This window comes from Pantoea sp. Taur (assembly GCF_009830025.1).
Taxonomy (GTDB): Bacteria; Pseudomonadota; Gammaproteobacteria; order Enterobacterales; family Enterobacteriaceae; genus Pantoea; species Pantoea communis.
This window is the reverse complement of record NZ_SZZZ01000001.1, coordinates 227,207-284,877: the sequence shown is the minus strand read 5'-3', so window position 1 is coordinate 284,877 and position 57,671 is coordinate 227,207. Positions and strand designations below refer to the sequence as shown.

The 57,671-nt window shown below is 53.6% G+C and carries 53 protein-coding genes and 3 pseudogenes (2 of these 56 running past the window's edge); 18 read left to right on the top strand and 38 right to left on the bottom strand.

Translation table 11 applies throughout. From position 1 onward, the window contains the following. The 13 genes and pseudogenes from FD744_RS01295 to FD744_RS01240 form a co-directional block, all read right to left on the bottom strand. Window positions 1–374, bottom strand: the 5' portion of a protein-coding gene (locus FD744_RS01295; protein WP_160866985.1) for a heme-binding protein. It extends 100 nt beyond the left edge of the window; 374 of the gene's 474 nt are visible here — the first part of the coding sequence; it begins with the start codon at window positions 372–374; its stop codon lies off the left edge, out of view. A gap of 86 nt (window positions 375–460) precedes the next feature. Further along, entirely contained in the window at window positions 461–1,072 is a 612-nt protein-coding gene (locus FD744_RS01290) for a response regulator transcription factor (protein ID WP_160866984.1), read from the bottom strand. 4 nt (window positions 1,073–1,076) lie between these two features. Next, complete coding sequence (locus tag FD744_RS01285; protein ID WP_160866983.1) at window positions 1,077–2,408, bottom strand: sensor histidine kinase; 1,332 nt, start codon at window positions 2,406–2,408, stop codon at window positions 1,077–1,079. 150 nt (window positions 2,409–2,558) lie between these two features. Continuing rightward, on the bottom strand, window positions 2,559–3,161 hold the full coding sequence (locus FD744_RS25940) for a VasL domain-containing protein (RefSeq protein ID WP_160866982.1): 603 nt from the start codon (window positions 3,159–3,161) through the stop codon (window positions 2,559–2,561). A gap of 32 nt (window positions 3,162–3,193) precedes the next feature. After that, window positions 3,194–3,310, bottom strand: a pseudogene (locus FD744_RS25495) (hypothetical protein); the annotation flags it as partial. Between the two features lie 14 nt (window positions 3,311–3,324). Then, window positions 3,325–4,872 carry a type VI secretion system contractile sheath large subunit gene (gene tssC, locus FD744_RS01275; RefSeq protein ID WP_160866981.1) on the bottom strand — a complete coding sequence of 516 codons (1,548 nt, stop codon included), beginning with the start codon at window positions 4,870–4,872 and terminating at the stop codon, window positions 3,325–3,327. Window positions 4,873–4,900: 28 nt separating this feature from the next. After that, window positions 4,901–5,398 carry a type VI secretion system contractile sheath small subunit gene (gene tssB, locus FD744_RS01270; RefSeq protein WP_160866980.1) on the bottom strand — a complete coding sequence of 166 codons (498 nt, stop codon included), beginning with the start codon at window positions 5,396–5,398 and terminating at the stop codon, window positions 4,901–4,903. 363 nt (window positions 5,399–5,761) lie between these two features. Next, window positions 5,762–6,538: an ABC transporter ATP-binding protein gene (locus FD744_RS01265; protein ID WP_160866979.1), complete on the bottom strand. Its 777-nt coding sequence runs from the start codon at window positions 6,536–6,538 to the stop codon at window positions 5,762–5,764. Continuing rightward, a complete protein-coding gene (locus FD744_RS01260) occupies window positions 6,535–7,221 on the bottom strand; it encodes an ABC transporter permease (protein ID WP_160866978.1) in 687 nt (228 codons plus the stop codon). The genes FD744_RS01265 and FD744_RS01260 overlap by 4 nt, the downstream gene beginning before the upstream one ends. Window positions 7,222–7,230: 9 nt before the next feature. Further along, window positions 7,231–7,950, bottom strand: a complete 720-nt coding sequence (locus FD744_RS01255; RefSeq protein WP_045816766.1) for an ABC transporter permease — start codon at window positions 7,948–7,950, stop codon at window positions 7,231–7,233. A gap of 12 nt (window positions 7,951–7,962) precedes the next feature. After that, complete coding sequence (locus FD744_RS01250) at window positions 7,963–8,811, bottom strand: transporter substrate-binding domain-containing protein (RefSeq protein ID WP_230599012.1); 849 nt, start codon at window positions 8,809–8,811, stop codon at window positions 7,963–7,965. Window positions 8,812–8,832: 21 nt separating this feature from the next. After that, the gene (locus FD744_RS01245) at window positions 8,833–10,020 is read right to left on the bottom strand and encodes a M20 family metallopeptidase (protein WP_160866977.1); all 1,188 of its coding nucleotides are present in this window, start codon (window positions 10,018–10,020) and stop codon (window positions 8,833–8,835) included. A gap of 276 nt (window positions 10,021–10,296) precedes the next feature. Beyond that, a complete protein-coding gene (locus FD744_RS01240; protein ID WP_160866976.1) occupies window positions 10,297–11,184 on the bottom strand; it encodes a LysR substrate-binding domain-containing protein in 888 nt (295 codons plus the stop codon). Window positions 11,185–11,291: 107 nt separating this feature from the next. On the opposite strand from FD744_RS01240, the gene FD744_RS01235 reads away from it, so the two are divergent. Continuing rightward, window positions 11,292–11,996 carry an SDR family oxidoreductase gene (locus tag FD744_RS01235; RefSeq protein ID WP_160866975.1) on the top strand — a complete coding sequence of 235 codons (705 nt, stop codon included), beginning with the start codon at window positions 11,292–11,294 and terminating at the stop codon, window positions 11,994–11,996. Between the two features lie 194 nt (window positions 11,997–12,190). Further along, complete coding sequence (locus FD744_RS25815) at window positions 12,191–12,322, top strand: hypothetical protein (protein ID WP_255492415.1); 132 nt, start codon at window positions 12,191–12,193, stop codon at window positions 12,320–12,322. A gap of 1 nt (window position 12,323) precedes the next feature. Here FD744_RS25815 and FD744_RS01230 read toward each other — a convergent pair whose 3' ends face one another. Continuing rightward, window positions 12,324–13,256: an AraC family transcriptional regulator gene (locus tag FD744_RS01230; RefSeq protein ID WP_160866974.1), complete on the bottom strand. Its 933-nt coding sequence runs from the start codon at window positions 13,254–13,256 to the stop codon at window positions 12,324–12,326. Between the two features lie 160 nt (window positions 13,257–13,416). Between FD744_RS01230 and FD744_RS01225 the strand changes: the two genes are divergently transcribed. After that, window positions 13,417–14,148 (top strand): SDR family oxidoreductase, encoded by a 732-nt coding sequence (locus tag FD744_RS01225; protein ID WP_160866973.1) that lies wholly within the window; start codon window positions 13,417–13,419, stop codon window positions 14,146–14,148. Window positions 14,149–14,169: 21 nt separating this feature from the next. Here the strand turns inward: FD744_RS01225 and FD744_RS01220 are convergent, their stop codons facing one another. Beyond that, window positions 14,170–14,952: a helix-turn-helix transcriptional regulator gene (locus tag FD744_RS01220; RefSeq protein ID WP_230599014.1), complete on the bottom strand. Its 783-nt coding sequence runs from the start codon at window positions 14,950–14,952 to the stop codon at window positions 14,170–14,172. A gap of 159 nt (window positions 14,953–15,111) precedes the next feature. On the opposite strand from FD744_RS01220, the gene FD744_RS01215 reads away from it, so the two are divergent. Genes FD744_RS01215 through FD744_RS01200 form a run of 4 tightly spaced genes read left to right on the top strand, consistent with a single transcriptional unit; the run spans window position 15,112 to window position 21,675 of the window. Next, window positions 15,112–17,241 carry a TonB-dependent siderophore receptor gene (locus tag FD744_RS01215; protein ID WP_160866972.1) on the top strand — a complete coding sequence of 710 codons (2,130 nt, stop codon included), beginning with the start codon at window positions 15,112–15,114 and terminating at the stop codon, window positions 17,239–17,241. Then, on the top strand, window positions 17,235–18,107 hold the full coding sequence (locus FD744_RS01210) for an ABC transporter substrate-binding protein (RefSeq protein ID WP_160866971.1): 873 nt from the start codon (window positions 17,235–17,237) through the stop codon (window positions 18,105–18,107). The genes FD744_RS01215 and FD744_RS01210 overlap by 7 nt, the downstream gene beginning before the upstream one ends. After that, window positions 18,104–20,083 carry a Fe(3+)-hydroxamate ABC transporter permease FhuB gene (gene fhuB / locus FD744_RS01205; protein ID WP_160866970.1) on the top strand — a complete coding sequence of 660 codons (1,980 nt, stop codon included), beginning with the start codon at window positions 18,104–18,106 and terminating at the stop codon, window positions 20,081–20,083. Before FD744_RS01210 ends, fhuB begins: the two co-directional genes overlap by 4 nt. An 8-nt stretch (window positions 20,084–20,091) precedes the next feature. Further along, window positions 20,092–21,675: a cyclic peptide export ABC transporter gene (locus FD744_RS01200; protein ID WP_160866969.1), complete on the top strand. Its 1,584-nt coding sequence runs from the start codon at window positions 20,092–20,094 to the stop codon at window positions 21,673–21,675. On the opposite strand, the pseudogene FD744_RS01195 reads toward FD744_RS01200, so the two are convergent. The 12 genes and pseudogenes from FD744_RS01195 to FD744_RS01140 form a co-directional block, all read right to left on the bottom strand. Continuing rightward, window positions 21,676–21,777, bottom strand: a pseudogene (locus FD744_RS01195) (DJ-1/PfpI family protein); the annotation flags it as partial. A 63-nt stretch (window positions 21,778–21,840) separates the two neighbouring features. Further along, a complete protein-coding gene (locus FD744_RS01190) occupies window positions 21,841–23,367 on the bottom strand; it encodes a sodium:solute symporter (protein ID WP_160866968.1) in 1,527 nt (508 codons plus the stop codon). Then, window positions 23,364–23,633, bottom strand: coding sequence for a hypothetical protein (locus tag FD744_RS01185; RefSeq protein WP_034822302.1), 270 nt, complete (start codon window positions 23,631–23,633; stop codon window positions 23,364–23,366). The genes FD744_RS01190 and FD744_RS01185 overlap by 4 nt, the downstream gene beginning before the upstream one ends. 172 nt (window positions 23,634–23,805) lie before the next feature. Beyond that, entirely contained in the window at window positions 23,806–24,744 is a 939-nt protein-coding gene (locus FD744_RS01180) for a choline kinase family protein (RefSeq protein WP_160866967.1), read from the bottom strand. Then, window positions 24,741–25,676 (bottom strand): phosphotransferase, encoded by a 936-nt coding sequence (locus FD744_RS01175; protein ID WP_160866966.1) that lies wholly within the window; start codon window positions 25,674–25,676, stop codon window positions 24,741–24,743. Before FD744_RS01175 ends, FD744_RS01180 begins: the two co-directional genes overlap by 4 nt. Further along, window positions 25,670–26,953 (bottom strand): Zn-dependent hydrolase, encoded by a 1,284-nt coding sequence (locus FD744_RS01170; protein ID WP_160866965.1) that lies wholly within the window; start codon window positions 26,951–26,953, stop codon window positions 25,670–25,672. The genes FD744_RS01175 and FD744_RS01170 overlap by 7 nt, the downstream gene beginning before the upstream one ends. Beyond that, window positions 26,892–27,689, bottom strand: coding sequence for a DeoR/GlpR family DNA-binding transcription regulator (locus tag FD744_RS01165; protein WP_034822308.1), 798 nt, complete (start codon window positions 27,687–27,689; stop codon window positions 26,892–26,894). The genes FD744_RS01170 and FD744_RS01165 overlap by 62 nt, the downstream gene beginning before the upstream one ends. A gap of 65 nt (window positions 27,690–27,754) precedes the next feature. Then, window positions 27,755–29,194, bottom strand: coding sequence for an amidase (locus FD744_RS01160; protein WP_237449307.1), 1,440 nt, complete (start codon window positions 29,192–29,194; stop codon window positions 27,755–27,757). Window positions 29,195–29,486: 292 nt separating this feature from the next. Next, window positions 29,487–30,455, bottom strand: a complete 969-nt coding sequence (gene corA, locus FD744_RS01155) for a magnesium/cobalt transporter CorA (protein WP_045816797.1) — start codon at window positions 30,453–30,455, stop codon at window positions 29,487–29,489. A 34-nt stretch (window positions 30,456–30,489) separates the two neighbouring features. Further along, window positions 30,490–30,960 (bottom strand): GNAT family N-acetyltransferase, encoded by a 471-nt coding sequence (locus FD744_RS01150; protein WP_160866964.1) that lies wholly within the window; start codon window positions 30,958–30,960, stop codon window positions 30,490–30,492. 74 nt (window positions 30,961–31,034) lie between these two features. Next, window positions 31,035–31,355, bottom strand: a complete 321-nt coding sequence (locus FD744_RS01145; RefSeq protein ID WP_034822312.1) for an AzlD domain-containing protein — start codon at window positions 31,353–31,355, stop codon at window positions 31,035–31,037. After that, complete coding sequence (locus FD744_RS01140) at window positions 31,345–32,019, bottom strand: AzlC family ABC transporter permease (RefSeq protein ID WP_160866963.1); 675 nt, start codon at window positions 32,017–32,019, stop codon at window positions 31,345–31,347. The genes FD744_RS01145 and FD744_RS01140 overlap by 11 nt, the downstream gene beginning before the upstream one ends. Before the next feature lie 102 nt (window positions 32,020–32,121). On the opposite strand from FD744_RS01140, the gene FD744_RS01135 reads away from it, so the two are divergent. After that, the gene (locus tag FD744_RS01135) at window positions 32,122–32,670 is read left to right on the top strand and encodes a helix-turn-helix domain-containing protein (protein ID WP_045831923.1); all 549 of its coding nucleotides are present in this window, start codon (window positions 32,122–32,124) and stop codon (window positions 32,668–32,670) included. Window positions 32,671–32,758: 88 nt separating this feature from the next. Then, window positions 32,759–33,280 (top strand): GNAT family N-acetyltransferase, encoded by a 522-nt coding sequence (locus tag FD744_RS01130; RefSeq protein WP_160834529.1) that lies wholly within the window; start codon window positions 32,759–32,761, stop codon window positions 33,278–33,280. Here the strand turns inward: FD744_RS01130 and FD744_RS01125 are convergent. Genes FD744_RS01125 through FD744_RS01110 form a run of 4 tightly spaced genes read right to left on the bottom strand, consistent with a single transcriptional unit; the run spans window position 33,277 to window position 37,914 of the window. Further along, the gene (locus tag FD744_RS01125; RefSeq protein WP_160866962.1) at window positions 33,277–34,677 is read right to left on the bottom strand and encodes an ABC transporter ATP-binding protein; all 1,401 of its coding nucleotides are present in this window, start codon (window positions 34,675–34,677) and stop codon (window positions 33,277–33,279) included. The genes FD744_RS01130 and FD744_RS01125 overlap by 4 nt on opposite strands. After that, window positions 34,674–35,456 carry an ABC transporter permease gene (locus FD744_RS01120; protein WP_160866961.1) on the bottom strand — a complete coding sequence of 261 codons (783 nt, stop codon included), beginning with the start codon at window positions 35,454–35,456 and terminating at the stop codon, window positions 34,674–34,676. The genes FD744_RS01125 and FD744_RS01120 overlap by 4 nt, the downstream gene beginning before the upstream one ends. Beyond that, window positions 35,453–36,388 carry an ABC transporter permease gene (locus FD744_RS01115; protein ID WP_160866960.1) on the bottom strand — a complete coding sequence of 312 codons (936 nt, stop codon included), beginning with the start codon at window positions 36,386–36,388 and terminating at the stop codon, window positions 35,453–35,455. The genes FD744_RS01120 and FD744_RS01115 overlap by 4 nt, the downstream gene beginning before the upstream one ends. After that, window positions 36,388–37,914, bottom strand: a complete 1,527-nt coding sequence (locus tag FD744_RS01110) for an ABC transporter substrate-binding protein (protein ID WP_160866959.1) — start codon at window positions 37,912–37,914, stop codon at window positions 36,388–36,390. Before FD744_RS01110 ends, FD744_RS01115 begins: the two co-directional genes overlap by 1 nt. 191 nt (window positions 37,915–38,105) lie before the next feature. On the opposite strand from FD744_RS01110, the gene FD744_RS01105 reads away from it, so the two are divergent. Then, window positions 38,106–38,291 carry a tautomerase family protein gene (locus tag FD744_RS01105; protein ID WP_034822328.1) on the top strand — a complete coding sequence of 62 codons (186 nt, stop codon included), beginning with the start codon at window positions 38,106–38,108 and terminating at the stop codon, window positions 38,289–38,291. 42 nt (window positions 38,292–38,333) lie between these two features. On the opposite strand, the gene FD744_RS01100 is transcribed toward FD744_RS01105, so the two are convergent. Both FD744_RS01100 and FD744_RS01095 read right to left on the bottom strand, forming a co-directional pair. Further along, complete coding sequence (locus tag FD744_RS01100) at window positions 38,334–38,651, bottom strand: DNA-binding transcriptional regulator (RefSeq protein ID WP_097117631.1); 318 nt, start codon at window positions 38,649–38,651, stop codon at window positions 38,334–38,336. Then, window positions 38,644–39,033, bottom strand: coding sequence for a type II toxin-antitoxin system RelE/ParE family toxin (locus FD744_RS01095; protein ID WP_160866958.1), 390 nt, complete (start codon window positions 39,031–39,033; stop codon window positions 38,644–38,646). The genes FD744_RS01100 and FD744_RS01095 overlap by 8 nt, the downstream gene beginning before the upstream one ends. A 198-nt stretch (window positions 39,034–39,231) precedes the next feature. Here FD744_RS01095 and FD744_RS01090 point away from each other — a divergent pair, with 198 nt between their 5' ends. Further along, window positions 39,232–39,972: a GntR family transcriptional regulator gene (locus tag FD744_RS01090; RefSeq protein ID WP_160866957.1), complete on the top strand. Its 741-nt coding sequence runs from the start codon at window positions 39,232–39,234 to the stop codon at window positions 39,970–39,972. On the opposite strand, the gene FD744_RS01085 is transcribed toward FD744_RS01090, so the two are convergent. The 4 genes from FD744_RS01085 to FD744_RS01070 form a co-directional block, all read right to left on the bottom strand. Next, window positions 39,959–40,939, bottom strand: coding sequence for a PfkB family carbohydrate kinase (locus FD744_RS01085; RefSeq protein WP_160866956.1), 981 nt, complete (start codon window positions 40,937–40,939; stop codon window positions 39,959–39,961). The genes FD744_RS01090 and FD744_RS01085 overlap by 14 nt on opposite strands. Then, window positions 40,926–41,954: an ADP-ribosylglycohydrolase family protein gene (locus FD744_RS01080; protein ID WP_160867183.1), complete on the bottom strand. Its 1,029-nt coding sequence runs from the start codon at window positions 41,952–41,954 to the stop codon at window positions 40,926–40,928. Before FD744_RS01080 ends, FD744_RS01085 begins: the two co-directional genes overlap by 14 nt. Before the next feature lie 11 nt (window positions 41,955–41,965). Then, entirely contained in the window at window positions 41,966–43,240 is a 1,275-nt protein-coding gene (locus FD744_RS01075; protein ID WP_097117635.1) for a nucleoside permease, read from the bottom strand. A gap of 171 nt (window positions 43,241–43,411) precedes the next feature. Next, window positions 43,412–44,788 carry an aldehyde dehydrogenase family protein gene (locus tag FD744_RS01070; RefSeq protein WP_160866955.1) on the bottom strand — a complete coding sequence of 459 codons (1,377 nt, stop codon included), beginning with the start codon at window positions 44,786–44,788 and terminating at the stop codon, window positions 43,412–43,414. A 480-nt stretch (window positions 44,789–45,268) separates the two neighbouring features. Here FD744_RS01070 and FD744_RS01065 point away from each other — a divergent pair, with 480 nt between their 5' ends. From FD744_RS01065 to FD744_RS01055, 3 genes are all read left to right on the top strand, one after another. After that, window positions 45,269–46,198: a RepB family plasmid replication initiator protein gene (locus tag FD744_RS01065; RefSeq protein ID WP_034822338.1), complete on the top strand. Its 930-nt coding sequence runs from the start codon at window positions 45,269–45,271 to the stop codon at window positions 46,196–46,198. Between the two features lie 2,150 nt (window positions 46,199–48,348). Beyond that, window positions 48,349–49,548 carry an AAA family ATPase gene (locus FD744_RS01060; RefSeq protein WP_058960453.1) on the top strand — a complete coding sequence of 400 codons (1,200 nt, stop codon included), beginning with the start codon at window positions 48,349–48,351 and terminating at the stop codon, window positions 49,546–49,548. Between the two features lie 7 nt (window positions 49,549–49,555). Next, window positions 49,556–50,527: a ParB family protein gene (locus FD744_RS01055; RefSeq protein ID WP_160866954.1), complete on the top strand. Its 972-nt coding sequence runs from the start codon at window positions 49,556–49,558 to the stop codon at window positions 50,525–50,527. 447 nt (window positions 50,528–50,974) lie between these two features. On the opposite strand, the pseudogene FD744_RS01050 reads toward FD744_RS01055, so the two are convergent. After that, window positions 50,975–52,906 (bottom strand): annotated as a pseudogene (locus tag FD744_RS01050) (aliphatic sulfonate ABC transporter substrate-binding protein). Window positions 52,907–53,182: 276 nt separating this feature from the next. Here FD744_RS01050 and ssuD point away from each other — a divergent pair. The 4 genes from ssuD to FD744_RS01030 all read left to right on the top strand — a co-directional run. Then, the gene (gene ssuD / locus FD744_RS01045; protein WP_160866953.1) at window positions 53,183–54,355 is read left to right on the top strand and encodes an FMNH2-dependent alkanesulfonate monooxygenase; all 1,173 of its coding nucleotides are present in this window, start codon (window positions 53,183–53,185) and stop codon (window positions 54,353–54,355) included. Between the two features lie 14 nt (window positions 54,356–54,369). After that, window positions 54,370–55,776 carry an FAD/NAD(P)-binding protein gene (locus tag FD744_RS01040; RefSeq protein ID WP_160866952.1) on the top strand — a complete coding sequence of 469 codons (1,407 nt, stop codon included), beginning with the start codon at window positions 54,370–54,372 and terminating at the stop codon, window positions 55,774–55,776. A 75-nt stretch (window positions 55,777–55,851) separates the two neighbouring features. Next, window positions 55,852–57,246 (top strand): LLM class flavin-dependent oxidoreductase, encoded by a 1,395-nt coding sequence (locus FD744_RS01035; protein WP_160866951.1) that lies wholly within the window; start codon window positions 55,852–55,854, stop codon window positions 57,244–57,246. Beyond that, window positions 57,243–57,671: the 5' portion of a methionine ABC transporter ATP-binding protein gene (locus tag FD744_RS01030; protein WP_160866950.1), read on the top strand. It continues 591 nt past the right edge of the window; 429 of the gene's 1,020 nt are visible here — the first part of the coding sequence; it begins with the start codon at window positions 57,243–57,245; its stop codon lies off the right edge, out of view. Before FD744_RS01035 ends, FD744_RS01030 begins: the two co-directional genes overlap by 4 nt.

Sequence of the window (57,671 nt, the reverse complement as noted above, 5' to 3'; positions counted from 1 at the left end):
TTTACCGGCACGCCACCGGCTAACAGCAGAAAGCCTGGTACGTCACGCATATTCTGCGCGCCTGGATTGTTCTGTGCCGTTTCCATCACTTTGCCACTCAGATTCCTGATACTCAACGCGGTGTAGGCCTTCATACGGCTCGCTTCTACGGTGTGCGGACCGGCATTGTCCATACGCTGTACCGCAGTCACTAAACCTGCGCGATCCACCACTGTCACGGTGACATTGTAATTTTTTGCTGCGCAGGACTGAATAGCTGCGCTAGCCAGTTTTTGCGCCTCAGCCAATGACAGATTGGATTCAGTCACGGCGGCCTGGCTGCCAAAAGAAACAAATGCCGCCGCAGCAGCAATCAAAGAAAGGCGAATAGTCATGTGTCACTCCTGAGTTATGTTAGGTGACACTGTAAAATGAGAGCAGGTTAATAAATATTCGGGTGATCACGCGTTCTGCCAGGTAGTTATACCTGGTTAAGTTGCTGCCAGGCGTGAATCAGTTGCGCAAGATTGTCCATTTCCAGTTTAGTCAGAACTGCGGCGCGATGGGCTTCAACCGTTCGTGGTGACAGCGATAAATCACGCGCTATCTCTTTGCTGGTCTGCCCGGCAATCATCAGTTGCATCACTTCGTTTTCACGCACCGACAACAATGCAAAACGCGACTGCAAAATCTGTTGCGCCTGCCAGCGCTGCGCGCGCTGTCCACTTTCATGCATTGCCTGGTGCACGCTTTCCAGCAACGGTTCAATCTCTAACGGTTTGGTGTAAAACTCGAAAGCCCCCTGACGGAACGCACGGCGACAGGCTTCAATCGTGCCATGACCGGTCATGATGATCACCGGCAGCAGCGGATGCCTTTCGCCCTTCTCTGCCAACCAGCTAAGGCCACTGATGCCCGGCATGCGGACGTCCAGCAACAAACAGCCGCGCAGCGGTTCCTGCGCTGACGTAGCCGCCTCAAATGAGGCCAAATCAGCAAAGTCGGCAACGTCATATTCCAGCGTTCTCAAGAGAAAACCCAATGATTCACGCACCGACAAATCATCATCCACTAACCAAACTTTTGCGCTCATTCCGTTACTCCGCCAGTGGGAAAATTAGGGTGATTTCCGCGCCGCCTTCGGCGCGGTTTGCCAGCCGCAGCTGGCCATTCATGCGTAACATCAAGCTCTCAACCAGCGTCATGCCAAGCCCCATGCTTTCTGGTCGCGAGCTGTAAAACGGCATACAGGCCTGCGCTAATCCTTCGACAGAAAAGCCTGGTCCGTTATCACTGATGATGATTTTAATCTCGTGCGCCAGGCGTTCTGAATTGATAGCCACCCACGCATCCGCCTGCCCTTGCTGCATGTGGATCGCATTTTGTAGCAGATTGTGAAAGACCTGTTCGAGCCATTGTTCGTCGCCGATAACACGCGCGTGGTCATGCTGAAACTGCTGATGAAGCACCACAGCGCCCGCATCCAGTTCTTGTTGTAATAGCACCGTGACTCGCCGCCATGTTGATTCAACACCGATCGCAGTCATCGCCACCGGGCGTTCGCTGACAATGTCGCGAAAACGTTGCAGCAAACCGGCCAATCGTTCAGTTTGTAAACTAATGGCACCGAGTGTCTGCGGCAGGCTATCGTGTTTGCCTTGCTTAAGCAGCAGCTGGCTGGTGTGTAACCACGTGTTAATTGCGGTGAGCGGCTGGTTAATTTCATGGATGATACCCGCCGTGAATTCACCTAAAGATTCACGCCGAGTGCGCTGGAAATAGTCAGCCCGCAGACGCATTTCGACGTTTTGTCGCCAGTGACGCAATAATTCCCAACCGAGAAAACCGATGATGAGCCACAACATCAACGCCAGCAGGGGCGGAGCGACATGCAGCGCACGCCAATCAGGATTCGCGCTGCCTTTAATCAGAAAAGGTTGGTAGAGGTTGATAAACGGACGCTGCCATTGCCAACGCGCCGTTTCAGAATAGGCCGAAGTTGATATTGCGGGCTGAGCATGAATATGAAATGCAAGTGCCAGCCCGACTTCAGGGGCTTGCACGGCAAAATGCAAATCCACCAACATGCGGAATTGTCGATAGGGATTATACAGCCAGTACCGTCCTTCGCTGGCATCTTCAAACCGCGGGCCGGTTAGCGGCCTGTTCTGTGTGTGCTCAAGCTGCACGATTTGCGGAAATTTCTTCTGCAATTCAGTAAGGTTTTCATCACCCGTCAATAATGGCAACAGAGTTTCATTCTGCGTTAAATAGGCCGCAATACGACTGAACTGCTGATGGAATTCCGCTTCACGCGTGCGCCGTTGATCCAGGATTTGTTCGGCAAGTAATGCGAACAAAGTCACCAGCGTAAGAAGTAGCCAGACCAGCCAATACCTTTTCATCCATGGGCGGTAAGTGTGAGGCATAGTTTTCCGTTGTTAAAGCGATAAAAAAGCCCTCCGGGTCAGGAGGGTTGTCGATACTGCACCAGCATCCATTCATGGTTTTGCAACGTTGTAACCTGCCCACCCATTGGATTCAATCTGTTTTACTGGTTTAGCGCTGATTTCAGAAGTCTACCTGGTACGACTTTGATTTAGATTGGCTTTTTCCCGATCGGTGAACGACTCTGCGTGATCCTGTTGTATGAGTTGATAACGAAACATCAGCTGTTTTAACAGTAATCCCGTCTGCGTTTGTTCACTCAGCTGATCACCATTACCCTCGGCATAACGTCGAAGTTGCTCTTCAACCGGAATCTGCTGGTTAAAGGCCTGCATCGCGGAAAAAATCCCCGTTTTAAGCTCACTCACCGTGAGATATTTTCCTTTAGTTTTATCCAGTCCATTGAGTTGTTCAGCCATATTTTCCAACTGCGCCATACCACGATGCCAGCTCTGTAATTTTTCCAACGATATCGCTTGTTTCTCTCTGCGCTGTTGTTCGAGCAGGGCTTGAGAGGCCATCAAGTGCTGATGCTGTTCGTATCGATACCAACTGCCACAGACAAAGACTAAAACGCCAGCCAGTAAGGCACAGCAGGCCCCACTCACAAATGATTTTAATGATGATGCCGTTGTGGGCGCGTCTTGCTGCTCATCCGCATCAGGATAGACCACATAAACGCGAGCCGGATCGCTGTGGTGTTCACTGTTGAGTGCTGCCGGAATAAGCTGCACCGGAGAGGGCAGTCTTTCTTGAAGCTGCGTTATGCCAGCGTCATGCCAGCGACAGTACCTGCCACATGCGCGTCCCACATAGCCTGCTGCTGGAACTGTTGCGGCGTCAGAAACGCGCCGTCTTCCCATAACGGACGGTAAATTTTCATTCCGGATAGCCGCCTTACGCTTTCGCTTTTGGCATCTGCGATACCAGCGACAGATTGACGTCCATGCCTTCCACCTGGAAATGGGGCACTGCGAACAGTTTCACGCGGAAGAAGCCCGGGTTATCTTCGATATCTTCCACAATCACTTTGGCATCGCGCAGCGGATGGGAAGCCTGCAACTCATCACCCGGATCGGTCATTTCGGTCACCAATCCACGCACCCAGGTATTCAGCTCCAGTTCCAGCAAGCGGCGATCTTTGGTGGTGCCGATGTTTTCGCGCTGAATCAGCTTCAGATAATGCGCGATGCGTGACAGCAGGAAGATGTAAGGCAAGCGCGCATTGATGCGGCTGTTGGCGGTGGCATCTGCGGTGTCATACAGCGCCGGTTTTTGCGCGGAGTTTGCGGAGAAGAAGCAGGCGTAATCACGGTTCTTGTAATACGAAAGCGGAATAAAACCGAGGTTCGCAAATTCAAACTCGCGGGTTTCAGGGATCATCACTTCAGAAGGGATTTTCACCTGATTACCGGTGCCGAGGTCATACAAGTGAATCGGGAGATCCTGCACCGCACCACCCGCCTGTGGGCCACGAATCTGCACGCACCAGCCGTTGTTGATAAAGCTTTTCACCATGTTGGCGGCGAAGGCGAAAGACGAATTGGTCCAGAGATACTTATCGTGATCTGGCCCTTTCACCTCTTCAACATAGTTAAAACTGCGCACCGGCACGGTATCTGGTCCGTACGGCAAACGGCCCAGCACACGCGGCATGGTCAGGCCGATGTAGCGAGAATCATCGGTGTCGCGGAAGGATTTCCACTTGATGTATTCTGCACGATCGAAGTAGTTGCCGATGTCCTTGATGGCAGCCACTTCTTCCATGGTTTCTTTGAGGAAGAATGCCGGCCCTGCAGAACCGATAAACGGCATATGGGCCGATGCAGCAACTTTCGAGATATTACGCAGCAGCGCCATATCCTGCGCAGAGGCATCGAATTCATAGGCAGAGATCACCGCGCCAATCGGTTCGCCGCCCGGCGTGTCGTACTCGGCAACGTAAGTCTGCAGGTACAGGCCGCTCTGGATAATTTCCGGTGCGTCTTCGAAGTCCTGACGCAGGTCTTCTTTCGACACATCAAGCACTTCCAGCTTCACGTTCTGGCGGAAATCGGTCTTATCCACCAGCGATTTCAATCCACGCCACACCGATTCCACTTTCTGGAATTCGTCATCGTGCATCACCGCATCCAGCTGGCGGCTGATCTGATAATCCAGCTCGGCAATGTGATGATCCAGCAGGTTTTTATCCAGTTTTTCGACTTTCTCACCGCTGAGTTTTAAGCGATTAAGAAACACCTGCATCGCCGCCGTGACGCGCTCGTCAGCAGTGGCGTCTGACATCGCCTGATTGTCTTGCCAGACATTCAGATCGCTCAGTGAGGTGACCGGATGGAGATTAATTTTATCGAACAGCGAGGCGTACACACCTTCCGCTGCAGGGTTTTCAAGCACGGTGGTACCACCGGAAGACAGGGTTTCATTCTGAACTGACATCAGCATCGTCTCTCATTTAGTCCGTTAAAAGGGTTCAGCCGTTATCGCTGGCAAGCGCAGAAAGTTCGGAACGCAGTTCGTCACTCAGTGCCGGGTCTTTCAGGATGATTTCCAGCTCTTTGCGGAAGGTGACGTTATCGAGCAGATTGGATTTGAGATCGCGTAGCAGATTGCGCATCGCGAGCATCGCTTTGAGTTGCGGAATTTGGCGGGCGACCTGTTCAGGTTCGAAGTCTTTGATGTTACTGAAGGTCAGATTGATGGCTTGTTCACTGCCATCCGCTGACAAGGTATCCGGCACGGTGAGTCGGACTGATGGCGAGAAGTCAGCGAGTACGCTATCGAAATTATTTTTATTGACGTTGACCTTTTCGCGTTCGCTCAGCACGCGATCTTCCTGGCCATTACTGAAATCACCGGTCACCAGCAGTTTGAGCGGCAGCTCCATTTTGCGTGCAGCGCCGCCTGTATGAACGTCGAGTTTGATGTTAACGCGCGCTTTGGGTATTTCATTTTGATAAGAATTACTCATATTTACTCCTGTAAGTGAAGCGCGGAAAGCACGCTTTAAGCACACTTTCCTTGTGTGATTCTGCGCGAATATATCTTAGGCTTAATGAGGATAGCAACAGGGTAAGATGATCTTTGTGATCTGATTTATATAGGAAATTTCTTACTTTTTATTTTAAGTCGTTGAAGTTAAGCGCGGTGCAGGCCCAGGAAGGGTCTGAAAATTAATGTTGTATACACTGTTTTTTTAACTGAAATCGTTAAGATAAATCGCAAGAAATATCCTAAAAATTAATGTATTTCAGGGTGAAATCGTTAACCAGGAAAATTTATTTTTTGCGGATTTAGATAAGAAAAAACCCGCCGAAGCGGGTTTGAAAGGAGGTTAACTATTACGCTGCAAGTGACTACTGACAAAAGCCCGGCAGCGATCAGAGAGCGGATCGCTAAACACTTGTTGTGGCGGCCCCGACTCTTCGATTTTGCCCTGATGCAGAAACACCGCTTTGTTGGAGACATCACGCGCGAAGCCCATTTCGTGGGTGACGATGATCATCGTGCGTCCCTCTTCAGCCAGACTGCGGATCACTCGTAACACTTCGCCCACCAGTTCAGGGTCGAGTGCGGAAGTGGGCTCATCAAAAAGAATCGCTTTGGGCTGCTGCGCTAACGCTCGCGCGATGGCCACACGCTGCTGCTGTCCACCTGACAGCTGCGATGGCCATGCGTTGCGCTTTTCATACAGCCCGACTTTATGCAGCAGAGCTTCGGCTTCTTCAATCACCTCTTTTTGACTGCGTTTCTGCACATGTACCGGCGCTTCAATAATGTTCTGCAGCACCGTTTTGTGCGGCCACAGATTGAAACTCTGGAAGACAAAACCCAATTGCATGCGCATCAGTTTGATACGACGCTGCTGCTCACGGCTGAGTTTCTCGTGGGGATTGTCAATGGTGACCACCTCATCCCCGACCGCGATTTCCCCGCCTTGCGGCACTTCAAGAAACGGAATACAGCGCAATAGCGTACTTTTTCCGGAACCACTGGCGCCAATCAGTGATATCACGTCGCCATCCTGCGCCGCCAAGCTGATGTCATGAAGCACCTCATGCCCGCTATAACTTTTTCTGAGATGACTCAGGGCGATAGTGGGTTTACTCATTGACGTGCTCCAACATGATAAGGTGACAAACGGCGCTCCAGCAGCGCCACCGCTTTACTGACCAGCACAGTCAGCAGCAGATAAATGATCGCCGCACTGATAAACACCTCCAGCGCGCGGAAAGTCTCTGACACAATCGAGTCCGCGATACCGGTCATTTCCATCAGGCTGATGGTGCTGACCAGTGAAGTGGATTTGATCATCGAGATAATTTCATTGCTGTAAGCAGGCAACGCCTGACGCACGGCGAGCGGCAAGGTGATGCGGCGCAGCGTCGTGAAGCGCGACATACCGCTGACTTTGGCTGCCTCAAGCGACTGCACGCTAACGGCATTAAGACCACCACGAAGAATCTCCGAGGTGTAAGCCGCATCGTTAAGCACCAGCGCAATCAACCCGCACCAGTAGGGATCGCGCAACAGCGGCCACAGCACGCTCTCGCGCACTGCCGGTAAACTCCCCAATCCGTAATAGATCATAAAAATCTGGATTAACAACGGTGTGCCACGGAATAGCCAGACGTAAAAGCGAGCAAAAACGCTCCCATATCGATTCTGACGCAGCAGATTAAGTACCAACGCCACCACACCACCACCCAACAGTGACAACACGGCCAGATTGAGTGTCAGCGGCAAGCCGCGCAGCAACGCGGCAAGCGTATGCTGTAAGAACGTGAAATCCATCGTGGCTCCTTACAACCGCGCGCGTTGTTGCCCGCGCATGGCCACTTTTTCCACATAGCGGAAAACAAAATCGGAACAGGTGGTGATGATCAGGTAGATCACCGCGCCAACGCTGTAAAAGAAAAACGGCATTTGCGTGGAGTTGGATGCAGTGGAAATCTGGTTCATGGTTTCCACTAAGCCGGTGACGGAAACCAGTGCAGACTCTTTGATCACTGATTGCCATTGATTCCCCATGCCTGGCAGCGCGGTGCGAAGCGCCTGCGGCACGATCATGCGACGAAACAACATCAGTCGTCCCATACCTGTCACCGTAGCCGCTTCCAGCGTGCCTTTCGGGATGGCGTAAAATGCGCCACGAAACACACCACTCTGGTAAGCACCAGAGATCAATCCGATGGCGATAGCCCCGGCGACAAAACCGTTAACATCAAACGGCCCCTGCATGCCTAATGTTTCCCCGACGAAGGAGACCACCTGGCGTCCGCCAAAGTAAAACAAATAGATCACCAGCAGCTCAGGGACGCCGCGAAACAGCGTGATATAGCCATTAGCGAGGCGCTGTTGCCAGCGCGCACCACCAATTTGCATCCAACAGAGTAGGCTGCCGAGCACTGCGCCCAGCAGCCATGCACACAAAGAAACGGTGACGGTCACCGTGGCGGCGTCAAGCAAGACGCCGCCCCAGCCTTCGTCACCAAAACCTAACAATTGCCAGTCAATAGTCATAAGCGCTTAGCATTACTCCGCAGGCGCGACGTTCTCGCCGAACCATTTTTCTGATAGCTGTTTCAGCGTGCCATCTTTGATCATTGAAACTAAAGCCGTATCCAGCGCCGCTTTGAGCTCCGGGTTGTTCTTCTGAATGGCAATCGCTGAACCCTGCCCTAACACGCCGCCGGAGAAGCCGTAACCGGTGCTGTTCACAGTATCGGTGTGTTTTTTCACATAGGCATTCAGGTTGGTGCGTGACGCCATTACCGCATCAACGCGACCGTTAAGCAGGTCAGCAAAAGTTTCCGGGCCAGCCTGATAGGTGCGGATGGTGGCAACGTCAGCCAGATATTTGTTGAGGAAATCAGCCTGAATAGTCGCGACCTGCACCGCGATGGTTTTACCTTTGAATTTCGCTTTCAGCGCATCGATGGCTTTCGTCATGCCCGCCTCATCACCCGCCTGAACGACTTCACCGTTACCCGGCAAAGTATCTACAGCGCTACCTTTCAGGGTCACAAAACCAGACACGCTCACGGTGTACTGATGGGTGAAATCCACCACTTCTTCACGTTTAGGTGTCACGGTAACCGCATCAATGACAGCATCATATTTGCCATCGACCAGGCCCGGGATCATGCCGGACCATTTCTGCGCCACGATTTCATATTTAAAACCGGCACGTTTCGCCAGTTCCGCCACCATATCGGGTTCATAGCCAACAATCTTGCCGCTCGGCGTAGACTGGTTGAACGGAGGATAAGCCGCTTCGGTTGCGAATTTCAGTGTGCCAAAATCTTTTGCCTGCACCAGTGCAGAAGTAGCCAGCAGCAACAGGCCAGCGGAAGCGGTAAACAGCCCTTTACGCATCATCATAAAACCTCAGAGTTCATTATTTTAGGAGAGTAAATCGATGGCTAAACGGGCTAATGCCTGAGTGCCTGCATGAATGCTGCGTTCGTCGGGTTGGTAATCCGAATTATGCAGATGATCGTCGCGTCCCGGCGCCCCGGATCCAATATGAATCTGGCAACCTGGCGCCCGCTCGGTAAACAGGGAGAAGTCCTCCGCGCCAAAACTGGCACTCGGTTTCGCCACAATCGGCTTACCAAACTGGTGCGACAAAATGGGTTCGAGCACATCGATCAGCGCATCATCATTCATTAACGGGGGCACGCCGCGCTGATAGTTGACATCAATGCGTGTATTCAGCGAAAGCGCCACGCCGGCACAGATACGCTTAAAAGCGTGCTCAATGTGCGCGCGTGACTCAGGTGATTTCGCCCGCACAGTGCCCTGAATCAGGCAGCTATCGGAAATGATGTTGTGCGTCGAGCCACCATGAATATGGCCAATGGTTAACACCGCAGAATGCGCCGGATCGAGTTCACGTGAAATGATGGTTTGCAGTTGGCTGATAAGGTTCGCCGCCGCAATAATCGGGTCGGTTCCCATATGTGGGCGCGCAGCATGAGTGGATTTGCCGTGGACGACGACATCAAATTCGTCGCTGGAAGCGGTACTGGCACCGCGCGTCAAGGCAATTTCACCTGCCGCCAGCTCGGGCTTATTATGCAGGGTGATCGCCAGATCCACGCCCTCTGCCACGCCATCAGCAATCATCGCCTCGGCGCCACTCTCAGGCGTCTCTTCGGCTGGCTGGAAAATCAGCCGCGCCGTGCCTTTTAACTGGCTGCGATATTGCGCAACAATCGCCGCCACACCCAGCAGTGTCGCCGTATGGATATCGTGGCCGCAGGCATGCATTTTACCGGGATAGGTGCTGCTAAACGGTAAACCGGTCTGTTCCTGAATCGGCAGCGCGTCCATATCGGCGCGGATCAGGAGGGTTTTTCCCGGTTGTTCACCCACAATGTCCACCACCACGCCGGTTTTGCCGACGCCCGTTTGTGGCGACAGACCAAGGCGCAACAGTTCTTGCTCGACGATATGCGCGGTACGAATCGTGTCGAATCCGAGTTCAGGGTGCGCGTGAATATCACGGCGGATGGCAATCAGGTGCGCTTCCATGCTTTCGCTTTTGGCGCTGATGTCCCTGGCTAAAACATCTTTAAGGTCGTTCATAATTGCATTGATCTTTTCAGGCTGACGCCTGGCCTTTATGGCATTTTTATGATGATTGACCTCGTATTTATTCACAGCCATAGCAGGATTGCAACGCGCATTGCTAATGGTTACTTGCTGAAATATCGTGATATTTTGCTAATCCACTGCGTTTGCAGGATAAAAGCCCGGGTTTGCATCTTCAGTCAGTTATAACATTCATAATCCACATGAGATCATCAGAATTACTGATTTTGTGATTGAACAAAAACGGAGCAATTTTTCGGCCACATGCAGCTATTTTATTTGCTCAAGCAACCACGCACGCACGGCCTGTACGCTCGTGTGTTCACGTGGACGATGGGGAGAGACCAGATACCAGCCCGCGTCAACGTTCATTTGCTGAGGAAACGCGGGCACCAGACGACCACGAGCAAGATCGTTTCGCACAAAATGCGGGCTGGAGAGGGCAATGCCCTGCCCGTTGATCGCCGCCTCTAAGGCCAGTGCAGTCTGGTTAAAACGCAAATGATGCTGATGATGTAGCGTGCTTTTTGGGAAGACAAAAGCGAGAAAGGCAGGCCACAAGTGGTGCCCGTCATGCAGCAAAGCATAGCGCTCAAAGCTATCCCGATCCTGCGGATCGCCCAACCCGGCCAATAAATCCGGACTCACCACTGCCAATACGCTTTGACTGAACAGCAGCGTGGCATCCAGCCCTGCCCCAAACGGAGGACGTCCATAACGCACCGCCAGATCAACCCCTTCGTGATGAAACTGCACCAATCTTTCTGAGGCCAGTACACGAAGGTCAATATCCGGCCACGCGGTGGTAAAGGCCGGTAAGCGAGGCAGCATCCAGCGGCTGGCAAAAGTCGGCGTGACACTCAAGGTCAGATGATCCGGTTCGGGTCGCAAAGCACGTGTGGCCTCATCGATCAACTCAAACGCCTGACGGACACTCACCGCATAACCTGCACCCGCTGCGGTTAACGCCAAAGTCCGCGGCAGCCGTTCGAACAGTTTCAGCCCCAGGCTGCTCTCCAGCCCACGAATTTGCTGTGCCACCGCGCCCTGAGTGACGCCAAGCTCTTCAGCAGCGAGGCGAAAATTGAGATGACGCGTCACCGCTTCGAATACTTTCAACGCATTAAGCGGCGGTAGCGTGGGAAACCCCTGACCCATCCTGTAGTTTTCCTATCGTCAATTGCGAATCAGACTGACTCTCTGCAACCGAATTTAGCCCCTATACTGCAATAAATCGACTTCTAATCTTAAAAAGGATACGAATCATGACAGTAGAAAAAGTCGCAGTGATTGTGGCAGGCGGAAGCGGCATGGGTGCCGCAGCAGCAGAAAAACTGGCAGCGGATGGCTATAAGGTTGCGATCCTTTCCTCCTCTGGCAAAGGGGAATCGCTGGCTGACCGTTTAGGCGGATTAGGTATCACCGGATCCAACCAGTCAGTGGATGACTTACAAAAACTGGTTGAGGCGACGATGGCGCGGTGGGGTCGCATTGATGTGCTGGTCAATAGCGCCGGACATGGGCCACGTGCGCCGATACTGGAACTGAGTGATGATGACTGGCAGCGCGGCATGGAGACTTATTTCCTGAACGTTGTGCGCGCAGCACGTCTGGTGACGCCTATCATGCAGAAACAGGGCGGCGGCAGCATTATCAACATCTCATCCGCCTGGACGTTCGAACCCACAGACATGTTCCCAACTTCAGCGGTTTTCCGCGCCGGACTCGCCTCATTCACTAAAATTTTCGCTGACGCTTACGCAGCGGATAACATTCGCATCAACAACGTGTTACCGGGCTGGATCGACAGTCTGCCGAAAAGTGATGAGCGTCGTGAGAGTGTGCCACTTAAACGCTATGGCACGGCAGAAGAAGTCGCCGCCACCATCGCGTTCCTCGCCTCACCCGGCGCGGCCTACATCACCGCTCAGAACATTCGTGTTGATGGAGGCGTCACCCACAGCGTGTAAAACCGTTGTCTCCAGCCGCGTGAAGTCCCAATCTTCGCGGCTGGAGGCCCCTGTCCCACTTTCCTCCCTCGCACAAACAAGACTGGTCTCGTCGATCGTTGTGTAAGAAATAGTCAGAATGTTCCTATCCGCTGCCAGACCTTTCTGAACGCAGCCACTCCATATCCGATTAAACATTCTGACCCGAGGTTTCTATGCAAACGATTTTTCGTGCACGCATCCATGTGCTTTTCAATCCTGAACGCCATCAGATCTGGCAATGGATGCTGACAGGCTGTGCCCTGTTTTGGATTGTGGCGGTGATTGCCGTGATGGGCATACGTTAAGTTAATGTGCCTGTAGTCGCCCGGTTAATTGCTCAGGGGGCAGCAGTTCAAATGCCCTTTTCATCACCCTCGCTTCTTCTGCCGGGCTGCGACCAAACAGACGTTTGAACTCGCGATTAAACTGGGAATCACTCTCATATCCCACTCTCGCTGCCGCACCGGCAGCGGTCATATTATCGCGAATCATCATCAAACGAGCCTGATGCAAACGTAGCGATTTAAGGTATTGAATCGGAGACGTTTGCGTCACCGTTTTAAAATGCAGATGGAAACGCGGCACGCTCATCCCCGCTTCGTTCGCCAGGTGAGGTACATCCAATGGCTGCTGCCAGTCAGCATGAATACGCTGCAGTGCACGGGCTATACGGCCAAAATGGCCCTGATAGGTCAGCGCCGCGCGCACCGCCCCGCCTTGTTCGCCCATCAATATACGAAAGCAGACCTCCTCTACGCGCGCGGGTCCCAGCACTTTAGCCTCCAGTGGATCACTGAGCGCCTCCAGTAATCGCAACGTGCTTTCTGCCAGCACATCATTAATCGGCGTAGAGATAATCCCTGCTGGTGGTACCGTGACCGCCGTCTCAGCTTCGGCAAGTTGTGCCACTAACCGCGCGACCATCGTAGCATCCAGACGGATTGCTATACCCAGCAGTGGCTCTTCAGAAGTTGCTTCAGTTTCGGCGGAAAAGGGCAACGGCACTGACAGCACCAGATAATGCTGTGCGTCATAGCGATACATTTTATCGGCGAGAAAGGCGCGTTTCGATCCCTGGCAGATAATGATGATGCTGGGCTCATACAGCACCGGCGTGCGCGCCCACTGTTGGTCCGCACGCATAAAGCGCACGCTCTCCAGTAAGGATTCGGTATAGCCTTCCTGACGTGCCAACTGACGTAACAGGTGGCAGGTTTGCTGTTTTACCGTGTTCGACATAGATAGCGTTCCAGAGAGAGGTTCAGGCAAAGCATAGCCATTTCATTCAGTGATGCACAATGGCGGCGAGAGAATCAGGCAAACATTCGCCACAATCCGGTCTGTTGCGCCCGGCTGACTTCTTCAACAATAGCCTCGTCAATTACACGAGGAACTCACCATGAACTCCAACCAAAAAGTTATTTTGTTGACCGGTGCCAGCAGCGGGATCGGTGAAGGTATTGCCCGTCATCTGGCCGAGCAAGGGCATAAACTGGTGCTGGGTGCACGCCGTACCGATCGCCTGACAAACTTGTGCGATGAATTACACCGTAAAGGTGCCAGCGTGGATTTTCTCGCAACAGATGTCACACAACGCAGTGACACGCAAAAGCTGGCGGATTTCGCGCTGGAGAAATATGGACGCATTGATGTGATGATTAACAACGCTGGCGTTATGCCACTCTCGCCGATGAGTTCAATGAAAGTTGAAGAGTGGGATTTAATGCTGGACGTCAATGTTCGCGGCGTGTTGTACGGGATCGCTGCGGTGCTGCCCACCATGCAGGCACAGCGCATGGGGCACATAATTAATATCGCATCCGTGGGTGCGCTGACGGTTTCCCCCACCGCCGCCGTTTACTGCGCCACCAAATATGCGGTTCGCGCCATTTCCGATGGCTTGCGCCAGGAATCACGCGAACTGCGCGTCACGGTAATCAACCCCGGCGTGGTGGAATCTGAACTGGCAGACAGCATCAGCGATAGCGTGGCGCGCGAGGCGATGAAAAGCTATCGACAGATTGGACTCAAGCCTGATGCTATCGCCAGGGCGGTAAGCTGGGCCATCGATCAGCCTGGCGAAGTCGACGTTAACGAAATCACCGTTCGCCCTACTGCCAGTGGGCATTGAGGGAAAATATCCCTGGCGATTTCAGGCTGAAATTCGCAGAAATCGCTGTGGTGTTTCACCCATCAAACGGCGAAACATCGAGATAAAGGCGCTGGGGCTTTGGTAGCCAAGTTGGTTGGCGGTGCGCAAAACCGTCTGCCCTTGCGCCAATTGCACCAGTGCCTCTGAGAGACGTAACTGCTGGCGCCATTGAGTAAAGGTGATACCGGTTTGCTCGCGGAACAGGCGGGCCAGCGTGCGCGAACTGGCACCGACGCGCTGGCCCCACTCTTCCAGCGTATCGCCGCTGGCCGGGGTCGCCAGTAGCTGCTGGCAAATGTTGAGTAAACGGCGGTCGCTGGGCAACGGCAGATTACACACCGGACCGTCCGAAGCACGGCGGATCTCATCCAGTAACAGCGGTGAAATCAGATCTACACGCGCGAGGTCGGGCTGCGGTTGCAACTCGATCTCCACCAGCGTTTGCATCAACACCTGTAATAGCGGCGAGATCAACATGCTACGCGCCTGCGGCCAAAACGCCCGCGCCAGTTTGGGATCGAGATACAAACTGGCACTGCGGATATCGCTTAGCGCGGTCAACGCGTGCGGTACACTGCCCGGCAGCCAAAGCGCACGACCGGGTGTCAATGTCCAGGAAGCTGTTTGCGTCTGCACGCGCATCACACCCTGCAAACAGAGCACCAGTTGCGCCACTTCATGCGCGTGCCAGCGCTCTTCACGACCAGCCTGATAATGCATTTCGCGCGTGGCGAGTAATGGCAGTGCTGGCGTCATTTCCGCCGCAAGTGGTTTCTGCAACACCCTTTCACCCAATCCCGTTAAATTGCCTATTGATGTCTGCTCTGCGTTATTTGCGATTCAGAAGATGCAAACCCGCCAGCAGGACGCTATCAAATAAGATAGTAATGATTATCATTTGTATCACTATTTGGGGCCATTGGAACATATCGGGGAAAATAAATGCCGGGTCATCGCACCTTTAAGCGCAAGCCACTGAGCGTATTGCTGCTGATGCTGATCAGCAGCACATCAGGTTGGGCTGCTGATAATAATAACAATTCGAACGCCACACTCACCGTGACAGCCAACAGTGTCGATAGCGATAGCGCAGATGCCGACAGCTGGAATCAGGTGGCGAAGAAAGCAGATTCTGTCACAAAAAGCACGCGGCCGATTATCGAAACGCCACAAAGCATCTCGGTGATCACCCAGGCGCAAATGGCTTCGCAGGCGGCATTGAATGTGCCACAAGCACTGCGTTACAACGCGGGAATTGGTGCCGAAGGCGGCGGTGCAGATTATCGTTTTGACGACATTTATATCCGTGGTTTTGCCGCTGATGAATACCTGGATGGCCTGCGCCTGCCAACGGTGACTTACTGGTCGCGTCCGAATTACGACACTTTCCTGCTGGATCGCGTTGAGGTGGTCAAAGGCCCGAGTTCAGTGACATTCGGCCAGGCGAGTCCCGGCGGCGTGATTAATCTGATGAGTAAGCGCCCGACCGCGGAGCCCATTCACCAGATTTTTGTCAGCACCGGCAGTCATAATCTGTTCGAAACGGGACTCGATCTCTCTGGCGCACTGGATAACGATGAACACTGGCTGGGCCGCATCACCGGGACCTGGTCGCGTAATAACACGCAAGTCGATTACACCAAATACAAGCATTACGATATCGCGCCCGCGTTGACCTGGCAGCCGAATGACGACACGCGCCTGACGTTACTTGGCCAATTCCGCAAAGATCCTTACACCGGTTTTTACAATCAGTTGCCACTGGAAGGCAGCCTTGTAAAACTTGCGCAGGGCAATTTCTCTGACAAATTCTACGGCGGTCAGCCCGGCTTCGACTATTACCGTCGTGAGCAGGCCAGCATCGGCTATGACTTTATGCACAAGTTTGATGACGTCTGGAGCGTGCATCAAAACCTGCGCTATCTGCATACCAGCAGCGATTATCAGATGGTCTACCCCACCGCGACCATCACCGATGGGTCAGCCACGGTGAGTCGCGACAGTATGCGGGTGATCGAGTCATTTAACGCCTTTGATGTGGATACCAACCTTCAAGGCAATCTCGATACCGGCGCCATCAATCACGCGCTGACGTTGGGTGTCGATTTTGTGCATGACGATTTGCGGCAGAACAGCGGTTACGGCAGCGCGTCAGATATCAGCTATCTCAATCCGGACTACAGTACGCCAGTAGAATCGCCATCGATCGATTATCACAGTCGCTCTTTCATGACCCAGCAAGGTATCTATCTGCAGGACAGCATGAAGTGGAACAACTGGGTGCTAAATCTGGGTGGCCGTTATGACAAAGCGCAAACGCGAAGCCAGAACTGGGTCAGTGGCACGCGCACTGAGCTGAATGATTACGCCACCACCGGCCGCGCAGGTTTGCTGTATCACTTTGATAACGGCATTGCGCCTTATATCAGCTACGGTACGTCGTTCCAGCCGCAGGCGGGTACCTCCTTTGGCGGCGATCCGTTTAAACCGACCAAAGGCAAGCAGTCTGAATTGGGGATAAAGTATCAGCCAAACGGCTTTAATGCGCTGTTCAGTGCGGCCCTGTATGACCTGCGCCAAACCAACGTGTTGACCGCCGATCCGGATCACGCCAACTACTCAGTACAGACCGGCGAAATCCGTTCACAGGGATTAGAACTGGAAGCGAAAGCCAATATCACTTCCCGCTGGCTGGTGAATGCCTCTTATGCACTGACCAACCCGAAAGTGTTGTCAGCCAATGATGATACGCAAGGTAAGCAACCGGTATCGATTGCCCGCCAGACTGCTGCGCTCTGGACCGAATATGCGCTACCGGGTGTATTGGATGGCCTGACGATTGGCGGCGGCGGTCGATACGTGGGCACCAGCTATGCCACCAGCGACAACAGCCTGAAAGTACCGGCTGCGATGATTTACGACGCGATGATGCGCTATCGCTGGCAGGATTGGCAGCTCGGTCTGAATCTGCAAAACCTGACCGATAAACAGTACATCAGCAACTGTAACGATCTTGGCTGTCACTTTGGCTTACGCCGTCAATTGATCGCCACGGTGAGTTATCAGTGGTAATCCGACGTCGAACACTGATTAAGGGCGCGCTGGCAGGCGCGGCCCTTTTTTCGTTTCCGCTGCAGGCAAAAACGACGCCGCGCTGGGTGATCCTCGATTGGGGGATCACCGAAATGGCTCTGCTGTTGGGCATCACACCGGTTGGCGTTGCCGCCCCCGACTGGTATCGCCGCCTGTTTAGCCAGCCTCCGCTTCCCGAGCAGGTCGCCGACGTGGGTTTACTGTTCCAACCCAATTACGAAACCCTGTTTGAACTGCGGCCTGACGCGTTACTGGTCACGCCGGCACACCGTATGGCTGAAGCACAACTATCCCGCATTGCCCCGTTATCCTACTTTTCGACAAGTGGCCCCCATCCGTGGCAACAGGCGCAGCAGAATCTGCATGCGCTGGCACAGCTGGCCGGTCTCCGCACACGCGCTGACCAAGTCATGGCAGGCTTACTGCAACGCCTCGAGAGTGCGCGACAGCAAGCCGTTCGCTTCAAAGACAAACCCATCTATTTATTGCATCCACTGGATACCCTGCATGTGCTGGCTTTGGGCGCGGGAAGTCTGTTTACTGACGTGCTGGGTTTACTTGACCTGCCCCACCACACGCCGTTTGCGGTGGGCGCTCAGGGCTATGCCACGCTGGAACTGGAGCAACTCACGCAGTTGCCGCCCGGCTGGCTGGCGCTGCTGCCTTCCTGGCCGGAAATTGATCTCAACCCCGTATTACAATCTCCGTTGTGGCATACCCTGGCGCGATCGGAAGGGCATCGGTTGCTGGAGTTACCGGATGGACTTTCAACGGAAGGAGGCGTGCTCACCGCCGTGCGTTTCGCCGAAGCGCTGGTCAAGGCGTTAAACGAGGCAAATCCATGAATCGCCATACCGCCTCACTGACGCTTTTACTGTTTGCAGTTGCGCTGATGCTATGTCTTGAGCAGCTGGCGCACCAATTGCCGTGGCACGATGCCTGGCAAGCGCTGCACCACACCGCAATGCCCACGCTGGCACAACAGGTCTTCACGCTGATGTGGTTACCTCGTCAGGGTATGGCGATTTTATGTGGTCTGGCGTTGGGCTTTACCGGCGTGGTAATGCAGCAGGCGCTGCGCAATCCGTTAGCCGAACCGATGACGCTGGGCATTGCTTCCGGCGCAACCTTAGCGCTTTCCCTCACCACCTTGATGGCACCTGCATGGCTGCTGCTGGGGCGAGAATGGATTGCGCTCAGTGGAGCGATCGTCGCCTTTGCGCTGGTCTTTCTGCTTAGTGTACGTCAGGGGTTTACCCCGCTGGCGTTGACGCTCGCGGGTATGCTGGTGAACCTGTATTGCGGTGCCGCCAATCTGCTGTTGTCGATCATTTACGATCGTTCGCTGTCCGCCGTGTTTATCTGGGGTGGCGGCTCGCTGGCGCAGGAGAATGCGCATGCATTGTGGTGGTTATTACCGCGCTTGCTCATCGCAGCATTCCCCGTGCTGCTGATTTTGCGCCCTTTACGCCTGCTGGCGCTGGATGAGCGGGTTACCCACTCAATCGGTTTGCCTGCAGGATGGGTGCGAGGGATTGCGATAATGTCTGCGTTGCTGATGAGCAGTCTGGTGATCAGTGTGGTGGGCGTCATCGGTTTTATCGCGCTTGCTGCGCCACACCTGGCGGCACTGGCGGGCGCGAAAAGCCTGCGCCAGAAGCTTCTCTGGTCACCGCTGCTGGCCGCCGGTTTACTGTGGCTCACCGATCAGTGGGTCAGTCGCCTCAATGGTATTGATGGCTTGCTGCTCCCCACCGGCATGATGACTGCGCTGGCAGGCGCACCGCTGTTACTGTGGTTTTTGCCGCGCCTGCGCCATCTTTTTCAGCCCGATGTGAACGAGCCTCAACCTGCTCCCTTCCCGGCGCGACGCTTTACACGCCTGCCGGTACTTGCTCTCTTTGTGGTAATGCTGGTTGTCGCGCTTGCCTTTGCTCATGGGGTCAACGGCTGGCGCTGGAACTCCTTTGCTGAGATTCAGGTAATGTTGCCATTTCGTCTGCCACGCTTACTGGCTGCCATCGCCGCTGGTGTGCTGCTGGCAGCTGCGGGCGTTATTTTGCAACGCATCAGCCGCAATCCGATGGCCAGCCCAGAGTTGCTCGGCATCGGTGCCGGTGCCTCATTGGGTATTACGGTGCAACTGTTACTCTGGCCGATGGCAGGCATGCCGGTGATGATTGCCAGTAGTGCGGCAGGTGCGCTGATCACACTGGGGATAACGCTATGGCAGGCGCGCCACTATGCTCTCAATCCACAACGCATGTTGCTGAGCGGGCTGGCCATTACTGCGCTGTTCCAGTCCGTTGCCGCCATTGTTATCAGCAACAACGGTATGGCCGCCGCGATGCTGCGCCAGCTGATGACCGGATCCACCTATTACGTTAGCACACCCATCGCCGTGATAGCTTTCACCCTGGCCCTGTTACTGCTGGCACTGACACCCCTGCTGCGGCGAGCGATGTTGCTTTTGCCACTGCAGGGAATTCCCTCCTCGCTTGGGCTGAACGTGACTCAATCCCGGCTTTTGCTGATGCTGCTGGCTGCGGCGATGACAGGCGTTGCCACCTTAATTGTTGGGCCATTGTCGTTTATCGGCTTACTTGGCCCGCAACTGGCCCGCCAGCTGGGCGCGCGTAAACCCATGGAACAGATGCTGTTTGCCGCCGTGATCGCCGCCATTTTAATGATGCTGGCTGATTGGGCCGGCAGCAACCTGCTGTATCCACGGCAAATTCCTGCGGGCCTGATGGCAACCCTGATGGGCGGACCATGGCTGGCATTGCTGCTGTGGCGGCCGTTGGATAGCACAAACTCATAGGAGATGAGGTGTCGATTTATTTGATGTTACTGCGCACCACCGGTGTGCTGTTTTTTGTCGCGCTGGCCTGCAGCGTGATCGGTGGTTTGAGCAACGCGGCGCTGCTGGCACTCATCAATCAGGGATTGAGCGCCACGGAGGCGCAGCGCTGGCAACTGGCTTGGCAGTTTGCCCTGCTGGCGCTGCTGATGCTGGGCACGCGCACCCTGAGTCAGTCCCTGTTTATGGCAATGGGTCAGCGCTGCAAAGCCGAGTTGCGCCGCAAGCTGGTCCAGCAGGTAGCGGATGCCGGTTATGCCGATCTTGAACAGCACGGCATGCCGCGTGCCCTCAGCGTTTTGACGCAGGACCTCGACCAGGTGGTGGTGTTCTTTATTGCCTTGCCGGGTTTTGTCATGTCGCTGGCGGTGATCATCGGCTGCATGGGCTATCTCGGTTATCTGTCGCTGACCGTGATGATGATTGCGCTCATCACAGTGTTGATAGGCTCACTCGGCTACAGGGGAGTGCATCGGCGCGCCTTACAACTGATGCGCCAGTCACGTCAGCGTGAAGAGACGCTGACTGGTGAGGTGAGCGCGCTGTTCAGCGGCGCGAAAGAACTGCGCTTACACGCCCCGCGCAAACAGGCGTTTCTGCATAACAAACTTTTCAATACCATCGAGCAGGTGCGCGTGGAACGTACGCGCGGTTACGTGCTGTATGCTCTGGCCAACATTTGGGCCAGCGTCTTCTTTTTTGCCTTTATCGGCGTGGTGATGTTTTTACTCGCCAACATGCTGGATCTGCACGGCGCGGTGATGTCTGGTTTCGCGATGGTGTTTCTTTATATGATCGTGCCGATTGAGACAGCGCTCGCCGCCCTACCCGGCCTGACACTCACGCAGGTTGCACTCAAACGCATTCAAGCCATGCAGCAGCAGCTGCCACCTGAGCAAACAACCTTTGATGCACCGCAGCTCAGTTTCCATCAGCTGGCACTGCGCGACATCACCTATCAGCATGAGGCATTTCAGCTCGGCCCTCTTTCATTGCAGTTTCGTCCCGGTGAGTTGGTGTATCTGACGGGCGGCAACGGTAGCGGTAAAACCACGCTGGCTCGACTGCTTACCGGCTTATATCAGGCGGATAGTGGCCAACTGCTGCTGGACGGTGAAGTCATCAATGAGAGCAACCGCGCCGGTTATCGTCAGCTGTTTTCTGCCGTGTTTAATGATTTTCATCTGTTTGAGGATTTGCAAGGCATCGACAGCACACGCTGGAATGACGAAGCGCACGCCCTGCTGGATGCCCTGCAATTAACCCGAAAAGTGACGCTGGTGGAGGGCACTTTCTCGACGCTGGCGCTCTCCACCGGACAGCGTAAGCGCCTGGCGCTGCTGGTGGCCTGGCTGGAAGACCGCCCGTTCTATCTGTTTGATGAATGGGCAGCCGATCAGGATCCGGCGTTTCGCGAGGTGTTTTACCACCAACTGCTCCCCGCGCTGAAAGCACGGGGGAAAACCGTTCTGGTGATCACCCATGACGATCGCTATTTCCACCTCGCCGATCGCTGTTTGAAGCTGGAGCTAGGCCAGTTAGTTAGCGCTTGAGCCGGGCATGCGAGCAAAAACTTCCCACGGGCCAGTGAGATCGAGTTGAGTGAGATGAGGGAACAGTAGCACACCAATATTGAACGGCGAAGAGGCGGCCATGATAGGCTCCGATAAGGGGTCAGAGCGTTATCATGGCCTTGATACGAAAAGGATTGCAACGGGTTAATTCATCAGCGGTTTTGCCACCGGTGCTTTCACGCCATCAGCCAGCGCGAACAAAGCTTCGACACGGGCTTTCTCTTTGTCGTCAACTGGGATCAGCAAACCACACACCACAAACACCGCCACGTTACCCGCCAAGCCAACGATGCCGCTGGTCAGCGAGCCAAGCGCCGGGATGTCATCCGGGAAGAACACGGTGAGCACGATAGCGATAATAATCCCGGTCATCATGCCCAGTAGCGCACCCTGTTTGTTACCAAAGCGGCTAAAGATACCAAAGAACAACGGCACCGCCAGCTGAATAATCCCCTGATAGGAGATCTGCGCCAGCAGCTGCAAACGGGAATAGTTGAAGGTGAAGTACGCCAACAGCGCGGCAGCGACAATAAATACCACCATGCCCGACTTCGCCAGCACCGTCAGTTGACGATCGCTACGCGGTTTATTCCAGGTCGCCAGATCGTTGGCAAACTGCGTACCACATACCTGCACGCATCCATCAACGTGTCCGATACTGGCGGCAAGAACGATCACCAGCGCCAGTGCCAGCAACCAAGGGCCGCCTTGATCAAACAACGCCGTGAAGAAGCCATTTTGTGGATTGGCCTGCACGTTAGGATCCTGACTGACCGCCGTGGCGAACAGCATCAAGATGGCGTAAAAACCGCCCACCAGCAAAATGGTTAACAGCGTGCCCTTCTTAACAGCACGGATGCCGCTGGCAGTATAAATACGCTGGAAGCTCATCGGCCAGCACATTGACCCAATCACGCCGGTGAAAATCAGGCTGAACATATACCAGGGACCATAGTGCGAACCCTCTGCGCCCGGAATCTGCAGCATCGCTGGTGGCAACGTCGCCAGTTGGCCGAAGCCATGATCGCCACCAAACAGCAGCACCACGCACACCAGCGCACCCAACCCATAGGCGATGATGCCTTGATACATATCCGTCATGATCAAACCGCGCATGCCCATGCTGACGGTCCAGTACTGACGCACCAGAATCAACAACACGCCAGCGATCAGGCAGGTGGTGACGCCCCAGCGACCAAAACTGGCAAATTCCACCAACAACGCCAGTGCCTGTATACCCATCACCACCCACGGGAACACACAGATGATGCCGATAATCGACGCCACTCGCTTCACCGCTGGGCTGTTGAAACGCATGACGAGCAGATCGGGTTGTGTCGTCAGATTGAAGTGCTGGCCCCATTTCCACGCGCGGCGCGCCATCAGATACATAGCCGTCACGCCGAGCGTTGAGTAGACCGCGCCATAGAAGCCGATCACTCCGCTCACCGACAGTGAGAAGAAAGCGGTGAAGGTCGCTCCCGGCCACCACGAGTTGGTATAGCTCATGGCGATATACCACGGCCCATAAGACCGACCACCGACGGCGTAATCAGAAAATGAAGTACTTTTACGGTTGGTGGCATACAGCACGGCAATCATGATCGCCAGAAACAGGCCAATCATGCCAAAGGTAATTAAATAATGGGGTTCTGCTGCAGTGATTTTCATGCGACTTCCTCATCATCCGGAATTTCGCCAAACGCGCATTCCGCCAGATACATAACCCATAATCCCACACCGAGGAATACCGCAATCGCGAGCCAATAAACGATCGGCAGAGGTATCCCCAGTAATAAAGCACTACTTCCGCTGACGCTTAAATAAAGCGGTGGACAAAGTGCCAGCAGTAATAATGCCAACAGGTATAGGGCAAAGATTTTATTTTTAATACTTATGCGGGCGCGTAATTGCTGCGCCATGACCATCGAACTCATAATAACCTCCTCAATATTACTTGACGGTGTGCGCACTCCTTTACCTGCTGAATATCAGCATTTCCCCTTTGGTATAACCTCAACATCAGACAGCAAAGAGCGCTGCCCGAAATACAACGGATAGTGAATGTTTGAGACGCACTTACAAGGACTTAATCTCGGCGGGTTGCGCTTACACCGCTCGTAGCCAGTTTTCCCAGTCGGGATGATTTAACACGCTGCGTGCCCGTAAATGCTTCCAGGCACCATATTTTGAAAAATCAAAATCAATATCGGCCACATGATGTTGAATAATGGCCCAGGTTGACCACTTCATATCCGCCAAAAATTTATGAATTTGCACGCGAGCGAATAATGCTGCATCCACTTTACCGAAATAGTCCTCCAACAATTCCTGTTCTATTTTCGGTGTGAAAAACATTTCGCCAAACCACAACGCTAATTCATAACAGCGATCGTTATTTGATGCATATTCAAAATCGACCAGGCGAATATCGTTCTGCGCATTAAGCATGAAGTTTCCTGCCAGCGTGTCATTCATGCACGGCACCAAATCTAATCCCGCCGCTTCTAACGCCTGCTGCGCGCGCTGTGCCTGCTTGTGCAACCAGGCAGCATCAGCAGAGAGTGCGACATTGAGAGCACTAACCTGCTCAATATGCTCATTAAGCATGTCGAATACGGTTTTGTTCTGCCTGAGCAACGGCTGATCGTTGAAACTTTTCAAGCCCTGCAACGCACGATGACGAATCGCGGATTGCTGGAAATCGAGGTTTGACGAAGCGCGCCAGCCATCAATGAACTCAAACACTTCCACGCCAAGATCGCGCAGATAGGCCACCACCGGCACGCCGTAGCCGGTTTGCGCGGCTTTCAGGCTCGCTTCATGTGCGGTGTCACGATTGATAAAGCGTTCGGTGCCTTCGCCGGGAATTTTGACGAAATAAGCACAAGGCGCACCTTCTACCGCCACATGCCAGTTGGCGTTAGAAATACCGCCGCTTACCGGACGATACTGCACCGCCCTGCCCTGCCATTCCGGCATCGCCGTAATGGCTTGTTCCACCCGCTGTTCCTGCCAGCTTTGCGCTTCACCAAGAGATTTGCTCATTTTGCCTGCTCCGCAGTCAGGTTTAACCAACGTTCAAAACGGGGATCGCTCAGGCTCTGACGGCAGCGCAACAGCATCCACTGGCCGAGCTTGGCAAACTCCAGACCGCGCGTGCTGGTGACACCGTTCAGCATGCCCCATAGCGTCCAGTGATAATCATCCACCAGCGCATATAAGCGACAACGCGCCACATCAGCCTCGCTGCAGTCACCGCGCCACGCACGAATCGCATCACGCCAGCGATCGTCAGTGGGCAGTTGTTCGTGGATGAGCGTCGCGATATCGTGCCAGGCATCGCCGCGCGCGGCATAGTCAAAGTCCAGCAAGCGCCATTCACCCTGAGGGTTGACCATCCAGTTGCTGGCGATGTTATCGCCGTGGATCAAAACGGGTGTATAGGGCACGGCGTTGAGTGCTTCCCACGCCAAATCGACACATTCCCCCATCCATTGCAGCTCATCTGGCTGTTGCACACCCTGTGTTTCCAGTTGAAGACGTAGCCGCAACATATCCTGCTGGCGGCTGTGTAAGGGCAGCGGCAATCCTGAGTGATGTAATTTATCCAGCGTACGCGTCAGGCTGGCAAAGTGATGCGGATCGCGTAACGCATCCAGTCGCGCCCAGCGGAAGCTGTCATCCAGCGCCGCGAAGATCAGAACGCCATTGCGCGGATCGGCGTGGCATAGCGCCGGGGCGATGCCCAACTCGCCCGCCTGGCGGCTAATTTCGGCGCTGCGCTGGAAATCAATCAACGCTTTCTGATCATCGAACAGCACCTTGGCATAATAGCCTTGCCCCGCTGACTGCAGGCGAAATCCGGCCCATTCCGTCGCTAAACGATGCGGTGACGCCACACCTGCCGTGCCTGGCTGAATATCAAAAGATTGCGCGGGTTGCCAATTCGCCAGCGCTTGCTGTAAACGCATCAACATAAGGCGTCCTCCCCTTTCAGGCAGAGCTCAGTGAGCATCGCCATCAACATGTCGAGACCGCGATGCAAGTCGGCGGTGGCGGTGTATTCACGTTCATTGTGCGAAAGGCCGTCTACACTGGGCACAAACAGCAATGCACTCGGGCAGTGATAGCTCATGCTTATCGCATCGTGACCTGCTACTGAACGCATCGGCATCGCTTTCAGCCCCAATTTTTCCGCCTGCGCTAAAGCCAGATCACTCAATGCCGCATGTAACTGCTGTCGTGGACGATACTGTGCACGGTCGAGACTGACATCGGTGGACGTATTCTGCGCAATCGATTGCATCTGCTGGCCGAAGCTGTCGCGCAACTGGCGCAATAGCGCTTCATCAGCAGAACGAAACTCAATAAATAACGTGGCTTCAGAAGTCACTACGTTCGGCGAATTAGGCACGGTTTCCAGACGGCCCACCGAGGTATGCAGTGCTTCGCCATAGCGTTCAGCCTCTGCACGCACCGCCACAATGGTGTGCGCGGCTGCCAGCAGCGCATCCCGCCGGCGATCCATCAATGCCGGGCCGGTATGGTTTTGCTCTCCGCGAAACGTCACCTGCCATTTCAGTGCCGCCCAGGTTTCCGTCACTACGCCTATCTGTTTCTGCTGCAATTCAAGATGTGGACCTTGCTCAACGTGCAGTTCGCAGTAGGCCGCCACCGTCAGATCGGGTAACGCCGTGCCGCGATAACCAATATTTTGCAAAGCTGTTTGCAACGAGATACCTTCACCATCACAACACGCCAGAGCCTGCTCCAGCGAGAGTGCGCCTGTGAACACTGAACTGCCGGTCAGGCTGGGTTGAAAGCGCGCACCCTCTTCATTGGTCCAGTTCACCACCGCCAGATTACGTTGCGCGGTTTGCGAATGGTCGCGCAGCTGGCGAGCCAATGTTGCCATGGTCACTGCAGCGCCGGTGACGCCGTAGGCACCGTCGAAACGCCCACCCAGCGGTTGGCTATCCAGATGCGAACCGCACAGCACCCACGGCGCGCCTTCGCAAAGCGTCATCAAGCCAAAGATGTTGCCAATTTCATCCACGTGAACGTGAAAACCCTGTTGCGTCAGCCAGGTACAAAAGGCATCGCGCATTTGCTTATCCGCAGCGGATGCCGTCAGGCGATGTAAGCCGCCTGCGGGTGTCGCACCAATGCTGCTGCTGAGGGCGAACAGCGCATCAAACGCCTGATAATCTTGCGGTGTCATCCGCGGCATTGCCGGGATGGAGGATGTTGACATGGGCACTCTCCAGACTCGCTACAAAAGCTGCCGCGGGTCGCGCATTGGTCACTAAGGTGTCAACCGCGCTAAACGGCAGCGTGTTCACAAAGGTTCGCAGTCCAAATTTGCCTTCATCTGCCAGAATCACACTCTGGCGACAGTGCGTGCTCAGCACGCGCCTTAATAACGCCTCAGGCTCTTCGTAATCCATAAAACCGTTGTCCCGATCCACTGCACCAATGCCCATAAAGGCAATGTCGTAGTGGAATTGACGCGCGAACTCCAGCGTATGGGGGCCAATGAGTGCGTTATCATTTCGCCGAACGCGCCCTGGTGTTAGCGTGACAGCGTTGTCGCTTTGCTGCGTGAGCAGCGCGGCGATATCCATTGAATTCGTTATAACCTTCAAACGCGAGAAGCGGGTCAACTGCTGCGCCAGTGCCAGCGTTGAAGTGCCGGTATCCAGAAACAGCGCCATCCCCTCTTCCACTAATTCGCTTGCCAGCTGACCAATACGCGCTTTAGCACGCGGCTTGATACGGCTGCGTATCTGTAACGGCTGCTCTTCGCTGGGCACCGGTAAAATGGCACCGCCGTGCACGCGTCGTAATACGCTCTGCTCTTCCAGATATTTAAGATCGCGGCGAATCGTCTCTTCTGACACCACGAATTTCTGCGCCAGTTCCGTGACGCGCACCCGTTTGTCGTGGTGTAAAATCCGTTTAATCTCATCCAGACGTGGCTGATTAATCATGCTTACCTTCTGTTTTTAGAGGCCAAAACCGCAGTATACCTTTCGGGCGGTCTCAAGGCCGCGCCTTACAGAGAAGGTTGATGTTGATCCCACGGCATCAAGGCTTCGAGCGCCGCGCAAAACTGCAATACGTCGCCTTCTGCATAACGTCGGCCGATCACCTGCAAACCCACCGGTAAACCTTGCGCGGTAAAACCACAGGGAATCGTCGCCGCCGGATTACCGCTCAAATTGAATGGCCAGGTGAAAGGTGTCCAGCGCGCCCACTCCACTCCGCTGTCGCCCGGCGACTGGTTTTCCGGCACATGGCGATCGGCCGAGAACGGCAGCACTGGCAGCGTAGGCGTGATCAGTAAATCCACGCTGTCAAACAAGGCGTGCACTTGTCCGGCAAACGCCGCTCGTTGTTTTTGCGCCGCCAGGTAGTCGGCCAGATTCAGGCGCTGCGCGCGTTCAATCAGCGCGGCAAAGCCCGGATCGAGCTGGTCGAGCTGCTGCTGCAGTGCGGCACCATACGCCACACCGCGCCCGCCGCTCCATAAAGTGTCAAATGTCTCAAACGGTGAGGACCAATCCAGCGGGCGTGCCGTGAGCGTCACCGGTAACGTATGGGCAATCTGCTCCACCGCCTGTTCGACGCAACGCGCAATCTGCTCGTCGACCGGTGTGTTAAACAGCGTGGGACTGTAATGCACACGCAGCGCGGGCAATGGCTGGTCGCAGCGTGCCAGCCAGGATTCATTTTTCGCTGGTAGAGCCTGATGGTCGCGCGCATCCGGTCCAGAAAGCAGATCAAACAGCAGTGCGCTATCACGAACCGTGCGCGTCATCGGCCCGGCATGACTGAGCATTTCAGTGGCAGACCACGGCCAGGTCGGGATGCGTCCCAGCGAGGCTTTAAGGGCGAAAATGCCACAAAAAGCACCGGGGATACGCACCGATCCGCCACCGTCGGAGCCCAGCGCGGCGGGCACCATGCGCGCCGCCACGCTGATTGCCGATCCCGAACTGGAACCGCCGCTGGTTAACGCTGGATCCCACGGATTGCGCCCATGACCAAATACCCGTGAATAGCTTGATCCGGTCCAGCCAAACTCGGTGGTCGCGGTTTTGCCGACAATGATCGCTCCCGCCGCCTTCAGTCGCTCAATAATCGGCGCGTCATGTTCTGGTACGTTATCCAGTGAGGTGAGTGAACCTTTGGTGGTGCGCAACCCAGCCGTTGAGAACAGATCTTTGACGCCGAATGGCACACCGTGCAGTGGACCCCGACTCTTGCCCGACTGACGTTCTCGATCGCAGCTTTTAGCCTCTTCCATCGCCTGCTCATCGTAAACATCACCAAAGGCATTCAATGTGGGATTGTGGGATTTTATTTGCTGAAGGCAATTCCCCACCAGCTTTTCACTGCTGATATCACCGCGACGAATCTGCTGCGCCGCGCCAATAACATCAGGCATCGAGTTAAATAAATTCTGGTCCACCGCCATGGTTACACCCTGCATTTCTGGCATCACTATGCAGCGATAGTGGCAACAGTTGGCGAATGAAGCAAGACCGGGTCATGTGGTTAATGTGGGATATGTTGTATTTAATCTGGCGTTGTTATAGGAAAAGATGATGATGAAAGAAACAGCGAAATGACAAAACCGTGGCAATTGGATGAAGGTTTTGCGCGACAGGCCGCTCAATCACTCAGTTGCAGTTAAATCGTTCAGGGAAATGTGTGGATGGAGATATTAATTCACTGCGCCGCTATCATCAGCACAGTGATAATAAAGTCATCTGATAAAAAGATTACAACCAGCCTGCTTTTTTCAGTCGTGACCACATCACACCACAAATCGCCAGCGTCACCACCAGTACCGCGGGATAGCCAAAGTGGGTTTTGAGTTCAGGCATATCTGAGAAGTTCATGCCGTACATACTGAAGACAATGGTTGGGACGATCAGCACCGCACCCCAACCCGCGAGCTTTTTATTCACTTCGCTCTGCTGAACCGACACCAGCGCCAGATTGACCTGCATCGCGCTGGTGAGCATTTCACGCATATCCTCGGCATCGATCATCACATGATGAGCATGATCCTGAACGTCGCGCAGGTAGGCACGCAGGTTCTTCGGAATAATGTCTTCGTGAAAACGCGCCAGCTGGGCGCAAATTTCAGTCACCGGCATCGCGGCATTGCGCAGCGCCAGCAGTTCGCGCCGCAGATGATAGACATCCTCCAGCGTTTTACTGTCAAAGCGGGTGGTAAACATGCCCTCTTCCAGCGTACCGATACGTTCACTGAGTGATTCGGTGATTTTGCTGTAGTGGTCAACGATAAAATCGAGGATGCAGTAAAACGCGTAACCCGGTCCCTGACACAACATAGTGTGGTTTTTTTCTGCCCTGGCGCGAATCGCCGCATAGCCTTCCGATGAACCATGGCGGACGGTGATCAGGAAGTTTTTACCGAGGAAAAAGTGGGTTTCACCGAAGCTGATGCGCTGCTGATCGTCGAGATGTGCCGTTTTCACCACGATAAATACCGACTCACCATATTGCTCAATCTTCGGGCGCTGATGGGCCACCAGCGCATCCTCAATCGCTAACTCATGCAGGCCAAACTCTTCCTGCAACGTCTGCATAAAAGCCGGTTCAGGCTGATTCAAACCCAGCCAGATAAACGCACTCTCGTCTTTGAGTACTTCGCTGATGTCGGCGACATCGACATGCTCTTCACGTTTGCCGTGGCGATAAGCCACACAGTTAATCACCATTTTGGCGCTGTCCATGTTGTTTTCACTTACTCAATCATAGTGTCAGTATCATTTCGACGCAGGGGAGATCGGCTTTGGCCAGAGCGGAAGGATACAAGGCTTCACGCACGGTGCTAAAGCCATGGCGCAGATAGAAACCGCTGGCATTGGGTGTTGCGGCCAGGGTCAACTGCCGAAAACCGCGCTGGCGGGCTTCCGCGATAATCGCGTTCATAATGGCGCTGGCATAGCCTTTGCCGTTACACGCTGGCAGGGTAAATATCGCTTCCACACTGCCGCTTTTGAGATCGAGAAAGCCCGTAGCGGCAGCGCCCAACTCAGGATCGTCGATCACGTAGAAAGGATTGCCCTTAATCGCCTCAAAGTAACCTGACGGCAACGCGTCAGGCGTCCATGCGGCAATCACTTCAGGCGGATAAACTGACTGGCAGCCATCGCGAATCGCGAGATTGCGAATACGCCACAAGTTGGCGGCTTCATGTGGAAGCGCTAAGCGCGGTGTCATGGATTCTTCTCTGTGCGATGAATACGGAAATCCCACAGTAGCAAAACCCTTGCCGCAAGTTTGTTCTTTTTAGTTTAAGGCACCCCAAAATAACGCAGCAATGCCGTCATCACGGCCGCGCCAACAATCACTAAAATCAACGGCGTACGGCGCCAGGCGAGAAACACAGCAAACAACACGCCCGCTATCCGCGCGACACCTGCGAAGTGGCTGCCTTCAAATAGTGCAGTGGTGACGGCAACCGCCAGCAATAGCACCGTAGCAGCATCTGAGAGCATATTGCGCACCGATTCCGACATCGGCATACGGCTTCCCAGTCGGTAACCCGCGAAGCGCATCACATAAGTGCCGACGGCCAGCAGCGCGATCCCGGCAATCACGAGGTTATTGTGCATTTTTGCGCTCCCGCCAGCTTAATAAGCCCAACAATGAAAACAATACCGGCATTCCCGCCGGAACAAACGGCGTGGCGAGTACTGACAATGCCGTACCGAGCGTGGCCGGAATCCGCGTGCGACGTTGACGCAAAGCGGGAAATATCAGCGCGATCAAGATGGCAGGGAAAACCGCATCGAGACCAATCGCCGAAACATCAGGAATGAAGCGCCCGATAAATGCGCCGCATACCACGCTGAGTGGCCAGATAGCAAAAATGCCCAAACCACATACCCAATATGCGGCGCGTCGCTGGGAAAGCGTCTTTTGCGAAATGCCAAACACCACGCTTTCGTCATTCATGATATGGCAACCCAGCAAACTGCGTCCGCCCTGCCCGACCAGATCTTTCACTGCAATACCAAAGGGCAAGTGGCGCGCGTTGACCAGCAAACCCGCCGCCGCTGCTGTTAATGGGCTGCCACCACCGGCCACAATGCCGATGAACAGAAACTCGGATGTGCCTGCCAGCACCATCGTCGAGAGCGCGATGGGCACCCACAGCGGAAAACCATCCGCCGCCGCCAGCGAACCGTAAGAGAGCCCGACAATACCGTCGGCCAGACAAACCAGGAAAATCGCTTTTAATACGCCGCGATCAAGCGGAACTGCACCCAGACGCATCACAATTTGATCTCATATCGAACAGGAAAGCCGTTATAATGAACGCGCCCTAATTGTTTTACAAGATGAACAAAACGTTCGATATAAAGAACAGGAGTAATTGTGACACCACCGATCGATCTTATCTCTGCTGGATTAGTGCGCGAACGCCAGCGTGCCGGGCTCTCGTTAACCGAAGTCGCCCGCCGCGCTGGCATTGCGAAATCCACGCTTTCACAACTGGAAGCGGGCAATGGCAATCCCAGCATTGAGACGTTATGGTCACTGTGCGTGGCGCTCAATATTCCGTTCGCCCGCCTGATGGAGCCGGAAGTGAAGCGTTTGCAGGTGATCCGTCGTGGTGAGGGCATGATGGTGTCGGCTGAACTCGCGGATTACCAAGCCGCGCTACTGGCCAGCTGTCCGCCGGGCGGTCGTCGTGATTTATATCTGATCACCAGCCAGCCGGGCGCACCGCGCGCCTCTCATCCGCATCCGCCCGGTTCCGTAGAACACATCATTATTGCGCAGGGTCGCGCACTTGTTGGGCCTACCGATGCCCCGGTCGAACTTCATCCCGGTGACTACATCTGCTACCCCGCCGACGAACCGCACATCTTCGAAGCGCTGGAAGCGAATACCATGGCAGTGCAGCTGTCGGAGCAAAATTAGTCATAATAATTTCCTATGTTCAAACCCGATGATTGGCGCGTGACACAGTGGCATCCTGTGTTTTTCGCTAGCCGATTATCAGGAACATATGGATATTATTCCCGCCCGACCCCATCACGCCGCTGCCATTCAGAAAATCTATGCGTGGCACGTCCTCCACGGCACCGCCACCTTTGAAACCGAACCGCCCAGCGAAAGCGAAATGCTCAACCGCGTCAAAGATGTGCAGCAGCGCGGTGGCTTCTGGCTGGTGGCGCAAGAGGATGAACAGGTATTGGGTTATTGTTATCTGGCACCTTATCGACCGCGCTATGCCTATCGCTTCACGCTGGAAGATTCGATTTATCTCGATCATGAACAGACCGGGCGTGGCGTCGGGCGGGCGTTATTGCAAAAAGCGATTGCGCTGGCAGAAGCAGCAGGCTTTCGCCAGATCATCGCCATCGTGGGAGATAGCGCCAATCAGGGTTCGCTGGGATTACACCGGGCGCTCGGCTTCGAGCACACCGGTGTGATGAAATCGGTGGGATTCAAACATGGCCGCTGGCTCGACACCGTCGTGATGCAGCGCTCACTTGGTGTCGGTGATAGCCAGCCGCCAGAACGTTAAGCCGCCTGCATCGCAATCACGCGATCTGTCCCCTTCTCCAGCAGTTCGCGATCGTGGCTCACCAGCAGCACGCCGCACTGCAGCTGACGCGCCATCTGCGTTATCAGCTGCAGAGTTTGCTGCTGTACCAGCGGATCGAGTCGCGATGTAGGCTCATCGGCGAACAGGAAAACCGGCTCAAGCAGCATGACGCGTAACAGAGAGAAGCGCTGTAACTCGCCGCCCGAGAGCGAATCGGGGCAGCGCGTGAGTAATGAAGGATGTAACGCTAATTGCTCCATTAGCGAGTCGCGTTTTGACCGTTCAATGCGATGACGACGCAGCACCTCCTCCAGGCTTTGTGACAGTGTGCGCGTGGGGGGAAACAATGCCGAGGGATCCTGATAGATCTTCTGATACTTCAGCGCGCTCGCCGCGACGTGACGTGTAATGCTGCCCTGCTGTGGCGCGAGTAATCCCAGCAATACGTCGCCAAAGCTGCTTTTTCCACTGCCGCTGGCGCCATGTAAGCCGACAATTTCCCCAGCATGCAGGGTGAAATTTTCTGGTACACCCAACGTATTTCCGCCGCGCTGCAGTTTTAATCCTTGCGCACTTACCACGGGTTTGCTGCGGATCACCGTGCTTTGCCGTTGCGGCCAGGCAACGGGATCGGCGGCCAGCAATTCACGCGTATAACCCTGCTGCGGGGTGTATAACACTTGCTGCGCTGCGCCTTGCTCGATCACTTTGCCCTTATGCATGACGATAACGTCTCCGCCCAACTGACGCGCCAGCGCAATATCGTGCGTGATGGTCATTAAAGTCCCACCTTCAGCCACTTCACGACCCAGCAAAGTAGCAACGTCATCGCGTCGGGACACATCCAAACCCTTAGTCGGTTCATCTGCTATCAAAATCTCCGCACCGCCCGCGCGCGCCGCCGCAAATGCCGCACGCTGCGCCATGCCACCGGACAGTTGCCACGGGAATTTTTGTGCCGCTGCCTGTAAGCCCAGTTGCGCAAGGTCATCCTGCGCAGCCGCCACGCTTCGCGGCGCGGAATGCCCTCGAATATAGCGATAGCCTTCCACGACCTGCTGCTGAACCGCCATGGTGGGATCGAGCGCCAGCCAGGGTTCTTGTGGCAGCGAGGCCATAGTCCTTCCCCACAAGCTGCGTAACGCATCACGATCCTGCGGTAACTGATAGCGTTGACCGTTGATGATCAGGGTTCCGCTGGCCTGAAGTGTCTCCGGCAAAATTCCCATTACCGCCTGCGCCAACAGGCTTTTTCCGGAGCCAGTCTCACCCAATAAAGTGAGCGGTTGGCCAGGTTGCAAGTGGAAATCAACCGGCTCCACCAGCGTGGCTTCTGCTGTTGCGATGTTTATGCCGATGGCCTGTAATCCTTTCATGCACGCTCCTTTTTCATCATCAGGTTAAGGCTAATCAGCAATAAAAACAGTGCGACCACAGGCTGTAGCAGCAACCAGGGCGCTTCCCAGGCAAAGGGCAGCAGTTCGGTCATCATCAAGCCCAATTCCGGTGTCGGTGGACGGACACCGACGCTGATAAATCCCAGTGCCGACACGGCCATGATGGCGCTGCTAAACGAGAACAGTGCAACGGTAAGCAAAACAGGTGCGAGTGCCGGCCAAAGGTGACGGTGAAAGCGGTAGATCGCGTTAAAACCCAGCAGTTTCGACGCCTGCATACCCGGCGAATGCACAATCGGACGTAAGGTGGCGCGTGTCACACGGAAGAATTCCACCCACAGCACCAACGAAATGCCTAACCACAGCATCTCCGGTGAGTCCGGGGCAATCGCCGCCAGTAACAGCACCAGCAGCAGGCCGGGCAGCGCGAGGCACATATCCCCCAGCATGCTGACCACACGGTCGAGCACTCCACCATAAAGCGCGCTGAGTACGCCAGCCAGCACACCGACCAGCATCGCACTGATCACGCACAGTGCAGCCAGACCCAGTGACAGGCGCAGCGCCGCACTCAGGCGCGGCAGCATGTCACGTCCCAGGTGATCAAAACCTAACAGATTGGCCTGGCTGGGCGGCTGCAACATGTTGAGCAGTTCTTGTTGCAGAGGATCACCATGATGAAACAGAGGCAGTAAAAAGGCGTAGCTCAGTAGCAGAGCTAGCAGCAGTAAACCGACATGACGTGAAGTTAATTTCATGGGCGCGTCCCTCGCGGATCAAGCAGATGGCAACCCGCATCCACCAGCATGTTAAGCAGTACAAACAGCAGGCCGAGCGTCATGGCACTGGCCTGAATTACCGGCACATCGCGGGCGAAAATGGCATGAACCAACGCATGCCCAATGCCCGGCCAGGCAAACAACGTTTCCACTACCACCACGCCTTCCACCAGCCAGACAAACTGCATGCCGAACCAGGTGAGTACCGGTGTTCCCAGATTGCGTAAACCATGACGACGCAGCAAAGTGACGGTCGCCAGACCTTTTTGCTCCCCCCATTGGTAATAACCCGCGTTCACCACCTGCCAGGTGGCTTCGCGCACCACACGCACGCCCACCGCGCTTAGCGACAAGGCCAGCGTCAAAGCGGGTAACAGGAAATGACGCAGCTCACCGTGTCCCGCACTCGGCAGCCAGTCGAGTTGCAGCGCGAACAGCACGATCAGCAGCATACCCAGTGCAAAATGCGGCACAGACTTAAGCATCGATGTCAGCCAAAACAGCAGCCGATCCAGTTTGCCATTGGCATGGCAACCGGCCCAGATACCCAACGGCAGCGTGATAATGATTGCCAGTAGCAATGAAACACCGGCTAACGCCAGCGTCTGACTCAGTTGCCAACGCAGTTCATCCATCACCGGTTCGCCGGAAACCAGCGAGCGACCAAAGTTGAATTGCAGCAGATCGAATAGCCAGTGCAGTAAGGCGCTGCCTTGATCGGCTGCGCCACTTAACTCCTGCTGCACGCGCGCGACGGCATCCGCATCAACCCGATCATAGCCGTAACGACCGCTGGCAATGCGCCACGCCATATCGCCCGGCAGCGACCGGACCAAAAACCAGGTGAGTAATCCCACCGAGAGCACGACAAAAAATGCCTGCATCAGCCGCCAGCAAAGTTGTTTGATCATCACGGCTCCCAACGCAGTTGGCGCAGGCCGAAGTGACGCTCAAACGGATCGAGCGCGACGTTTTGCAACTGACTGTTGATCGCTGCAGATTGTTGATACCAGGCGATTGGAATCATCGGGAGATCCTGTTGCAGTACCGAAGTGATGAGTGTTCGAGCTTTGGCACGCGCGGAGGCATCGGTGGATTGCGTCAGGGTATGCAGTGCGCCACTGAATCCTGTCGGATGCCAGTTCATCGCCCCCCAGTCGCCACCTTTCTCGGCATAATCCTGCAATAAGGTGCCGGTTGGATCGGGCGTGAGTGCAAAGTTGCGTGAGAACAGCGCCAGTTGCAGTCTCCCGCTGTGGTGCTGGGCAGGAATTTCACTGGCATTGGTTGAGTTAATCTTCACTTCAATACCGATTTTACGCAGTTGCTGCTGGATAACCATCGCCATCAACGGCAGTTCAGGGCGATCCGGGAAGGTCAGCAGCGTCAGGCTGAATCGCTGGCCGTTGCGGGTCAGCACACCATCTGATCCCGGTTGCCAGCCGGCTTTCTGCAACAGCGTGACCGCCGAATCGGGCTGATAGGAGAGTGGAGGCAGCGCCGCATTGTGCCACTCGCCCATGTTCGGCGGGAACAACTGGCTGGCAGCACCCGGATAGCGCAACACCGCCATCGCTAACGCATTACGATCAATGGCCATGCTGATCGCTTCACGCACCGGCTGTTCCGCTAACAGCGGATCGCCCAGATTGAGCTTCAGCATAAGCGTGCGCGGCACGGGGATTGCGGGAAGTTGCAGCGCAGGTTTGCGTGCCAGACGCTGACGGCTGGCGGCATCCAGATTGAACACATAATCCGCATCACCGCTTTCTGCTAATAGCGCGCGGGTCTCTGCCCGGCCAGAAGAGAGATAGCTGGCTGCGGCGATGTATGGTTTTTCTCCCCAGTAACCTTCAAAGCGTTTTACCTCTAACGACTGCGGCGGCTGAAAGGCGGTCAGCATAAACGGCCCGGAGCCGATGATGCGCGTGATGTTGCCCTGTGCATCCCAGCTGGATAACGCCAGAATTTGCGAGCGACTTTCCGCCAGGACGGAAAGCAGAGGTGTGAAAGGCTCGCGCAGCGTGATGGTCACCACCTGCCCTTCTCCGCTGATCTCAGTGATCGGTGTTTTATCCAGTAATCCCGCTTTACTCCGCGCAGTATTGAGTGATTTCACTACCGCTGCCGCATCCAGTGGCGAACCATCATGGAAATGCACGTTATCGCGCAGCTGTAATTGCCAGCGCAAACCGTTTTCCGAGACCTGCCAACTCTTCGCCAAAGCCGGGATCGGTTCACCGCGTTGGTTCACTTCCACCAGCGTTTCCACCACATCCATGCGCAGAAGGATGTCACCGGAAAGCGCCGGATCGGCACCTTTAATTTCAAACGGAGCGGCAATGCGCACCGTGTTTTCCTGATGCTGCGCCGCGAATGAGGCGCACGAAGCTAGGCCGAGCGCCGTGGCGATCAGCAATTTTTTCATTGATTTCATTATGGTTTCCGAAAAATACCGCTACAAAAATCCCAGAGAAATTACGTTATAACATAACAATACACATTTGAACACAGATCGCCTGCGGGGATAAACGGTTTGCGCGGGTGTTTATGACAAATTGACACTGCATGCTCGGGCATGACTGGGTTATGCTGAAACCGAATCTGAACCCTCAAGGAGAAACGGAAATGCCAGAAATCGTTGTCTATGCTGCGGAAGGCCGCACGGTTGAGCAGAAGAAGAAGTTGCTGAAAGCGGTGACTGCCGCAGTCGCGGACTCGTTTGAGATTGATGCCAATTCGGTGACGGTCTCAATCATTGAAACGCCTAAGCATCATAAATCTAAAGGCGGCGTGCCGTTTGATGAGCGGTGATAGGTTATTTGATGCATAAAAGCCCAACAGGGCTTTTATGTTTTATAGAATGAAAACCGCTGGGCCTTTGTCTTCAATGGTGTTGAGGATACGCAAAGCCGCTTTATTGGGTTTACTCTCGTTACGTTCCCACTTTGAAACACTCTCAACTGACATGCCTGTAGTCATTGCCAGCGCCGCCTGCGACATCTTCCATCTTAAGCGTACCGCTTTAATCTCAATCCCAGACATAGCGCGTACTGGAGGGATATTACGAGCTTCGATCGCCGCACTGATTTCCGCAACCGTCTCGCCCTGAACAACGCCCAATTGGTTATAGCGCTGCGCCATATCGTGGATTTTCTTTAAGCGTTCAGTCATCACAAGTTACCTCGATTAGTTCTTTTAACTTAATCAACTCCCGGACCTTCTCATCTGACATCGCAATAAAATCCCGAGCGATACGGCAATAAGCATCAATTTCATCATCTTCAAGTTCTTTGCCTTTCTTCTTTGATAGCTGACTTTTCAAGAACATATCAAAGAAATAAATGTTGTTGCCATAATTGAAGAAAACAATGCTACGCGCGCCGTCAGATGCCCCCACACCAGGCAACCCGAGTCGTTTTTTGAACGTGTAACGTCCTAATGGGTCTCCATGTAATCCCGCAAAAGTCGACTTTGCAGCTTTACACAAAATTTTATCATTGATGCGTGCATTACATCTCTCTTCCTGAAATTCTGGCGTCAGGTAAATGCCCATTTACCCCTCCTTGCCTTAAAATATCCGTAAGCGTGACTATAGTCTTCGTTACGGGTTAGGTCAAATTACAAGCGAAAGGATTGGTTGAATCTAAGCGCTAATAACCGCAATAACATGTGGTTAAAGTCGCTACGCGAACGGTGAAAATTCAGTATCATATCTCACCCCTGGCTAACCCAATTGAGTGCTCAGCACGCTATGACTGAACAGAATCCGCTGTTTTCGCGGCTTACCACCACACTGGCTGAAGAGAGCCGTACGCCGTTGTACAAGCGCTTTGCCGCCGCCATCAAAGAGGCGGTGCGTGATGGCATCCTGGTGCATGAAGAGATCCTGCCCGGTGAGCGAGAATTCAGCCTGTCGCTCAGCATCTCGCGTATTACGGTGCGTAAAGCGATGGATGAGCTGGAAAAAGAGGGGGTGGTGTTTCGTTCACGCGGTTACGGTACACAGATTTGCAGCCAGTTTGAGTATTCGCTGAAAGAGCCCAAAGGTTTGTCGCAGCAGGCGGTTTTACGCGGTAAAAAGCCTGATACGGTGTGGATTAATAAGAGCAAAATTCAGTGCAGCGCGGAAATCGGTGAAAAACTGGGATTAAGCAAAGGTAGCGAAGTCTACTTGCTGAAGCGTATTCGTTATGTCGATCAGCAAGCGGTGTCAGTTGAAGAATCCTGGGTGCCGGCACGCTTTATTGCAGATGCCGATGACATTGGAATTTCTTTGTATGATTACTTTAACAAGCAACAGATTTTGCCTGTTAAGTCCCAAAGCAGAGTGAGTGCCCGCATGCCTGATGAAGCGCTCCAGCAGCAGATTGCCCTGCCCGCCAATGTCCCTGTGTTAGTGATTAAACAGCTGGCACTTGACGCGCAAGGCAATCCTTTGGAGTACAGCATCAGCTACTGCCGCAGCGACATGTACGTCTTTATTGCTGAGTGAGTCTTTGCTGCCAGTAGTTCTGCAGCGTGGCGCGGTCGGGTGCACAATCACCACCGCGTTGCGACACCACATAAGACGCTATGGCATTACCCAATGCCACACTCTCGGCCAGTGACCAACCTGACGCGAGGCCGGCTAACACTCCTCCCGCATGGCTGTCACCGGCGCCAATCGTGTCGACCACTTGCGTTACCAGAGCAGGGATCCAACCCTGCGACTCTGCATCGATATAACCTGCGCCATCACTGTCTAAACGCACCACCAGCCCAGCGCCAAAGTGTTGTTGCCATTGAGCCATTAACTGACGGGCATCAAAAGCTTCATGCTGGTTTAAACGTTCCTGCCACAGTAATTCCGCTTCCTGCCTGTTCACTGTAATCAGTGGTTTTAGCGCCATAATACGGGCAAATTGACACTCACCGATGTCAGCCAAACGCGGACCGAAATCCACCAGCAATTGATAGTTATGCGCCTGCTGTTCAAGCCAGTCGATCAGCACATCGCCGTTTTTGCTGGTCAGTTGATAGCCAGACAAGTAGATCCAACGCTGCGCGGGTTGTGGCAATGTGCCCAGCAGTTCGGCATCCCACAGATTTTCGACACCGCTAACCGACAGAAAAGTGCGCTCACCATCCGGCTCCACCAGTGCCAGACACCAGCCATTGTCTCCTTTACTGGTTTCCAGCACGCTGTGAATGCCATATTCCATCAGCTTCTGCCGCACAATACTGGCCCAAATGCCGTTACCCAGCGGCAGCGCGTTGATGGATGGAATGCCCAACCGATGCAGGGCGATCGCTACATTCAACGCACAACCGCCCACGTTAACGCCCTGCTGGTGGAGTTCAATATCACTTCCCCGATGCGGTAACGAATAGGCATCAGCAATCACGTCCACCACAGCGGCACCAATCACGCACACCGGCAGACGTCCTTCCAGCCGGTTCAGGTCATCAGGCGTCAGCATAAACGGCCTCACGCTGCTGACGGAAACGCATGAATGCGTTGCTATAGCGAGTGAAATCCAGCGCGTTGGCAGCATCCAGTTCGGCTTTTAACTGTGAATCAATCCCATCAATGCCATGCAACGCTCCGCAAATGGCCACCGCCATCGCGCCGATGGTATCGGTATCGCCACCCAGATTGGCACAAAGAATAGCGCAGCGATTCGGATCGGTATTGGCCAGCTCAACCATTGCAATAGCAGCTGGAACCGATTCGATGGTGGCCGTCCCGGTCCCCACCAAATCATAAATTTGCTGCATCCCTGATTCCACGCCTCTGCCCTGCGCCACAACGCTCAACGCCAACTCAACACGCGCGGCCATGGACGCGCTAAAGGTCGTGACGCGTTTTTCCTGCGCAGCGCGTGCAATCGCAGGCAGTTCATCGCGGATGGATGTCCAGCTTGCGCCGTCAATGGCACGTGAGACGGCCCAGGCAATCACCGTTGCCCCCGCGATGGCGACATCTGATTTATGCGTAGGACTGGATGCCAGTGCGACGGCGTCAATAAAGGCATCCAGATCTTTGGCTGGCAACAGACAACCAAGCGGTGAAACGCGCATCGCCGCGCCATTGGTCATGCCGTTGTTCTCCAGCTGCGCCACTGGCGTTCCCATTTTCAGTGCATTCAGAGCTATTTTGGATGTGGGTCCCAATACGTTTTTGTTGAAGGCATCAAACTCCTCTGCCCAGCGCAGGATATTGGCACCAATGGTCTCAGCGTTGATATCGCCATCATGCATGACTATCGCATCTGCCAAAGCCAGCGCCATCGACGTATCGTCAGTAAATGCCGCGCGGCCAAAATAACAGGCGGCATTGTTTTCAGCAGGCCCCGGCAGAAAACCATCAATCCAGCCAAAATGTTGCTTAACGCGACTGCGCGGCCACAATTCCGATGGCATGCCCATCGCATCGCCCAGTGCCTGACCATAGAAAGCGCCCAAAATCCGTTTTTCCTGGAGTGTCATTGTCATCATTACATCTCTTATTTATGGCTATCAGCGGTGGCTGATTGCTCGAAAGCGGTTAATTCTTCACTGCGTTTTTTGCCATCGCGGAACAGCACAATGAAGGCGATGGTGATAATGATGATCATCACGCTGCCAAACATCCACATGCCCGCCCAGTTGAACGTTTGGCCATTGCGTGGCTGGTCGTACGCGAACATCTCCTGCATCAAATATCCGCCGAGACGATAGCCCAGCAAGCTGCCAATCCCCTGGCATGCGAGCGTGATCAGGCCCTGTGCTGCGTTGCGCATCGCGACCGGTGCTTTTTTATCAACGTAGATGTAAGCCGTGATGAAGTAGAAGTCATAACTGACGCCGTGCAGCAGAATGCCCATAAACAACAGGCCAATCGTCAGGGCATTTTGATCGCCGCCGAACACAAAGAATATGTAGCGTAGCGCTGCGGTGGTTAAGCCAAGCAGCAACACTTTGCCGATGCCAAAGCGCTTGATAAAGAACGGCAGTGCCAGGAGGAAGAAGATCTCCGATACCTGACCCAGCGTCATCCAACCGGTGGCGTGTGGCAGGCCCACCTCCGTCAGGTAGCCTTCAGCAAAGATGTAGTAAAACGCCAGCGGCATGCTGAACAGGAATGAGCAGACGAAGAACACCAGGAAACTGCGATCTTTCAGGAGATGCAGCGCATCCAGACCCAGCGCCACACGCAGGCTGAATTTGCCGGTGCTTTTCGGCTCAGTTGCCGGCAGCATCAGCGAAAAGATCCCCAATACCAGTGAACTGGCAGCAGTGATCAGCAGCGGCACATTGCTGGCTGAAATGTCGCCATAGCCCATCAGCGGCGGCAGGAAACCACAGGCAATGCCTGACGCAATCCAGCCTAAAGTGCCCATTACCCGCACGCGTGGATAATCGCGTTCGACATCTTTGACATGCGAGAAAGCAATACTGTTAGTCAGCGCAATGGTCGGCATGTAAGTGAGCGCATACAACAGCAGCAGTGGGAAGAAACCACTGAAGTGCGTCTGCTGGGCCGCGAAATACATCAGAATGGAACCGACGATCATCAGCAGCGACAACACTTTCTGTGCCTGGAAGAAGCGGTCTGCCAACGATCCAACGAGGATCGGCGACAGGATAGCGGCAATCGAAGTACAGGCATAGCACCAGGCAATCTCAACCGGCGAAAAGCCGTTTTTGCTGAGGAAAGCCCAGAGCGGCACAAACCATGCCCCCCAGATAAACCACTCGAGAAACATCATGAAGGATAATTTTGGGATTGTTGTTTTCATTAAAATAGGACTCCCCGGTGTAGGTGAGGCCAATCTAACACCACTAACAATACCTTTGTAATACCATTAGCGGATTCTTTGAGCTACTCCACAACAATTTTAACCGAGGATTAACAGTAAGGCAGGAGATAGAGCGAGGAATAAGGGCGTGCAGTGCACGCCCTGAAAGTCTTAACGACGGTTTTTCCAGACGGTCTGGATATTACAGAATTCGTGAACGCCAAAACTGGAAAGTTCACGACCATAGCCGCTCTTCTTCACACCACCAATCGCCACGCGGGGATCGGAAGCACCGTTGCCATTGATGAACACGGCGCCGGTTTCCAGTTTCTCTGCCAGCTCATTGGCTATCGCTTCATTACCGCTCCACACGGTAGCGCTCAAACCAAATTCGCTGTTATTCGCCAGCTCTAAAGCATGCTGTGCATTGCGTGCCACGGTAATCGCTGCCACGGGGCCAAAGATCTCCTGCTGGAAGGCGATCATGTCGGGTGTAACGTCAGCCAGGATCGTTGGTGCGTAGTAGTTGCCAACGCCATCGATCTTATGACCACCGATAACCAGGCGCGCACCCTGTTTCAGGGTTTGCTGTACCTGCTGGTCTAACTCATCACGCAGATCATAACGCGCCATTGGCCCGATATAAGTTTCTTCATTCAACGGATCGCCAATTTTTAGTGCCTGCACAGCCGCGCTAAAACGCGCCTCAAACGCTTCTGCGACACTTTCTTCAATGATGAACCGTTTGGCTGCCATGCACACCTGTCCGGTGTTCTGGTAACGTCCAGTGACCGCTGAAGCTACTGCGGCATCCAGATCGGCATCTGCCAGAACAATAAAAGGATCTGCGCCGCCGAGTTCCAGCACGGTTTTTTTCAATACCGCACCGGCTTGTGCTGCAATAGCACCGCCCGCCCGCACACTTCCTGTCACCGCAACTGCCGCAATACGCGGATCTTTAATTGCAGCCGAAACGCCATCGTTATCCACGTTAATCACGGTGAAGCCACCTTTTGGCAGATCGGTCGCGTCAAACAGTTCTGTCATCAGATTGGCTGCACCCATTACGCTTGGCGCGTGTTTGAGCACATACGTGTTGCCTGCCAGCAACATGCTGACTGCACCGCGCAGCACCTGCCAGTAAGGAAAGTTCCACGGCATTACCGCAAGAATTACGCCTAATGGACGAAACGATTGCCAGGCTTGCTGATTTTCCACCAGCGTAGGTTTGTCAGCCAGCATGGCCGGGCCTTGTTCTGCGTACCAGTCACAGAGATTGGCGCATTTCAAAACTTCAGCACGTGCTTGCGCGATCGGTTTGCCCATTTCCAGCGTGGCCATTTCTGCAAGTTGATCCTGACGCTGGCGGATCTGTTCTGCTAACTGGCGTAACACGATGACACGCTGTGCCATGCTGGTGGCTCGCCATTGTGCAAAAGCATCCGCGCTGGTCTGCAACGCAGCTTCGAGTTCAGCGGCATTCTGCAATGGATATGATGCGATGATTTCGCCAGTGGTAGGGTTACGTGAAATAACGTTGTCAGTCATAAGATGCCTTCGTCATGAGTTGTAGGGGATGAATATGAGTTTCACCTTACGCTCGGTGAAGATTGATGAAAAATGAATAATAATGAGGAAGTTGTTCTCTTCTGATGAAAGAAGCGGATCTTCTTCGCAGAGAATTAATGTTTTTTCGCCATTGGTGGGATCAATCTTACTGACCTGCATATTCTGACAGTTTTTGATGTTAGAAGCTGATTCTTCATAGGGTTATGCAGTTATACAGTGAATAGATCTTAAAGAAAGATCATAGAGAGATCTTAAAGAGATCCTAAGAGATCCCCGATCGCTGCAAGCCGCACCCCACAAGGCCTGAGAAGGTGATCGCGTTCACTATAATCAGAAATACGTTCACTACAATCAGCATAATATTCACTATAGACTGTAGAATGTTCACTATAAACAGTGTTAATGTTCACTGTAATCAGAAATCGATCCTTTTCATCCACAGAATGAAGATCTCAGGCTATGGCAGATAAAGAGAGTGAAAACAAAGCGTTACTAGAACCTTTTCTGTCGGTGACAAAAAACAGCGGTGAGGTTATCCAGCTTCATCCTAATAAAAATAACACCGTACAACCGGTCGCGTTGATGCGCCTGGGTCTGTTCGTTCCGACACTAAAGTCTACTGCGCGTGGGAAATCGGGCGCGATGGCTTCAACGGACGCCACCAAAGAGCTCAAGAACCTTTCGTTAGTTAAAGCGGAAGGCTATGAAAAGATTACCATTACTGGCGCAAGGCTGGACATGGATAATGATTTCAAAACCTGGGCTGGCATCATTCAGTCTTTTTCGCGTTATCCCTCAAAGGGCGACACCGTGACGCTGCCGTTTATTGATTTCGTGAAAATGTGCGGGATCCCATCGGCAAACTCTTCAGCGGCCTTACGTAAGCGTTTAGATGCCTCTTTACGACGCATCGCAACCAATACGTTGTCCTTTGAAGGTAATGGCAAAGCGTATCATACCCACCTTGTGCAGTCGGCGTATTACGATCGTGAAAAGGATCTGGTGCGCATTCAGGCCGATCCTAAACTGTTTGAGCTGTATAACTTTGATCATAAAGTCTTGCTGCAGCTGCGTGCTATTTCACGGCTCAAACGTAAGGAATCGGCTCAGGCGCTGTATACCTACCTGGAAAGCTTGCCAACCAATCCTGCACCGATATCGCTGGCGCGTCTGCGCATGCGTTTAAACTTAGGCTCTAAGACGACCACGCAAAACCACGTGGTTCGACGCGCGATGGAGCAGCTTAAGGAGATTGGTTACCTCGACTATTCAGAGGTGAAGCGTGGACGTTCTGTGTTCTTTATTATCCATAGCAGAACGCCGAAGCTGGACGGTATCAGCAATCTTGAGAGCATTGATTCCCTCGATGATATTGAGTTTGAAGACTGATTTTTCACGTTCACTGTAATCAGCACCCTTCCCTTGAGTGTGTCACTTAATCGCCAAAAGTGACACACTTCTTCTCCGCACTGTTCACTGTAATCAGCATCCCTTCATTCATTCACTGTAATCAGTAACGTTCACTGTAAACAGTTTTCAGCGACACGTTAGTCTTACTTCCTCTTGCAGAGTTATCAGATTCGACGAATCATTGGGTTTAATTTTGATAGTGAGTACTTACTAGGTGGGTTTTCAACACTCGATCGCCCTCTTTTGCAGCGGGTTTGCTGATTACAGTGAACATCAGCCATAGCGTATTTGGTTGCTGATTACAGTGAATGGTGGTGATGTAGTGAAAACAGATTATAGTGAATGATTAAATTTAAGTGTTTGAATATTTTAGGTAATATTTAATTGTTGGTATTCATTCACTGTAATCAGCTTATTGTCTGTACAAATAAACAGTAAAAGTGACAGGGTTGGTCACCTTCACTGATTACAGTGAATTTTTCCCTTTATTGCAGATTGCAGTGAACGTTATGCCAGTGCGGTCGGGAATGGATTTAAGGCCTCAATCGTGCGCGTCACGCTGTCACTGATTACAGTGAATGCTCTGCAGCCCTTCCCTCTTCCGAAACATTTTTATACCTGATCGTTGTGGCCACAGAAGATCGCTTTACTGATTACAGTGAACGTAAATAACTTTACCTGCGAGGAGCAATTACTGATTACAGTGAATGTTACAACCAGGGATTTGGGAGGTAGGAAAAAACGGTCTTCACCTGTTTTGCTGATTACAGTGAACGTTGGAGTTCAAAGACAAACATTCCGTTTCTGGTTGATCCGGCAATGGGTGCATGTAATAGCCACCGGTTAAAATGGACACTTCACCAGTAAGAGCAGCTAAAATGCTCTTCTCTCTTCTCTCTTCTCTCTTCTCTCTTCTCTCTTCTCTCTTCTCTTTAATCGGTCATTTGCCATCGGTCATATCCCACCGGGCATGCCTCTTCAGTCGTTCATTCTCTGGCCATTGCTTATCTTCAATATCGCCAGTAGAGCATGGTGAACCGGTCAGGACCCGCCAGTTATAGCTTACCCGCTATCGCGTACTTGCAATGCTCAACGCTGAGCATCTACCCGTTTTCACTCACGTACAGGCAGCCATAAGCCACCGATGATTTAGCTTCACTCACTCACTCACTCACTCACTCACTCACTCACTCACAACAAACCCGCATTCGCGAACCACGAATCACAACTGAAAACGCAAATTGGGTTACTGATTACAGTGAATGTTGACAGTCATTTTAGCCCGTATTCACATCCCTGACTCCTGACTCCTGACTCCTGACTCCTGACTCCTGACTCCTGACTCCTGACTCCTTTACTGATTACAGTGAACGTTCTCACGTACGCCCTACCCTTTCCGCCGATTATGGCGAATCCATTTAAGACAAAACTGCTGATTATAGTGAACGCTACGCTGAGAGAACGATTTGGGTTACTGATTACAGTGAACGTCTGAATGTGGCTTAGACAAATTGCTGATTACAGTGAATGCCAGCTAGCCATACGAGCTGTTGATTACTGATTACAGTGAACACTCGGATTAAATCAATGCTCCCCACATGCAGTCTACTGATTATAGTGAATGCTTATGTTAGGACTAAGCTGTCTCTACTAACCGAAAACGCCTGCAGCCGATTTCGTCATAGAGAGCCCTGGCTTTCAACTGCTCATCGTGAAAATCAATATCACTGATTACAGTGAACGTAGCGCAGTTGTTTACTGATTACAGTGAACCTATTGCCACTTACAGTGAACGTTTACTGATTACAGTGAATCTTATGCCGAATATAGTGAATGCAGGCTGTGATTTCAGCCATATCACCCTGCCCGCAACTCTCGTGCAACGGACGATCAAATTACTGATTACAGTGAATGCTGGAGCAAATACGCGAATGAGGCGTTGCTCACACTTTCATCCATTATTCCGCTCTGATTAAAACATCTCCGCTGATTACAGTGAATGTTTGCACTAACACGCTCTTACTCAAGGTATTTTCACAGCGCTAAATGTTTCGCATTAGATGAGATAGATTTGCCTCATGTGCAGGATTTCGGTATAAAGTCATAAATCCTACATGTGTGGAGCAAGTATGGCTAACGATGAGAAGCAAGTTCTGAAAGTCGCACAACGTTCAGAAAAAATGCTAATGAGCCTGACGGAACAGATTCAGGCGCAGAAAGAAGAGTTGCAGGAAAACACTTTTTATCAGGTTTACGCCAAAGCGGCGTTAGCCAAACTCCCTAAATTAACGCGTGCGAGCGTTGATTACGCCGTAAATGAAATGGAAGAGAACGGCTATCCATTCGATAAACGCGCGGCGGGCAGCTCTACCAAGTACGCAATGTCCATCCAAAACATCATTGATATCTACCATCATCGCGGCGTGCCAAAGTATCGCGATCGTCACGCAGAGGCATTCACGCTGTTTGTTGGTAATCTCAAAGGTGGCGTATCGAAAACCGTCTCAACGGTCTCACTGGCCCATGCGCTGCGTGCGCACCCACATCTGTTGTATGAAGATCTGCGCATTCTGGTTATCGACCTCGATCCGCAATCCTCTGCCACCATGTTCCTCAATCATGAGCGCTCTGTCGGACTGGTAGAAGCCACAGCTGCGCAAGCGATGCTGCAAAACGTGGGCCGCGAAGAGTTGCTTAATGAATTCATCGTGCCATCGATTATTCCTGGTGTCGACGTACTGCCGGCCTCCATTGACGACGCCTTCATTGCATCACGTTGGGAAGAACTGTGTGCTGAGCATCTGCCTACGCAGAATGTGCATGCGGTTCTGTATGACAACGTCGTTGCAAAACTGAAGAAAGACTATGACTTCATTTTCATCGACAGTGGCCCACATCTGGATGCCTTCCTGAAGAACGCTATTGCTGCATCTGATTTACTGATGACGCCAGTTCCACCAGCACAAGTTGATTTCCACTCGACGTTGAAGTATCTGACGCGCCTGCCGGAACTGATTGGCATCATAGAGGAATCAGGCGCATCCTGCCGCTTGCAAGGCAACATCGGCTTTATGTCCAAGCTATCGAATAAAGCGGACCACAAGCTTTGTCACAGCCTGGCGAAAGAGATCTTTGGCGGCGACATGCTGGATGCTGCTTTACCGCGTCTGGACGGTTTTGAGCGCTGTGGAGAGTCATTTGATACGGTGATCTCTGCGAACCCATCGACCTATGTGGGCAGCACCGAAGCCTTAAAGAATGCGCGTTCGGCAGCGGAAGATTTCGCTAAAGCCGTATTTGATCGCATTGAATTTATTCGCCTGAACTGAGGTTACTATGAGCGCAAAACGAATCACGATTGGCCGTACCTTCAGCCAGACACCTTTGCAGACTGAGGATGCCTCAGACGGACATTCTCAAACCTTTATCCTTTCGACCGGTAAACGTGCCCTGTTCACGCTTGAACACATTACGGCGAAGGAAATTGAAGAAAAAACCTATGTGGTAATGGAAACGAATGGCCGCGACCAGTCAGGTTTGACGCCTGAATCGCTGCGCGACATTATCCGCACCATTAAATTGCAGCAGTTCTTCCCTGCTATTGGTGTGAAGCGCGGCGACCGTATCGAAATTTTGGATGGTTCCCGCCGCCGTGCCGCCGCTCTGCACTGCAAAACTGGGCTGGATGTGCTGGTCACTGAGGTTGCCATCACGGCAGATGAAGCACGTCGTCTGGCGCAGGACATCCAAACCGCACGCGAACATAATCTGCGTGAAGTGGGGATGCGTCTGCTGTCATTAAAAGAGAGTGGCCTGTCACAGAAAGAGATTGCCCAGAGCGAAGGCCTCTCGCAGGCAAAAGTTACGCGTGCGTTGCAAGCCGCGAGCGTACCACTGGAGTTGGTTACCCTGTTCCCAAATCATTCCGAGTTAACTTACCCGGATTACAAAACGCTGCTGCAGGCGTATGAGAAGCTTCAGGAGATTGGTCAGTCGGTTGAAGCCTTAATTGATACCATTGGCATGGATGTCGATACGGTCTGCGCACGTGATGGTCTGGCTGAAGATGAAGTAAAAAATGGGATTTTGCGTCTGGTGCGTAACGGTAGCCAAACACTGATCCAGTCGCCAGCAAAGGACAAAGCGGTCGCCACGCCTCTCTGGACGTTTGCTGATAAAGATCGCTATGCCCGCAAGAAGACACGCGGCCGCATGTTCAGCTACGAATTCAATCGCCAGTCGAAAGAATTGCAAGATGAGTTGGATCGGGTGATAAACGAGACACTCAATAAATATCTCAATCAGTAGCGAAATGCCGCCTTCGGGCGGTTTTTTTTGCCTGAATTTCAGCTTTTCGCCAGTGCTATTTCATCGCTAACTGTATGAAAAATATCTAACCTGTGTAGAAATTTCAGGCTGAAATCGCCAACTTTTTCACCGTCTATATGCATACCATTCTTGCGCCGTAGAGTTTAGTGAATCTGTGGTGAAGGCAAAATAACCAGCTGGATAGGAAATCAACAAAGGCTATCCAGGGGAGGAAATCAGATTGCGAATGCCCTGAAATTTTCTTCATTCGCCATCAGGATTTCACAGCTAATGAATTGAATTAAAAGTGTTTTTTAAATTAATTTCAGGCTGAAATCGCCAGCATTTCAGCAAATTTCAGCGCTGCATCGAGGGTACTAACCCGGTTTAGCCAGATGATATTCAATGATTTATCCACAGAAAAGGTGGATAACTTTATTCGGGCCGTTAGGCTGTAAGTGACAAAACGCTGGGCGATTGCCAAACCGCTTCCCGAACATGGACAGGCTTGTTTATCAGACCCAATGCATAAAAACGATCGGCGATGATTTGTTGCTCTTTAATCACTTCAAATACCATTGAACGGGTTTTATGACTGCGCCGTGTTAAAGCTCTTTCAACGGCCAAAAGGTCAAGACCCAATTCCTCCGCAAGCAGACCAGCAGCTTCCTGCCGATGATTATCAATAAAAATGCCGGTCTGCTGTAAACTCTCCACTAGCTGATGGGCCACGTCGTGATGTTTTTCCACATAATCGCGACGTGCCAGATAAAATTGGTGGTTGCGCACACGCCCCTCACCGTTGGCCAGCACGCGCAACTCAGGATTGCTCTCCGCCGCACTGAGTAAGGGGTCCCACATCATCCATGCATCGACCGCCAGATAATCACTGGCCGTCAGAGGATATTTCGGCGGCGCATACACCACTTTGAGTTCATCAAGGGTGATACCTGCTTCTTCCAGCAGCTGCAGCAATAACCAGTGAACGTTAGAACCTTTATTGACCGAAATACGTTTACCACGTAAATCAGCAATGCTACGGATATCGCTATCGATTGGGACAACTATCCCCACGCTACTGGGCGCAGGGGGTTCCCAGGCGATGTAGGTCACTGCATTGCCATTCGCCTGGGCGAAAATAGGCGGCACCTCGCCGGTGGTACCGAAATCGATCTCGTTATTTTGTAAGGCATAAAGCAGTTGAGGCCCGGCAGGAAATTCGCTCCACAACACGCTGACGCCCTGCTGTGCAAAGCACTGCTCAAGACTTTGCCGTGCTTTTAATACCCCAAGATTACCGAATTTTTGATAACCGATACGTAACTAGCGTTCCTGATGAGGCTCATCAGCAGAGGCAGTTGCAATGTAACTCGCCGCCTTACGCCGTCCTTTTATCAATCCCTGATGAGCAAGATGAGTACGCAGCGTGTGGCGGCTGATGCCAAGCAACGCCGCGGCCTGTGTCTGATTGTGTTCAGTGAAATCCAGCGCGTGAGTAATCAGGCTGGTGATGACGCGATCAAACAGTTGATTGGGCTTAGTGGAGAGTTGTTGACGCAGGAAGTTATCAAGCGTTGATGCTTCCGCGTTGTTAAATCCCTGTTCACTGTATCTTGTTAGTCGCAAATGAGCTGGCGTTAGCGTCTCCTCCCGACTCAGAAGTACTGCGTTGTGAAGCGTATTTTCCAGCTCGCGAATATTGCCCGGCCAGCTGTACTCCAGCAGCACTTCCAAAGCATCCGGTGACAAACGACGCACCGGTCGACCTAAACGACGTGCATACAGCGAAAGGAAATGCTGCGCCAGCAGCGGGATATCATCACGACGCTGCCGCAACGGAGGCAGCGGCACCACCGCAATGTTGAGGCGATAGTAAAGGTCTTCCCTGAATCGCCGTTCGCGGATCGCCTGTGCCAAATCTACGTGGGTGGCAGCGATGACACGCACATCCACTTTAATCGGCTTGCGCGAACCCACGCGCGTAATCTCGCGCTCCTGTAATACGCGTAGTAACTTGACCTGTAGCGACAAACTCAGCTCTCCAATCTCATCCAGCAGCAGAGTGCCGCCCTGCGCAGATTCAAACCAACCGGGATGCGCCTGGGTCGCGCCGGTAAATGCCCCTTTCTCATGACCAAAGAGTTCGGCTTCGGCAAGACTTTCAGTTAAAGCACCGCAGTTAACGGCGAGAAAGGGGCCATGGCGGCGTTGGCTATGATGATGGAGATAGCGTGCGACAACTTCCTTACCCGTGCCGGTCTCGCCGACAATCAATACCGTGGCGTCAGTGGGGGCGAATTTGTCGAGCAATGATTGAAAAGCGAGAGAAGCCGGGTCGACTAAACGCGGTGAATCAGCGTAATTGCTATAGTTGGTCAGCATCTTTAGATGTCCATTAAGGAGTATCAGCACACGCTAATCGTTGCTATTCACTGTGAACAGCAGGAAAAAAGCATAAGCAGTTGCATATGCAGCAATAGCTGTAGGCGGTAAGTTGCCGATGCGACAAACACAAACAGCAGTAGGGGCCTAACCCGCTGAAATAGCGTCATTATCAGGAGAATCAAAGCTGGCACGTTTTTCGCTAACAGCTATATAACTAAAAAAGCATCCCAAAATGATCATTTTTTAATAAAGTTATATAGGAAAAGCATAATGGCCGAATCCGCAAACAAGAACATCAATGTCTTCTGGTTTCTCCCGACGCACGGTGACGGTCGCTATCTCGGCACCACAGAAGGTGGGCGCCCGGTTGATTTAGCTTACTTACAGCAGGTGGCATTGGCCGCCGACAATCTCGGTTACTACGGTGTGCTGATTCCCACCGGCAAAAGTTGCGAAGACTCATGGCTGGTTGCTTCTGCACTGGCACCCATCACCAAAAGACTGCGTTACCTGGTTGCCGTGCGTCCAGGGTTACAGCCGCCGACATTAGCCGCGCGTATGGCTACCACTTTAGATCGCCTTTCTGAAGGACGCTTGCTAATTAACGTGGTGACCGGCGGTGACCCGGTTGAGAACAAAGGCGACGGCATCTTTCTCAATCACAGTGAACGCTATGAAGTCACCAAAGAGTTTCTCGACGTGTATAGCCGCTTAATGCGTGGAGAGAAGGTTGACTATGAAGGGCAGCACATTCACGTTGAAGGCGCAGAGGTGTTGTTCCCTCCGGTGCAGGAAAATGGCCCACCGCTCTATTTTGGCGGTTCGTCCGAGGCCGCCATTGATGTTGCTGCTGAGCAAATCGATACCTATCTGACCTGGGGTGAGCCTTCTGAGCAGGTCGCAGAGAAGCTGGCGGTGGTCCGGGAACGTGCTGAAGCGCGCGGGCGCAAACTGGAATACGGCATCCGCCTGCATGTCATCGTGCGTGAAACGGAACTGGAAGCGAAGGCGGCGGCAGAGAAATTAATCGGACATTTGGATGAAGACACCATCGCGCAGGCGCAGAAGATTTTTGCGCGTATGGACTCTGCAGGTCAGGCACGTATGAGCGCGCTGCACAAAGGCTCGCGCGATAATCTCTACATCTCACCAAACTTATGGGCAGGCGTTGGTCTGGTGCGCGGCGGAGCCGGAACGGCATTGGTAGGAAGTCCTGAGCAGGTTGCCGAACGCATACGGGAATATCAGGCACTGGGTGTGACCAACTTCATCCTGTCGGGATATCCGCATCTGGAAGAGGCGCATCGTGTGGCAGAATTGCTGCTGCCGCTATTACCGCTGGCAAATGGTCAGCAGCAGCGTGCGCGCACCATTAACACCGGCCCGTTTGGCGAAACCATTGGTGGCGATAAACGTCCTTCAAAACAGGCGAGCGCCAGCTAATGCAGGAGAAGACGATGGCACGACCTCACATTATCATCACAGGTGGCGGGTTCAGCGGAACGGCGCTGGCGATTCATCTCGCGCGGCAATCGTCCTCTCCATTACTGATTACAGTGGTCGAACCGCGTGAGCAACTGGGCGGTGGGGTGGCCTACTCCACGCAGGAACCGGCGCATCGCATCAACGTCCCGGCTTCGCGCATGCAACTCAGCGGCGATGAGCAGGGCGCCTTTGACCGCTGGTATCGTCAGCAGCCTGAGTGTTTACTGGATTCAGTAGCCCATTGTGATGACGGATCAGTCTATCCGCAGCGCGCGATGTTTGGTCGCTATCTGGCAGAGCAGTTTGCCCTTGCGGCAGAACGGCATCCGCAGATTGAGTTACGGCACGTTCAGGCCAGTGCCATTGCATGGGAAGGGCAGCAGCTGTTACTCAGCAATGGCGAGACACTACAGGGCGATGTGCTGGCGTTAGCGATCAGTCACCCACCGCCATCATTGCCTCGCTTGCTGCAGCCCTTTGCCCATCACCCAGCGCTGATTGCCAATCCATGGCAAGCCGGCGTGCTGGATGCGATAGATCCTGACGCCGCCGTTGCCATTATCGGAACCGGCCTGAGTATGGCGGATGTGGTTGCCTCATTAGGCACGCGGCATCATCAAGGCCCGTTAACCGCCTTCTCACGCCGCGGACAGCTCTCACGCGCCAATCTGCAGGGTGAGTGGCCTGAATGGACGTTAGCGCCTCAGAACGTCCCCAGCGCACGTCTGTGGTTGCATCACATCAGGGATGAAGTTGCCCGAGCGGCACAGCAGCAATTACCCTGGCAGCGCGTGCTGGACGATGTCCGTGCGCAGGGCCAAACCATCTGGCAATCGTTGCCGCTGCGCGAGCAGCAGCGCTTTGTGCGCCATCTGCGTTCGTGGTGGGATGTGCATCGTTATCGCATCGCGCCGCAGGTGTCTGCCGAAATCACCAGACGACAGCAGCAGGGCAGCTTGCAGGTGCTGGCCGCCAGACTGCACGCCATCACTGCTCAGGGCCTCCAGCTGGCAATCACGCTGCGTACACGCCAGGGTGAAATGAAAACGCGCCTGCTCGATCATCTGATCGTCACCACCGGACCGGGGCATGATGCGCTGACACATAGTCAGCCGCTGTTGCGTTCGCTGAGTGAACAAGGTCTGATTCGTGGTGACCAGCTTGGTTTTGGCCTCGATGTGGACCTGCAGTCACACGCACTTGACCAGCGAGGACAGCCCAACGCCCGCCTGCTTGTGGTCGGACCCGCCGCCCGCGCGCGTTTCGGCGAGTTGATGGGCCTGCCACAGGTTGCCGATCACGCCGCTGCCGTTGCTCAGCAAATTCTTGAAGATCTTCACATCGCTCAAGACGAGCGATGTCCCCCTTACGCTTCTTAATCTCTCAAACATCCTAAAAACACACTAACGAACGCCGGGTCGTGGCACGATCACGGCCTCGCTATGGAGATTGCTATGCCATCGCAACGTGAAATTCGCCTGAATGCTTTTGATATGAACTGTGTCGGACATCAATCACCGGGCCTGTGGGCGCATCCGCGCGACAGTTCCTGGCAATACAAAGATCTGGAGTACTGGGTCGATTTGGCGCGCCTGCTGGAGCGTGGCAAATTTGACGGTTTGTTTATCGCCGATGTGTTGGGTATTTACGATGTGCTGAACGGGAATGGCGATGCCGCGATTCGTCAGGCGACCCAGGTACCGGTCAACGATCCGCTGGCGTTGATTACCCCAATGGCGCTGGTGACCGAGCATCTCGGCTTTGGTCTCACCGCATCGCTATCGTTTGAGCATCCTTATCCCTTTGCGCGCCGTTTATCGACGCTCGATCACCTGACCAAAGGGCGCATCGGCTGGAATATTGTGACCTCGTATCTGGAGAGCGGGGCGCGCAATATTGGTCATCAGGCGCAGAGCGATCACGACAGCCGCTACGACTATGCCGATGAATATTTGCAGGTGGTGTACAAGCTGCTGGAAGGCAGTTGGGAACAGGATGCGGTATTGCGCGATCGTGAACGGCGTATCTTCAGCGATCCCCGCAAAATTCACCCCATCAATCACCAGGGCACCTTCTTCAACGTACCGGGCATTCACCTGTGTGAGCCGTCACCGCAGCGCACGCCGGTGTTGTATCAGGCGGGTGCATCGAGTCGCGGCAAACAGTTTGCCGCTGAGCACGCGGAATGCGTGTTTGTTGCGGCGCCGTCGAAAGTGCTGCTTAAGAAAACCGTCGCGGATATTCGTCGCCGCGCAGCAGAAGCAGGGCGCGATCCGCGCAGTATCCTGATCTTCAATCTGCAAACGGTGATCGTCGGGGAGACCGATGCCGCCGCGCAGTCGAAGTGGAAAGAATACCAAAGCTATGTCAGCTACGAGGGTGCACTGGCATTGGTATCCGGCTGGACCGGTATCGACTTCGGTCAATATCAACCGGACCAGGTGCTGAAGTACCTGCACACCAACGCCATCCAATCAGCCGTCGAAACCTTCTCCACCGCCGATCCCGATCGTCAGTGGACGGTTAAAGCGCTGGCGGATTGGGTAGGTATTGGTGGTTTTGGCCCGCTGATTGTCGGCAGTGCAGCAACCGTCGCCGACGAACTGCAAAGCTGGGTGGAAGACACTGACGTTGATGGTTTCAACCTCGCCTACGCATTAACGCATGAAACCTTCGAGGATGTGGTTGAACTGCTGATCCCAGAGCTGCAAAAGCGCGGTGTTTATAAGAAGGCGTATGCGGAAGGTACGCTGCGCGAGAAGCTGTTTAACGCCGGACCACAGTTAACCGCACCGCATCCCGGCGTGGGCTATCGGGTGAAAAATTCGGTACTGCCGGAGGTCATATGATTGAAATTGACCAGCTGAGCAAGCATTACCGCACCGCGGATGGACGCATCACCGAGGTGCTGAAAGCCATCAATTTGCAGGTCCCGCAGGCCAACATCACCGCCGTCGTCGGACCCAGCGGCGCGGGCAAATCCACGCTGGCAAAGTGCATCAGTTTACTGGAGCAGCCCAGCGCGGGCAGTATTCGCATCAATGGCAGCGATCTCTCGCGGCTGAATGGCGAAGCACTGCGTCGCGTGCGCCGTTCGATTGGCACCGTTTTTCAATCTTCTGCCCTACTGCAGCGCAAAAGCGCCTGGGAAAATATCGCGCTGCCATTGCGTTATCTCGGCGTGGTCGAGCGGGATATTTCCGCACGCGTGGGTGAGTTGCTGGAGAGTGTTGGACTGAGCCATAAAGCCAAAGCGTATCCCGACCAGCTTTCG

What these genes read in the sequence shown, in the direction of transcription:
- FD744_RS01290 (WP_160866984.1), bottom strand. Translation starts at nt 1,072, where the DNA reads ATGAGCGCAAAAGTTTGGTTAGTGGATGATGATTTGTCGGTGCGTGAA.
- FD744_RS01285 (WP_160866983.1), bottom strand. Translation starts at nt 2,408, where the DNA reads ATGCCTCACACTTACCGCCCATGGATGAAAAGGTATTGGCTGGTCTGG.
- tssC (WP_160866981.1), bottom strand. Translation starts at nt 4,872, where the DNA reads ATGCTGATGTCAGTTCAGAATGAAACCCTGTCTTCCGGTGGTACCACC.
- tssB (WP_160866980.1), bottom strand. Translation starts at nt 5,398, where the DNA reads ATGAGTAATTCTTATCAAAATGAAATACCCAAAGCGCGCGTTAACATC.
- FD744_RS01265 (WP_160866979.1), bottom strand. Translation starts at nt 6,538, where the DNA reads ATGAGTAAACCCACTATCGCCCTGAGTCATCTCAGAAAAAGTTATAGC.
- FD744_RS01260 (WP_160866978.1), bottom strand. Translation starts at nt 7,221, where the DNA reads ATGGATTTCACGTTCTTACAGCATACGCTTGCCGCGTTGCTGCGCGGC.
- FD744_RS01255 (WP_045816766.1), bottom strand. Translation starts at nt 7,950, where the DNA reads ATGACTATTGACTGGCAATTGTTAGGTTTTGGTGACGAAGGCTGGGGC.
- FD744_RS01250 (WP_230599012.1), bottom strand. Translation starts at nt 8,811, where the DNA reads ATGATGATGCGTAAAGGGCTGTTTACCGCTTCCGCTGGCCTGTTGCTG.
- FD744_RS01245 (WP_160866977.1), bottom strand. Translation starts at nt 10,020, where the DNA reads ATGAACGACCTTAAAGATGTTTTAGCCAGGGACATCAGCGCCAAAAGC.
- FD744_RS01240 (WP_160866976.1), bottom strand. Translation starts at nt 11,184, where the DNA reads ATGGGTCAGGGGTTTCCCACGCTACCGCCGCTTAATGCGTTGAAAGTA.
- FD744_RS01235 (WP_160866975.1), top strand. Translation starts at nt 11,292, where the DNA reads ATGACAGTAGAAAAAGTCGCAGTGATTGTGGCAGGCGGAAGCGGCATG.
- FD744_RS25815 (WP_255492415.1), top strand. Translation starts at nt 12,191, where the DNA reads ATGCAAACGATTTTTCGTGCACGCATCCATGTGCTTTTCAATCCTGAA.
- FD744_RS01230 (WP_160866974.1), bottom strand. Translation starts at nt 13,256, where the DNA reads ATGTCGAACACGGTAAAACAGCAAACCTGCCACCTGTTACGTCAGTTG.
- FD744_RS01225 (WP_160866973.1), top strand. Translation starts at nt 13,417, where the DNA reads ATGAACTCCAACCAAAAAGTTATTTTGTTGACCGGTGCCAGCAGCGGG.
- FD744_RS01215 (WP_160866972.1), top strand. Translation starts at nt 15,112, where the DNA reads ATGCCGGGTCATCGCACCTTTAAGCGCAAGCCACTGAGCGTATTGCTG.
- fhuB (WP_160866970.1), top strand. Translation starts at nt 18,104, where the DNA reads ATGAATCGCCATACCGCCTCACTGACGCTTTTACTGTTTGCAGTTGCG.
- FD744_RS01190 (WP_160866968.1), bottom strand. Translation starts at nt 23,367, where the DNA reads ATGAAAATCACTGCAGCAGAACCCCATTATTTAATTACCTTTGGCATG.
- FD744_RS01185 (WP_034822302.1), bottom strand. Translation starts at nt 23,633, where the DNA reads ATGAGTTCGATGGTCATGGCGCAGCAATTACGCGCCCGCATAAGTATT.
- FD744_RS01180 (WP_160866967.1), bottom strand. Translation starts at nt 24,744, where the DNA reads ATGAGCAAATCTCTTGGTGAAGCGCAAAGCTGGCAGGAACAGCGGGTG.
- FD744_RS01175 (WP_160866966.1), bottom strand. Translation starts at nt 25,676, where the DNA reads ATGTTGATGCGTTTACAGCAAGCGCTGGCGAATTGGCAACCCGCGCAA.
- FD744_RS01170 (WP_160866965.1), bottom strand. Translation starts at nt 26,953, where the DNA reads ATGTCAACATCCTCCATCCCGGCAATGCCGCGGATGACACCGCAAGAT.
- FD744_RS01165 (WP_034822308.1), bottom strand. Translation starts at nt 27,689, where the DNA reads ATGATTAATCAGCCACGTCTGGATGAGATTAAACGGATTTTACACCAC.
- FD744_RS01160 (WP_237449307.1), bottom strand. Translation starts at nt 29,194, where the DNA reads ATGCAGGGTGTAACCATGGCGGTGGACCAGAATTTATTTAACTCGATG.
- corA (WP_045816797.1), bottom strand. Translation starts at nt 30,455, where the DNA reads ATGGTGATTAACTGTGTGGCTTATCGCCACGGCAAACGTGAAGAGCAT.
- FD744_RS01150 (WP_160866964.1), bottom strand. Translation starts at nt 30,960, where the DNA reads ATGACACCGCGCTTAGCGCTTCCACATGAAGCCGCCAACTTGTGGCGT.
- FD744_RS01145 (WP_034822312.1), bottom strand. Translation starts at nt 31,355, where the DNA reads ATGCACAATAACCTCGTGATTGCCGGGATCGCGCTGCTGGCCGTCGGC.
- FD744_RS01140 (WP_160866963.1), bottom strand. Translation starts at nt 32,019, where the DNA reads ATGCGTCTGGGTGCAGTTCCGCTTGATCGCGGCGTATTAAAAGCGATT.
- FD744_RS01130 (WP_160834529.1), top strand. Translation starts at nt 32,759, where the DNA reads ATGGATATTATTCCCGCCCGACCCCATCACGCCGCTGCCATTCAGAAA.
- FD744_RS01125 (WP_160866962.1), bottom strand. Translation starts at nt 34,677, where the DNA reads ATGAAAGGATTACAGGCCATCGGCATAAACATCGCAACAGCAGAAGCC.
- FD744_RS01120 (WP_160866961.1), bottom strand. Translation starts at nt 35,456, where the DNA reads ATGAAATTAACTTCACGTCATGTCGGTTTACTGCTGCTAGCTCTGCTA.
- FD744_RS01115 (WP_160866960.1), bottom strand. Translation starts at nt 36,388, where the DNA reads ATGATCAAACAACTTTGCTGGCGGCTGATGCAGGCATTTTTTGTCGTG.
- FD744_RS01110 (WP_160866959.1), bottom strand. Translation starts at nt 37,914, where the DNA reads ATGAAATCAATGAAAAAATTGCTGATCGCCACGGCGCTCGGCCTAGCT.
- FD744_RS01105 (WP_034822328.1), top strand. Translation starts at nt 38,106, where the DNA reads ATGCCAGAAATCGTTGTCTATGCTGCGGAAGGCCGCACGGTTGAGCAG.
- FD744_RS01100 (WP_097117631.1), bottom strand. Translation starts at nt 38,651, where the DNA reads ATGACTGAACGCTTAAAGAAAATCCACGATATGGCGCAGCGCTATAAC.
- FD744_RS01095 (WP_160866958.1), bottom strand. Translation starts at nt 39,033, where the DNA reads ATGGGCATTTACCTGACGCCAGAATTTCAGGAAGAGAGATGTAATGCA.
- FD744_RS01090 (WP_160866957.1), top strand. Translation starts at nt 39,232, where the DNA reads ATGACTGAACAGAATCCGCTGTTTTCGCGGCTTACCACCACACTGGCT.
- FD744_RS01085 (WP_160866956.1), bottom strand. Translation starts at nt 40,939, where the DNA reads ATGCTGACGCCTGATGACCTGAACCGGCTGGAAGGACGTCTGCCGGTG.
- FD744_RS01080 (WP_160867183.1), bottom strand. Translation starts at nt 41,954, where the DNA reads ATGACAATGACACTCCAGGAAAAACGGATTTTGGGCGCTTTCTATGGT.
- FD744_RS01075 (WP_097117635.1), bottom strand. Translation starts at nt 43,240, where the DNA reads ATGAAAACAACAATCCCAAAATTATCCTTCATGATGTTTCTCGAGTGG.
- FD744_RS01070 (WP_160866955.1), bottom strand. Translation starts at nt 44,788, where the DNA reads ATGACTGACAACGTTATTTCACGTAACCCTACCACTGGCGAAATCATC.
- FD744_RS01065 (WP_034822338.1), top strand. Translation starts at nt 45,269, where the DNA reads ATGGCAGATAAAGAGAGTGAAAACAAAGCGTTACTAGAACCTTTTCTG.
- FD744_RS01060 (WP_058960453.1), top strand. Translation starts at nt 48,349, where the DNA reads ATGGCTAACGATGAGAAGCAAGTTCTGAAAGTCGCACAACGTTCAGAA.
- FD744_RS01055 (WP_160866954.1), top strand. Translation starts at nt 49,556, where the DNA reads ATGAGCGCAAAACGAATCACGATTGGCCGTACCTTCAGCCAGACACCT.
- ssuD (WP_160866953.1), top strand. Translation starts at nt 53,183, where the DNA reads ATGGCCGAATCCGCAAACAAGAACATCAATGTCTTCTGGTTTCTCCCG.
- FD744_RS01040 (WP_160866952.1), top strand. Translation starts at nt 54,370, where the DNA reads ATGGCACGACCTCACATTATCATCACAGGTGGCGGGTTCAGCGGAACG.
- FD744_RS01035 (WP_160866951.1), top strand. Translation starts at nt 55,852, where the DNA reads ATGCCATCGCAACGTGAAATTCGCCTGAATGCTTTTGATATGAACTGT.